Source organism: Streptomyces sp. NPDC041205 (assembly GCF_055591765.1).
In genome coordinates this window covers 93,594-136,684 of record NZ_JBVIZH010000012.1, presented here as the reverse complement: position 1 = coordinate 136,684, position 43,091 = coordinate 93,594, and the positions used below count along the sequence as shown (strand labels likewise).

At 74.0% G+C, this 43,091-nt stretch carries 37 protein-coding genes; 16 read left to right on the top strand and 21 right to left on the bottom strand.

The window, feature by feature from the left end; genetic code table 11:
• Positions 1-304: 304 nt before the first annotated feature.
• The gene (locus tag ACZ6BG_RS35175) at positions 305-2,008 is read left to right on the top strand and encodes a bifunctional 3'-5' exonuclease/DNA polymerase (RefSeq protein WP_469009287.1); all 1,704 of its coding nucleotides are present in this window, start codon (positions 305-307) and stop codon (positions 2,006-2,008) included.
• 90 nt (positions 2,009-2,098) lie between these two features.
• The gene (locus ACZ6BG_RS35170; RefSeq protein ID WP_469009283.1) at positions 2,099-2,275 is read left to right on the top strand and encodes a hypothetical protein; all 177 of its coding nucleotides are present in this window, start codon (positions 2,099-2,101) and stop codon (positions 2,273-2,275) included.
• Here ACZ6BG_RS35170 and ACZ6BG_RS35165 read toward each other — a convergent pair.
• From ACZ6BG_RS35165 to ACZ6BG_RS35155, 3 genes are all read right to left on the bottom strand, one after another.
• Positions 2,256-5,873 (bottom strand): AfsR/SARP family transcriptional regulator, encoded by a 3,618-nt coding sequence (locus ACZ6BG_RS35165; RefSeq protein ID WP_469009280.1) that lies wholly within the window; start codon positions 5,871-5,873, stop codon positions 2,256-2,258. The genes ACZ6BG_RS35170 and ACZ6BG_RS35165 overlap by 20 nt on opposite strands.
• Positions 5,874-6,280: 407 nt before the next feature.
• On the bottom strand, positions 6,281-8,518 hold the full coding sequence (locus ACZ6BG_RS35160; protein WP_469009278.1) for a sensor histidine kinase: 2,238 nt from the start codon (positions 8,516-8,518) through the stop codon (positions 6,281-6,283).
• Positions 8,508-9,320, bottom strand: coding sequence for a response regulator transcription factor (locus tag ACZ6BG_RS35155; RefSeq protein ID WP_469009275.1), 813 nt, complete (start codon positions 9,318-9,320; stop codon positions 8,508-8,510). Before ACZ6BG_RS35155 ends, ACZ6BG_RS35160 begins: the two co-directional genes overlap by 11 nt.
• 191 nt (positions 9,321-9,511) lie before the next feature.
• On the opposite strand from ACZ6BG_RS35155, the gene ACZ6BG_RS35150 reads away from it, so the two are divergent.
• Positions 9,512-12,487, top strand: a complete 2,976-nt coding sequence (locus tag ACZ6BG_RS35150; RefSeq protein WP_469009273.1) for an AfsR/SARP family transcriptional regulator — start codon at positions 9,512-9,514, stop codon at positions 12,485-12,487.
• A 217-nt stretch (positions 12,488-12,704) separates the two neighbouring features.
• Complete coding sequence (locus tag ACZ6BG_RS35145) at positions 12,705-13,436, top strand: DUF4232 domain-containing protein (protein WP_469009272.1); 732 nt, start codon at positions 12,705-12,707, stop codon at positions 13,434-13,436.
• A 148-nt stretch (positions 13,437-13,584) separates the two neighbouring features.
• On the opposite strand, the gene ACZ6BG_RS35140 is transcribed toward ACZ6BG_RS35145, so the two are convergent.
• Both ACZ6BG_RS35140 and ACZ6BG_RS35135 read right to left on the bottom strand, forming a co-directional pair.
• Positions 13,585-13,947, bottom strand: a complete 363-nt coding sequence (locus ACZ6BG_RS35140; protein WP_469009529.1) for a hypothetical protein — start codon at positions 13,945-13,947, stop codon at positions 13,585-13,587.
• A gap of 101 nt (positions 13,948-14,048) precedes the next feature.
• Positions 14,049-18,221, bottom strand: coding sequence for a BTAD domain-containing putative transcriptional regulator (locus ACZ6BG_RS35135; RefSeq protein WP_469009269.1), 4,173 nt, complete (start codon positions 18,219-18,221; stop codon positions 14,049-14,051).
• Positions 18,222-18,298: 77 nt separating this feature from the next.
• On the opposite strand from ACZ6BG_RS35135, the gene ACZ6BG_RS35130 reads away from it, so the two are divergent.
• Positions 18,299-19,264, top strand: a complete 966-nt coding sequence (locus tag ACZ6BG_RS35130; protein WP_469009266.1) for an alpha/beta fold hydrolase — start codon at positions 18,299-18,301, stop codon at positions 19,262-19,264.
• 4 nt (positions 19,265-19,268) lie between these two features.
• On the top strand, positions 19,269-20,120 hold the full coding sequence (locus ACZ6BG_RS35125; protein ID WP_469009263.1) for an alpha/beta fold hydrolase: 852 nt from the start codon (positions 19,269-19,271) through the stop codon (positions 20,118-20,120).
• Here the strand turns inward: ACZ6BG_RS35125 and ACZ6BG_RS35120 are convergent.
• Entirely contained in the window at positions 20,117-20,872 is a 756-nt protein-coding gene (locus ACZ6BG_RS35120) for a cysteine hydrolase family protein (RefSeq protein ID WP_469009260.1), read from the bottom strand. The genes ACZ6BG_RS35125 and ACZ6BG_RS35120 overlap by 4 nt on opposite strands.
• Positions 20,873-20,938: 66 nt before the next feature.
• On the opposite strand from ACZ6BG_RS35120, the gene ACZ6BG_RS35115 reads away from it, so the two are divergent.
• The 4 genes from ACZ6BG_RS35115 to ACZ6BG_RS35100 all read left to right on the top strand — a co-directional run bounded on the left by ACZ6BG_RS35115 (position 20,939) and on the right by ACZ6BG_RS35100 (position 24,021).
• A complete protein-coding gene (locus ACZ6BG_RS35115) occupies positions 20,939-21,454 on the top strand; it encodes a PadR family transcriptional regulator (RefSeq protein WP_469009258.1) in 516 nt (171 codons plus the stop codon).
• A 105-nt stretch (positions 21,455-21,559) separates the two neighbouring features.
• Positions 21,560-22,855 carry a sensor histidine kinase gene (locus ACZ6BG_RS35110; RefSeq protein ID WP_469009256.1) on the top strand — a complete coding sequence of 432 codons (1,296 nt, stop codon included), beginning with the start codon at positions 21,560-21,562 and terminating at the stop codon, positions 22,853-22,855.
• The gene (locus ACZ6BG_RS35105) at positions 22,819-23,463 is read left to right on the top strand and encodes a LuxR C-terminal-related transcriptional regulator (RefSeq protein WP_469009254.1); all 645 of its coding nucleotides are present in this window, start codon (positions 22,819-22,821) and stop codon (positions 23,461-23,463) included. The genes ACZ6BG_RS35110 and ACZ6BG_RS35105 overlap by 37 nt, the downstream gene beginning before the upstream one ends.
• A 99-nt stretch (positions 23,464-23,562) precedes the next feature.
• Positions 23,563-24,021 (top strand): hypothetical protein, encoded by a 459-nt coding sequence (locus ACZ6BG_RS35100; RefSeq protein ID WP_469009251.1) that lies wholly within the window; start codon positions 23,563-23,565, stop codon positions 24,019-24,021.
• 52 nt (positions 24,022-24,073) lie between these two features.
• Here ACZ6BG_RS35100 and ACZ6BG_RS35095 read toward each other — a convergent pair whose 3' ends face one another.
• Together ACZ6BG_RS35095 and ACZ6BG_RS35090 are read right to left on the bottom strand one after the other, a co-directional pair.
• Complete coding sequence (locus ACZ6BG_RS35095) at positions 24,074-25,492, bottom strand: hypothetical protein (protein WP_469009248.1); 1,419 nt, start codon at positions 25,490-25,492, stop codon at positions 24,074-24,076.
• A gap of 144 nt (positions 25,493-25,636) precedes the next feature.
• Complete coding sequence (locus tag ACZ6BG_RS35090; protein WP_469009244.1) at positions 25,637-26,326, bottom strand: TetR/AcrR family transcriptional regulator; 690 nt, start codon at positions 26,324-26,326, stop codon at positions 25,637-25,639.
• 111 nt (positions 26,327-26,437) lie between these two features.
• On the opposite strand from ACZ6BG_RS35090, the gene ACZ6BG_RS35085 reads away from it, so the two are divergent.
• Positions 26,438-27,400 (top strand): zinc-binding dehydrogenase, encoded by a 963-nt coding sequence (locus ACZ6BG_RS35085; protein ID WP_469009242.1) that lies wholly within the window; start codon positions 26,438-26,440, stop codon positions 27,398-27,400.
• Positions 27,401-27,676: 276 nt separating this feature from the next.
• Here ACZ6BG_RS35085 and ACZ6BG_RS35080 read toward each other — a convergent pair whose 3' ends face one another.
• From ACZ6BG_RS35080 to ACZ6BG_RS35065, 4 genes are read right to left on the bottom strand one after another with little or no spacing between them, the layout of a single operon-like run.
• Positions 27,677-28,363, bottom strand: a complete 687-nt coding sequence (locus tag ACZ6BG_RS35080) for a response regulator (RefSeq protein ID WP_469009240.1) — start codon at positions 28,361-28,363, stop codon at positions 27,677-27,679.
• Positions 28,360-29,520 (bottom strand): sensor histidine kinase, encoded by a 1,161-nt coding sequence (locus ACZ6BG_RS35075; protein WP_469009238.1) that lies wholly within the window; start codon positions 29,518-29,520, stop codon positions 28,360-28,362. Before ACZ6BG_RS35075 ends, ACZ6BG_RS35080 begins: the two co-directional genes overlap by 4 nt.
• 27 nt (positions 29,521-29,547) lie before the next feature.
• The gene (locus tag ACZ6BG_RS35070) at positions 29,548-30,336 is read right to left on the bottom strand and encodes a hypothetical protein (RefSeq protein WP_469009236.1); all 789 of its coding nucleotides are present in this window, start codon (positions 30,334-30,336) and stop codon (positions 29,548-29,550) included.
• 60 nt (positions 30,337-30,396) lie between these two features.
• Positions 30,397-30,576: a hypothetical protein gene (locus tag ACZ6BG_RS35065; RefSeq protein WP_469009234.1), complete on the bottom strand. Its 180-nt coding sequence runs from the start codon at positions 30,574-30,576 to the stop codon at positions 30,397-30,399.
• 209 nt (positions 30,577-30,785) lie between these two features.
• On the opposite strand from ACZ6BG_RS35065, the gene ACZ6BG_RS35060 reads away from it, so the two are divergent.
• The 3 genes from ACZ6BG_RS35060 (at position 30,786) to ACZ6BG_RS35050 (ending at position 32,961) form a co-directional block, all read left to right on the top strand.
• Entirely contained in the window at positions 30,786-31,376 is a 591-nt protein-coding gene (locus ACZ6BG_RS35060) for a hypothetical protein (protein ID WP_469009231.1), read from the top strand.
• A 37-nt stretch (positions 31,377-31,413) separates the two neighbouring features.
• A complete protein-coding gene (locus ACZ6BG_RS35055) occupies positions 31,414-31,590 on the top strand; it encodes a hypothetical protein (RefSeq protein ID WP_469009229.1) in 177 nt (58 codons plus the stop codon).
• A 144-nt stretch (positions 31,591-31,734) separates the two neighbouring features.
• A complete protein-coding gene (locus ACZ6BG_RS35050; protein ID WP_469009227.1) occupies positions 31,735-32,961 on the top strand; it encodes an RICIN domain-containing protein in 1,227 nt (408 codons plus the stop codon).
• Between the two features lie 12 nt (positions 32,962-32,973).
• Here the strand turns inward: ACZ6BG_RS35050 and ACZ6BG_RS35045 are convergent, their stop codons facing one another.
• The 3 genes from ACZ6BG_RS35045 to ACZ6BG_RS35035 all read right to left on the bottom strand — a co-directional run bounded on the left by ACZ6BG_RS35045 (position 32,974) and on the right by ACZ6BG_RS35035 (position 35,574).
• Entirely contained in the window at positions 32,974-33,960 is a 987-nt protein-coding gene (locus ACZ6BG_RS35045) for an alpha/beta fold hydrolase (RefSeq protein ID WP_469009224.1), read from the bottom strand.
• A gap of 107 nt (positions 33,961-34,067) precedes the next feature.
• Complete coding sequence (locus tag ACZ6BG_RS35040) at positions 34,068-34,718, bottom strand: class I SAM-dependent DNA methyltransferase (protein WP_469009223.1); 651 nt, start codon at positions 34,716-34,718, stop codon at positions 34,068-34,070.
• 76 nt (positions 34,719-34,794) lie between these two features.
• Positions 34,795-35,574: a hypothetical protein gene (locus ACZ6BG_RS35035; RefSeq protein ID WP_469009221.1), complete on the bottom strand. Its 780-nt coding sequence runs from the start codon at positions 35,572-35,574 to the stop codon at positions 34,795-34,797.
• Between the two features lie 107 nt (positions 35,575-35,681).
• Between ACZ6BG_RS35035 and ACZ6BG_RS35030 the strand changes: the two genes are divergently transcribed.
• Positions 35,682-36,374, top strand: a complete 693-nt coding sequence (locus tag ACZ6BG_RS35030; RefSeq protein ID WP_469009219.1) for a TetR/AcrR family transcriptional regulator — start codon at positions 35,682-35,684, stop codon at positions 36,372-36,374.
• A 60-nt stretch (positions 36,375-36,434) separates the two neighbouring features.
• Here the strand turns inward: ACZ6BG_RS35030 and ACZ6BG_RS35025 are convergent, their stop codons facing one another.
• The 6 genes from ACZ6BG_RS35025 to ACZ6BG_RS35000 all read right to left on the bottom strand — a co-directional run bounded on the left by ACZ6BG_RS35025 (position 36,435) and on the right by ACZ6BG_RS35000 (position 41,776).
• The gene (locus tag ACZ6BG_RS35025; protein ID WP_469009217.1) at positions 36,435-37,655 is read right to left on the bottom strand and encodes a glycosyltransferase; all 1,221 of its coding nucleotides are present in this window, start codon (positions 37,653-37,655) and stop codon (positions 36,435-36,437) included.
• A gap of 258 nt (positions 37,656-37,913) precedes the next feature.
• The gene (locus ACZ6BG_RS35020; RefSeq protein ID WP_469009215.1) at positions 37,914-39,551 is read right to left on the bottom strand and encodes an AMP-binding protein; all 1,638 of its coding nucleotides are present in this window, start codon (positions 39,549-39,551) and stop codon (positions 37,914-37,916) included.
• Positions 39,552-39,672: 121 nt separating this feature from the next.
• Positions 39,673-40,419, bottom strand: a complete 747-nt coding sequence (locus ACZ6BG_RS35015; RefSeq protein WP_469009213.1) for an IclR family transcriptional regulator — start codon at positions 40,417-40,419, stop codon at positions 39,673-39,675.
• Between the two features lie 156 nt (positions 40,420-40,575).
• Positions 40,576-40,953, bottom strand: a complete 378-nt coding sequence (locus tag ACZ6BG_RS35010) for a hypothetical protein (protein ID WP_469009211.1) — start codon at positions 40,951-40,953, stop codon at positions 40,576-40,578.
• Between the two features lie 56 nt (positions 40,954-41,009).
• Entirely contained in the window at positions 41,010-41,354 is a 345-nt protein-coding gene (locus ACZ6BG_RS35005) for a hypothetical protein (RefSeq protein WP_469009208.1), read from the bottom strand.
• Positions 41,351-41,776 carry a hypothetical protein gene (locus ACZ6BG_RS35000; protein WP_469009206.1) on the bottom strand — a complete coding sequence of 142 codons (426 nt, stop codon included), beginning with the start codon at positions 41,774-41,776 and terminating at the stop codon, positions 41,351-41,353. Before ACZ6BG_RS35000 ends, ACZ6BG_RS35005 begins: the two co-directional genes overlap by 4 nt.
• 144 nt (positions 41,777-41,920) lie before the next feature.
• Here ACZ6BG_RS35000 and ACZ6BG_RS34995 point away from each other — a divergent pair.
• The coding region (locus tag ACZ6BG_RS34995) for a hypothetical protein (RefSeq protein WP_469009204.1) at positions 41,921-43,091 on the top strand (1,171 nt) is incomplete at its 3' end.

Sequence of the window (43,091 nt, the reverse complement as noted above, 5' to 3'; positions counted from 1 at the left end):
TCACGACGGCCCTCCCCAAGGCAGCGGCACGGGCGACCCGCGCAAGGCACGACGGCCCTCCCCAAGGCAGCGGCACGGGCGACCCGCGCAAGACACGACGGCCCTCCCCAAGGCAGCGGCACGGGCGACCCGCGCAAGGCACGACGGCCCTCCCCAAGGCAGCGGCACGGGCGACCCGCGCAAGACACGACGGCCCTCCCCAAGGCAGCGGCACGGGCGACCCGCGCAAGGCACGACGGGCGATCGGGGCGGGCGGTGTCGTGGTGCGGGGGCGTTGTCAGTGGGGGGTGGCATCGTCGGGGGTATGTGTGCTGGTCGGTGGGTCGTGGCTGAGGGGGGCGGGGGCGTCAGCCTCGCCGTGCCTGTGGGTGAGGACGGGGCGCCCGTCGGGGCCGTCGAGCGGCACGGCGGCGTCGCCGAGGCCGTGCTCGCCCACCCGGAGGTGGAGCGGTGGGTGTGGCAGTCCACGGCGAGCAGCTATCCGCGGGTCCTCGCGGCGGGCGGCCGCGTCGAGCGGTGCTACGACGTGGAAGCCGCGGAGCTGCTCCTCCTCGGCCACGAGGGCCGCCTCGGCGAGCCCCGCTCGGCCGCCGCGGCCTGGGCCCGCCTGCACCGAAGACCCGTACCGCCCGATCCCCCGCCCCGCGCCGCGGCACCGGGCTCCCAGGACTCCCTCTTCGAGCCGACCCCGGCTCCGCCCCTCCCCCTGGAGGCCCTCCTGGAGGTGTACGCCGACCAGCTCCGGCGGCACGGCGCCGCCGCTCACCCGGGCCGCATGCGCCTCCTGACGGCCGCCGAGTCGGCGGGCATGCTCGTGGCCGCCGAGATGAACGCCGCGGGCCTGCCCTGGCGCGCCGACGTGCACAAGGACCTCCTGCGCGAGCTGCTCGGCGAGCGCTACGGCGGCAGCGGCGAACCCCGCAGGCTCGCCGAGCTGGCGGACGAGGTGTCCACCGCGTTCGGCCACCGCGTGCGCCCCGACCTGCCCGCCGAGGTCGTGAAGGCGTTCGCGCGCGCCGGTTTCCGGGTCAAGTCGACGCGGAAGTGGGAGCTGGAGGAGATCGACCACCCCGCGGTCAAGCCCCTCCTCCAGTACAAGACGCTGTACCGGATCTGGACGGCCCACGGCTGGTCCTGGCTCCAGGACTGGGTCCACGACGGCCGCTTCCGCCCCGAGTACACCCCGGGCGGCACCGTCTCCGGCCGCTGGACCACGAACGGCGGCGGCGCCCTGCAGATCCCGAAGGTCATCCGGCGTGCCGTGGTCGCCGACCCGGGCTGGCGCCTGGTCGTCGCCGACGCCGACCAGATGGAGCCGCGCGTCCTCGCCGCGATCTCCCGCGACCGGGGCCTGATGGACGTCGCGGGCAGCGCGGAGGACCTCTACACCCGCCTCTCCGACCGCGCGTTCTCCGGCGACCGCGAGCACGCCAAGCTGGCGCTGCTCGGCGCGGTGTACGGCCAGACGTCCGGCGACGGCCTGAAGAACCTCGCGGCCCTGCGCCGCCGCTTCCCGCTGGCCGTCGCGTACGTCGACGACGCCGCGAAGGCCGGCGAGGAGGGCCGCCTCGTCCGGACCTGGCTCGGCCGCACCAGCCCCCCGGCCGCCGGGGCGGCCGACGACGACGGCGGCGAGGCGGGCATCCCGCAGGAACCGGAAAGCCCCCAGCAGGCCTCCCCCGACAGCGAGTTCACCCCCGGGTACGCCTCCACCGACGCCCGCGCCCGCGGCCGCTTCACCCGCAACTTCGTCGTCCAGGGCAGCGCCGCCGACTGGGCCCTGCTCATGCTCGCCGCCCTGCGCAGGGCCACCGCCGGGATGCGCGCCGAGCTGGTCTTCTTCCAGCACGACGAGGTGATCGTGCACTGCCCCGAGGAGGAGGCCGAGGCCGTCGCCGCGGCGGTGCGGGAGGCGGGGGACCTGGCGGGCCGGATCGCGTTCGGCGAGACGCCGGTGCGGTTCCCCTTCACGGTGGCCGTGGTGGAGTGCTACGCCGACGCCAAGTGACAGGTACGGCACCCGCCCGTTCGCCTACGCGGCCTCGTTCAAGGGCCCGCTCCCCCTGCCCCGTCCCGGCAGATCGCCGTCGTGGCGTGCGTGGACGCCCGCCTGAACGTGTACGGGCCCCTCGGCCTCGCCGAGGGCGAGGCGCACGTCATCCGCCACGCGGGCGGCGTGGTCAGCGACGACGAGATCCGCTCCCTGGCGATCGGCCGACTTCGTCTTCGACGTGGCGACGGCCTGCCGCGGGAGGTCACGCCAGCCGTTCCCTGAGCTCCGCGACCACCTTGGCGTTGACACCGTCCAGGGATTCGAGGGCCGCGAGGGCCGCCTCCCACTGCTCGTACGCCTCCCGCACGCGCCCCTCCGCGCGCAGCAGCAGCCCGTACTGGTGGCGGGCGAGCCCGGCCATGTGCGTGTCACCGCGGTGCTCGGCGCGGTCCAGGAGCAGGGCGCACTCGCGGGCGGCGTCCGCCGCGCGGGCGAGTTCGCGCAGGGCGCGGACCAGGCCGAGGCGGGACTGGGACTCGCCGTGCCAGTCCTGGTACTCGCCGTGCAGGCGCAGCGCCTCCTCGAAGTGGCCGCGGGCGGCGGCGGGTTCGCCGAGGGTGAGGCGGGCGTAGCCGATGTTGCAGTGGGCGGACTGGCGCACGACGAGGTGACCGATGCGTTCGCCGATGGCGAGGCTGCGCTCGTGGTGGGTGATGGCGGCGCGGGCGTCGGTGTGCTCGTACAGATTGCCGAGATGGCTGTACGTGATGGCCTCGCTCAGCGGGTCGTCGAGCCCCCGGGCCAGGGCGAGGGCCTGCCGCAGGGCGTCGGCGGACTCGGCGTGCCGCCCGAGGCCTTCGAGGAGGAGGCCCCGGTGGTTCAGGGCCCGGCGCACGGAGGAGCTGTCGCCGAGGCCCCGCCACAGCCCGAGGGCCTCGTCGTTGAGCGCCAGCGCCTCACCCGCGCGCCCCGCCATGAAGCGGTGCCCCGCGAGGTCGGACAACGCCTGGGCCCTGGCCCCCGCCTCCCCGTGCCGCCGCGCGGAGTCCACGGCGAGCCCGCACAGCCGGTCCAACTCCGTGAGCCTGCCCCGGCGTTGCAGATACGGGAACAGATACCGGACGAGCCGGGCCACGAGGCCGGTGCCGTCGTGGGTGTGCCGCTCGGCGAGCGCGACGATGTTCCCCAACTCCTGGTCGGCCCAGGCGAAGGCCTGGTCGGGGGTGGTGAGGGTGGGGGTGTGGGGGGCTGGGGCGGGGCCGGTCTGGGGTCGCTCGGGTGCCCCGAGGCGGTCCCTCTTGTCCTGGCCGTCCGGCATGATCGCGAGGAGGGCGTTGCGGGCGCTGTCCGCGTACCAGGCGAGGGCCGCGCGGTCGGCGGACTCCGGAGGCGGGGCGGCGTGTTCGCGGGCGAAGTCGCGGACCAGGTCGTGGGGTGCGTAGCGGCCGTACGCGGTCTCGTCGAGGAGGGCGACGTCGACGAGGCGGTCGAGGGCGGACTGGGCGCGGCGGCGGGGCAGGGCGAGCAGGCGTGCGAGCAGCGGGGCGCCGTACTCCGGCAGGTCGAGGGCGCCGACGGCGCACAGGGCGCGGGCGGCGTCGCGGTCGCTCTCCCGGTCGGACGTCCGCAGTGAGTCGAGGGCGACGTCCAGGGAGCGGCGTACGCTCAAGTCGTCGTGCTCCAGGTGGTGCAGGCGGTCCCCGCAGTCGGCGAGGAGGCCCGCGAGCGCGTCCGGCGTGAGCGCGCTGCGCGCGGCGAGCCGGGCCGCGACGATGCGCAGGGCCAGCGGCAGGCGGCCCGCGAGCGCCACCAGCGGGTGGTCCGCGTCGAGCCCGTCCCGGCCGGAGGCCGCCCGGAGCAGCGCGGCGCTGTCCGCGTCGGACAACGGCCGCAGCGGGAAGCGGGCCGCGCCGTCGAGAGCCGTGAGCTGCGATCGGCTCGTCACGATGACCGCGCACCCGGGCCCGCCGGGCAGCAGCGGCCGCACCTGCGCGGCGCTCGCGGCGTCGTCCAGGACCAGCAGGGTGCGGGTCGGCGCGAGCAGGGACCGCAGCAGCGCGGCCGCCGCGTCCGGGTCTTCGGGCGCGTGCCGCGCCTCCGCGCCGAGGTCCCGCAGGAGCGCGGCGAGGGCCTGCCCGGGGGTGAGCGGGGTCATGCCGGGGGTGGCGCCGTGCAGGTTGAGGTAGAGCTGGCCGTCGGGGAAGGCGGCACGCAGCTCGTGCGCGGTGTGGACGGCGAGAGCGCTTTTGCCCACGCCCGCCATTCCGGCGAGCACGGCCACGCGGGGGCGACCTTCGCGGGCCGCGGGGTGCGGGTGGGCTCGGGGGGCGCCTTGCGGCTGGTGTGGGGTGTGCGGGTCGGGCTCGTCGTGCCCGGCGTGCGGGTCGTGCGGCTGGCGCGCGGCGTGTACGTCGCGTGGGTCGAGCTCGCCGTGTCCGGAGTGCAGGTCGTGCGGCTGGCGCGCGGCGTGTACGTCGCGTGGGTCGAGCTCGCCGTGTCCGGAGTGCAGGTCATGCGGCTGGCGCGCGGCGTGTACGTCGCGTGGGTCGGGCCCGTCATGCCCGTCATGCCCGGCGTGCGGGTCGTGCGGGTCGTGCGGGTCGTGCGGGTCGTGCGGGTCGAGACCATCGCGCCCGGCCTGTACGCCTTGCGGCTCGTCGCCGACGTGCGGGTCGAGCCCTGCGTGCAGCTCATGCCCGGCGCCTCCGTCATGCCCCTCGTGCGGCTCGTGCCCTCCGGTGAGCAGCGCCTTGAGTCGTCGGGTCTGGGCGGCGCGGCCGGTGAAGTGGGGTGGTTTGGGCGGGAGTTGGGCAGGGCGGGGCAGGCGGGTGGGTGCGGAGGCGGTTTGGCGGCCGCCGGCCAGGAGGGCCCGGGGCGGGGCGGAGGGCTGTTTCGGCGTCGAGGGTGACGGGGACGGCTGAGGCTGCCGGGGTGGGATCTCCGGTTGGGGCGGCGGCTGCCGCTCGGGCGTGTGCCGCGTCGGCGGTTCGGAGTGCGACTGCGGCCGGGGGGTCGTTCGCGGCTGCGGTCGGCCGAGGGCCGGGGTGCCTTCGGTACGCGGTGGGTTCGCGTCGTCCCCCGTGGCGCCCCCGCCCGCTCCCCCGGACGCGTCCCCCCGGAGAATCTCCCCGTGCGCCTCCCGCACCGCCTCCCCCGGCTCCACGCCCAACTCGTCGACGAGGCGGCGGCGCAGCGCGCGGTGGACGGCGAGGGCCTCGGCCTGGCGGCCGGTGCGGTGCAGCAGGAGCATCAGCTGGCGGTGGAAGGTCTCGCGGAGCGGATGCTCGGCGACGAGGGAGGCCAGTTCCGGGGTGCGGAAGGCGAGTTCGGCGAGGTGGCGGCCGGGCGCGGTGGCGGCGGCTTCGAGGAGGGCGTCGTAGCGGCACTCCAGGAGCAGGAGCCGGGACTCCTCCAGGCGTTGTACGAGGGCGTGGCCCGCGGTGGCCGTCGGCAGGCCGGACAGCGGCGTGCCGCGCCAGAGGGCGAGGGCCGCGCGGGCGGCGTCCTCGACGGCGGCCCAGTCCCGCTCGGCGTGCGCGGCGCGGGCCTGCGCGAAGCGGCGTTCGAAGAGGCGTACGTCGAGTTCGCCGTCGTCGACGCGGAGGCGGTAGCCGGACGGTACGGCCCGGAGCCGGTCCGGGTCGTCCAGGAGGCGGCGCAGGCGGGTCACGTGGTTCTGCAGGGAGGCGTGCGCGGACGCGGGCGGCCCTTCGGCCCAGAGCGCGTCCTTCAGGGCGTCGGCGGAGACCACGCGGTCGGGTTCGAGGAGCAGCGCGGTGAGCAGGGCGCGGGCCTTGGGGCTGCGGACGGGGTGCGGTTCGCCTTCGGCGTCGTACAGGGCGGGTACGCCGAGGAGCCCGAACCGCAGCTCGTTCGCCATGCTCGCCCAACTCCCCGTTGCCGCCGGTCCGGCCACTCGCCGGAGTCCGACCCGCCGCCCCTTCCGAACGGCCGTTGGGCACATGTTAGCGATCTGTTGGCGGGGCCTGATGGGATCACTACATCGGACCTGGCCCCGCCGGTGCGTGCGCTAAGCGCGTGGCTCGGGGGAGTGTCGCCGCCGCGGCCGGGTCCGCCCAAGCTGGCCTCTGGCCTTGGGGGATGTCCCGTTGCTGTGGGACGGGGGCGCCGTCGGTCGACGCTGCGCGCCTCGTCCTCAAGCGCCGGACGGGCTGAGATCGCCTCGTCGATCCCCTCGGGTGGGACCGAGCACCGCCGATCGGCCTTCGGCCTCGTCCTCAAGCGCCGGACGGGCTGGAATGCCTCCGCCGGACTGGCACTGATCCCCTACGTCACCGGCAATCTCACCGTGAACACGGAACCCTTGCCCCGTTCGCTCTCCACCCCCACCGTCCCCCCGTGCGCCTGCACGAGGTTGCGGACGATGGCGAGGCCCAGGCCGCTGCCGCCGGTGGCGCGGGTGCGGGACTTGTCGGCTCGCCAGAAGCGGTCGAAGACGTGGGGGAGGTCGCCGGGGGCGATGCCGGTGCCGGTGTCGGCGACCTCGATCAGCACGCCCGGGGGGAGGCCACCGTCCTCGGCTGCCTCCGCGTCCGCGTTGCGGCAGAGGACCGTCACCTCTCCCCCCGCCGGTGTGTGGCGGATCGCGTTGGAGACGAGGTTGCCGATGGCCTGGCGGAGGCGGAGGGGGTCGGCGGTGAGCCAGGGGTCGCCGGTGGCGCGGGCGGTGAGGCGGACGCCGGCCGCGTCGGCGCGGGCCTGGTGGGCGGCGACGACCTGGTCGGCGAGTTCCACGGCTCGGACGGGTTCGCGGTGCAGGCGGAGGGTGCCCGCGTCGGCGGCGGCGAGGTCCTGGAGGTCGTTGACGATGTGCTGGAGGAGCAGGGCCTCCTCCAGGAGCGAGGTGACGAGTTCCGGGTCGGTCGCGACGACGCCGTCCTCCGCGGCCTCCAGCCAGCCGCGGATGTTGGACAGCGGTGTCCGCAGCTCGTGCGCGACATCGCTGACCATCGCCTTGCGCTGCTCCTCAAGGGCCTTGCGGTGCGCGGCCATGTCGTTGAACGCGGCGGCGAGCTGGCTGATCTCCCCGGCGGAGCGGGCGGGTACGGGCTCGGTGGCCTCGCCGGTCTTCATGCGCTGCGTCGCCGTGGTGAGGGCGCGCAGCGGCCGGGTCAGCCGGGTCGCGGCGAACGCGGTGGCGGCCACGGTGACGGCGAGGATCGCGGCGGCGAGCCCGACGAGGCGGGTGGTGTTGGCGCCGGACAGCTGGAAGCCGCTGTCGGAGGGGCGGGAGCCGTCGGGGCTGGTGATGAACAGGAGCGCGGGCGAGGACACGTACGGGCCGAGTTGTTCGCGGCGGGCGCTGTCGACGCAGTTGGCGGCGAGCGCCTCTTCGGCCTGCTCGGCCTCGCCGCGGTCGGTCTTGGCCTTGCGGGCGAGGTCCTCGGCGCGGCGCAGGAACTCCGCGTCCGTGGGCGGGGGCGGCGCGCCGGCGGGGTCGGACGGCGTCGGCTCGGGGGCGACCATCGGGACGCTCGCCAGGTAGAGGCGCGGGGTGCCGCCGCGGCCGATGGTGAGGCCGAACTTCACGGGCTCGGAGCCCTTGCGGCGCATGCACGCCCAGGCGAGCTTGTTGACCTTGTTGAGGGCCTTGCGTTCGGTCGCGGTGATGTTGATCAGGCCCTGGGGGCCGCACCTGTACTCCGAGATGCGGCTGTCGGCGTCCTCGGGCACTTGGACCTGCGGGCGCCCGCTCGGCCCGATGACGAGCTTGGCGTCGACGCCCTGGTCCCGCAGGCAGGCCATGTTCTTGTCGGCGATGGCGCGCAGCGTGCGGCGCTCACCGGCGGGCAGCCGGAAGGGGCCGACGGCACGCGGGTCGATGCGGTCGACGGCGCCGGTCCCGGTGCCGAGGCCCGCGCCGGTGCCGAGGCCGCTGCCGGTGCCGAGCCCGCCGCCGGTGTCGACGCCGGTCCCGCCGACGAGGCCGCCGTCGGCTTCGGGCGCCCGCGCGTCCTGCTTCGGTGACTCGCCGGGGGCGAGCCCGGGGTCGGGTGCGGGGGTGGCGCCGGTGCCGGTGCCCGACACCTCCTCCTTGCGCCCCGCCGCCAGCGTCGAGTCGACGGCGAGCGGGTCCACGACGGCGGAGGCACGTGCGGGGAGCCGCGCGCCGCGCTCGCCGCCGGGCCCGGCGGAGTCGGCGATGACCTTGCGGTTCTCGGTGGTGAGCGCGATGCGGCGGCCGGTGTCGGCGGCGAGGCGGCGGACCGTGCGGTCGGCGTCGCGCCAGTTGGGGCGGGTCGCGGCGAGGCCGAGGAGCTTGTCGTAGATCCGGGCGTCGTCGGCGAGGACCTGCCCCTGCTCCTGCCGGATCGCGCCGGAGGTGGTCTGCGCGGCGAGCCACGCGGTGGCGGCGATCGACATGACGGAGACGAGGACGGAGACGGCGAGCAGCCGGGTGAGCAGGCTCTTGCGTACGGGGACGCGCGTGCGGGCCGCGCCACCGGGTCCGGAGCCACCGGGTCCGGGGCCACCGCCGGAGTCGGCCCCCCGCTTACGCCTCATGGCGGGCCGCCGCCCCGTCATGCCCCTCGGCCACGGCCCCGCCGGAAGCGGCCCCGTCATACGCGACGAGCTTGTACCCGACCCCGAACACCGTCACCAGCCGCCGCGGCGACCGCGGATTCGCCTCGATCTTCTTGCGCAGATTCAGTACGTGGACGTCGACGGTCCGCGCGGATATGTACCCCGAGGAGCCGTGGATGCGGTCAAGGAGCTGCGGCCGCGTGAACACCCGCTCCGGTTCGGCGGCCATCGCGGCGAGGAGTTCGAACTCGCCGGGCGTGCACTCGACGCGGCGCTCGTCCACGGTCACCTCGTGCCGCCGCTCGTCCACGACGAGGCCCCCGGCCCGCAGCACCCGGGCGTCCGGGTCGGGCGGCGGCAGATGGGCGGTGCCCCCGGCGCGTCGCAGCAGGGTGCGGACGCGGGCCATCAGCTCGCGGGGGCTGTAGGGCTTGGTGAGGTAGTCGTCGGCGCCCAGGTCGAGGCCGAGCAGCAGGTCGTCCTCGGTGGAGCGGGCGGTGAGCATGAGGATGGGCAGCGTGCTGGCGCCGGGGGCCGCGCCGAGCCCCGGGTGCTCCCCGGGCCGGGGCCCCGCGCGCAGCACGCGGGTCACGCCGAGGCCGTCGACCTCCGGCATCATCACGTCGAGGATGAGCAGGTCGGGGGCGTGCCGCCGGACCTGTTCGAGCGCGGCCCGGCCGTCGTGGACGACGCCGACCGTGTGCCCCTCGCGCTCCAGATAGCGGCGGATCAGGTCGGCCTGTTTCTCGTCGTCCTCCGCGACCAGGACAAAAGCGCACATGCGCCCGAGCATAAGTGGACCTCCCCGGTCCACGACCGTCCCGGGAACGCCCTGACAGGAATCACACAACTCCCCGCACCCGGCGTGGGCCGCGCCCGCGGGCCGTGGCCGGGACCGTGACCGACGGCCGTCCACCCCCTCATTACCGGCCGGTTATCCTGGGATCTTTTCCGCCAGGAGGGATCGCACCAGTGGAGTTCCGGCTGCTCGGAGCGGTGTCCGTCGCCACCGAGGCCGGTGAGCTGCCGCTGGGTCCGGCGAAGCGCCGCAGCCTGCTCGCCACCCTTCTGCTGCGCCCCAATTACCCCGTCTCCGTCCAACGGTTGACCGAGGCCCTGTGGGACGACGAGCCACCGGCACGCGCCCGCGGCGTCATTCAGGGCCATGTGTCGCGGCTGCGCACCCTGCTGGTCGCGGCCGACGCGGAGATGTACGGCGTGGAGCTGGTCACCCAGGGCACGGCGTACCTGCTGCGGATGCCCGAGACCCTGATCGACTCCCACCGCTTCGAGGAACTGGTGTCGCTGGCCCGCGGGCAGCGCGCGGTCGCCGACGCGGTGGCGATGTACGAGGAGGCCCTCGCCCTGTGGCAGGGCCCCGCGCTGACCGGGGTGCACCCGAGCCCGTCCCTCCAGGCGGCGGCGCAGGCCCTGGAGGAGACCCGGCTGGCGTCCGTGGAGCGGCTCGCCGCCGGGTACGGGCAGGTCGGCGAGCACGCGCGCGCCGCGGCCCTGCTGCGCGCCGAGGCCACCGCCCATCCGCTGCGGGAGTCCCTGTCGGCGGCCCTGGTGACCGCGTTGCGGCGGGCCGGTCGCCGCTCGGAGGCCCTGGACTGCTTCCACCGCGCCCGCCGCCTCCTCGCCGACGAACTGGGCCTGGACCCGGGCCCGGAGCTGGCCGACGCGTACGCGCTCGCGCTGCGCGGGGAGGAGGAGGCGGCTCCGCCGGGGGGTCGGACGGGGGCGCGGCCGGGCTCGCAGCCGAGGGCGTACCCGGACTCGCGGCCGGGCTCGCAGCCGAGGGCGTACCCGGACTCGCGGCCGGGGTCACCGTCGAGCGCACCGACGGGCGCAGCGGCGGGCGCAGCGGCGGGCGCACCGGCGGGCGCAGCGGCGGGCACTCCCCCGTCGGCGCCCCGTTCGGCGCCCCAGACGGGGACCCGGCCGTCGGCACCCCTCACCACCACCCGGCCGCCGGTCCAGCAACACCAGCCACCCCCCACCCCCACACCCACCCACACCCACACCCCCATAGACCTCCTCCCCCGCTCCCCCCGCGGCTTCCACGGCCGCTCCGCCGAGTTCACCGCCCTCTCCCGGGCGGCGGCGGGCGAGGCCCCGGTCTGTCTGGTCACGGGACCCGCGGGCGTGGGCAAGACCGCGGTCGTCGTGCAGTGGGCGCACCGCAACCGCGCGGTATTCCCCGACGGCCGTCTCTACGCCGACCTGCGCGGCTTCGCGGACACGGGCGAGCCGTCCGTCCTCGACGTACTGCGTGAGTTCCTGCTGGCGCTCGGCGTGCCGCCGCGCCGGATACCGGAGTCGGCGAACAGCGCGGCGGCGCTGTTCCGTTCCCTCGCGGCCGACCGCCAACTCCTCGTCGTACTCGACAACGTACGAGAGTCCGAGCAGGTCAGACCGCTGTTGCCGGGCGGGCCCCGGTGCGTCACCGTCGTCACGAGCCGGAACCGGCTGCGCGGCCTGATCGCGAGCGACGCGGCCCGGCCGCTGCCCGTGGACGTCCTCGAACCGGACGACGGCACGGCGCTGCTCGCCGGGGTGCTCGGCCAGGAGCGGGTGCTCGCGGAGCCGGTGGCGGCGCGGCGCCTGGCGGAGCTGTGCGGCGGGCTGCCGCTGGCGCTGCGGGTGGTGGCGGCGCGGCTCGCGGACCGCCCGGAGTGGACGCTGGCCGCGATGGCCACCGAACTGTCCGACGAGTCGCGGCGTTCGGTGCTGCTCGACGTGGAGGACACCGGCGTACGGGCGGCGCTGCGGCTGACGCTGCGGCAGCTCCCCGAGGCCGTGGGGCACCACTTCGCGCAGCTCGGCCGCCACCCGGGCACGCACGTGGACCGGTACGCGGCGGCGGCCCTCGCGGGCACGGACCCGGACACCGCCGAGGCGGCCCTGGAGCGGATGACCACCGCGCACCTCCTGACCCGGACGGCGCCGGACCGCTGGACCCTGCACGACCTCGTCCGGCTCTACGCCCGCGGTCTCGACGCCGACGCCGAGGCGCTGCCGCGCGTCCTGGACCACTGCGTCGCCACCGCCCTCGCGGCGGCCCACGCGGCCGAGCCGAGCGACGAGCCGTGCTTCGCGCCGCCCGCCGGGTTCCGGGAGCCGCGCGCGGTACGGGAGTTCGCGGACCGGGCCGCCGCGATGGACTGGTACGCGGCCGAGCGCGAGGACCTGACGCTGGCGGCGGGCGCGGCCGACGCGGCCGGGCTGCACGACCGGACCTGGCGGATCGTGCTCGCCCTGTGGCCGCTGGTGGTGTGGCGGGTGCGGGACGGCTGGGTGCCGCTCCTGGAGACGGGCCTGCGCGCGGCCCGCGCCGCCGCCGATCCGTACGCGCAGGCGCGGGTCCTCGCGCTGCTCGGCTGGGTCCTCACGGAGGAGGGCCGCACGGCCGAGGCGCTGGCCTGCCTGGAGGCGGCACCGCCCCTCGCGGCACAGGCGGGCGACCCGCGCGGCGAGGCGACGGCGCTGGTCAACCTGTCCCTCGCGCAGGCGGCCCGCGGCGGCACGGACGAGGCGGCCCACGGCTGCGTACGGGCGGCGGAGCTGGCCCGTGCGGCCGGTGACGGCAACACCGAACGCCTCGCCCTGCACCATCTGGCCCGCCACCAACTGGCCGCCCGCGACTGGAAGTCGGCCCTGGACACGGCGAACGCGGCCCTCGCCCTCACCTCCGCGTCGGCCGCCCCGAGCGCGGCCCGCGTCCTCCTCGTCCTGGCCACCGGCGAGGCCCTGATCGGCCTCGGCGACGAGCCGGAGGGCATCCGCCGCCTGGACCGGGCGGCGCGCGAGGCCGAGTCGAGCGGCTTCGACGAGGGCGCGGTGCGGGCGCTGGAGGCGCTGGTGCGGGTGTCGGCGGAGGACGGGTTCCGGGAGCGGCACGAGGCGGCGGTGCGGAGGCTGGCGGCGGGGACGGAAGCGGGCTGAGGCGGCTGCCGGGGCGGACACGTCCGCTGACGCGGAAGCGGGCTGCCCCGGACAGCAGCCGACCTGGTCGTGGCCCGTAGCGCCTGGTGACGGCGCCCCGCGAGGACGTGAGCGGGACGACAGCGGCGCGTAAGCGGAACGACAGCGGCCGGGCCCAGTCTGGTGTCAACGGCGGGAACGACCGCCAAGACCGCACCACCCCAGGGGGAGCCCCATCATGCGTACGTCCCGGATCCGCACCGCCGCACTCGCCGCCACCACCGCCGCACTCGCCCTGGCGACCCTGACCGCCTGCGGCAGCTCGGACGGCGGCAACGACGCGAAGGGCGGCGCGAAGCGCGACAGCGCCGTCGTGTCGGACAAGGCCGACGGCGGGTCCGGCTCGTCCGAGGGCGCGACCGTCGACGCGGCGAAGGGCTCGGGTTCGGGTTCGGGCTCGTCCGAGGGCGCGACGGTCAGCGCGAGCAAGGGCAACGGGTCGTCCGGTGCGGGCCAGGGCGCCAAGGCCTCCGCCGCCGGGGTCAGGGCTTGCGACGGCCAGGAGATCTCGTACTCCGTGGTGCACCGCTTCGCGAAGCAGCGCGGCGAGCACCTGCTCATCACCGCCACGAACGCGGACTCCAAGCCGTGCTACGTCACGTCGTTCCCGTCCGTGATGCTCGGCGACACCGCCAACGTCCTGCCGCACTCCACCAAGGACAACCCCGGCGGCGGCAAGGCCCTCACCCTGAAGCCCGGCGGCAAGGTCTACGCGGCCGTGAACCTCTTCACCGACAGCGCGAAGACCCACACCTCGTCCGAGCTCAGCATCGCCATGCAGGACCACACCGGCGACACCGGCCCCGGCGTCGACCAGGAGGCGTTCGACGCGAAGGGCGTCCCGTCGGAGTTCACGTGGTCGACGGCGGACGTGACGAACTGGAACACGGCGAAGCCCTACAACTTCTGAGCCTTCCGCGCCTTCCGCGCCGCATGAGACTTCTGATCGGCCGACTCCCCCAGAAGGCGATCAGCGGCAGGAGCGTCCCCCCGTTCGCGCGTGTGCGCGGAGGGGGGACGTTCTGGTTCTTCCGGTTCACGGCTGCGCGCGCTGCGGGCTACGCGGCCTCGTACGGTACGACGACGACCTGCACGTCGTCCTCGTAGACGACGCGGCCGGGGTCCGTCGAGCGGACGGTGCGGCAGGGGACGCCGTGGGCGGCGAGGATGTCGAGGTAACCGGGGACGCGCTCGATGAGGTGGGTGGCGGTCGACTTGAACCAGGCGACGGCGCCGGGGTTCGCGTCACGGTCGTAGGCGGCGGAGGGCGTGGTGTACGCGGCGTCGAACCAGTCGTTGCCGGCGCGCCAGAAGGCCCGTTGCCCCGGGGTGAGTCTGCCTTCGCGGGCAAGGGTGTTCACCAGGAAGAAGACGCCGGGGTGGAGCCCGCGTTCGTGGCGGACGGGGGACTCGAAGCGTATGTACTCCGTGGCCGTGGCCGTGGCCGTAGACGTGGCCGTGGTCGTGTCGGCCGGACTGGCCGTGCTCGTCTCTTCGGTGGCGGCAGCGGTATCGGTATCGGTCACCGGCGCATCCTCGCATCGGCGGCGGCGCGCCAGTGGGGTGCCCCGGCGCGTTCGGCGAGGGCGCGCGCCTGCCGGTGGTGCCGGGCGGCGGCTCCGGGCCGCCCGAGGGCGGCGGCCAGGTCACCCGCGTACAGGGCGACGGGTTCGAGGGTGAGCACGCCGCTCCCGGCTCCGGCCAATTCGCCGCAGGCGGGAAGGAGTTCGCGGTAGAGGGCGTCGAGGAGGCCGGGGGAGGCGGAGCCGGAGCGGAGGGCGGCGCGGGCGCGGAGGCAGAGGCGGGCTTCCAGGAGTTGGTCGTGGGGGAGGCGGGCGGCTCCGGCGCCGGGGTGGCCCGGTTCGGCGCCGACCTCGGCAGTCCCGGACACCGGGCCGTGCTCGGCAGCGCCGGGGGCTCCGGCATCCCCGGCGGGTCCGGCGGGTCCGGCGGGTCCGGCAGCTCCGGCAGCTCCGGCAGCTCCGGCGGGTCCGGCAGCTCCGGCGGCCACAGCGTCCTCGCCCCCGCTCTGCACCCGTAGGCACCGCAGCGCCAGCTCCAACAGCCCACCACCGCTGCCCGTCCCTTCCGCCTTCTCCATCCCGCTCATCCCCCCACCCCTCATCCGCGCCGCAGCGGCCCGGCACCCGGCCTCCGCCTCCGCCGCTCGCCCGGCGACGGCGGCACGCAGCGCCGCGTACCACTCGGTGAACACCCCCGCGAGGGGCAGCCCGTGCCGTTCGGCGAGCCGGTCGACGGCGGCGGCGTGGCTGTCGGCGCGGTCGAATTCCGCGAGGGCGGAGTGGGCCTGGAGCAGCATCAGATGGCCGAGCACTTCGAAGGCGGCGAGACCGTGGCGGGCGGCGAGGGTGGTCAACTCCTCGCCGATGAGGAGGCGTTCGGGGGCGAGTCCGGGGCGGTGGTAGGTGTGGAGGTAGCGGGCGTTGAGGGCGAAGGCGAGAAGCGCGGCGGCCTCGGCTTCGCCGCTCGGGACGACCTCCGCCGCCCGGCCTGCTCCCGCTGCCGTGTCGCCCTCCCCGACGTCGGCGCCGACCGTCCCGGCCGTCCCGGACACCCCGAACGTCCCAGCAACCCCGGCCGTCCCAGCAACCCCGGCCACCCTGGCCGTCCCAGCAACCCCGGCCACCCTGACCGTCCCAGCACCCCCGGCCCCCCTGGCCGTCCCAGCAACCCCGGCCACCCCGGCCACCCCGGCCGTCCCAGCAACCTGGGCAGCCCTGGCCTCCCCCACCGCCCGCGCCAGCCTCTCCGCCTCCCGCGCCGCCTCGGCGCCGCGTTCCGTCCGGGCTCCCCGCGTCTCCATGCCGACGGTGCTGAGCAGTCGGCTCCGGGTGGCGCGGCGGCCCACGCTCCCGTCGTCCGGGAGGGCGTCGAGGGTGCGCAGGGCGGCGGCGACGATGCGGCGGGAGAGGGCTTCGTCGTCGTTGCGGGCCCAGATGCCCGGTACGTCGAACGCGCCGATGACGCGGGCGGTCAGCTCGGGGTCGCCGGTGGCCTCGGCGGCGAGCAGGGCCTCGGCGCGGTACCGGCGGGCCTCGGCGAGTGCGCCGGTGACCGCGAGGTTCCGGACGAGCCCCATGACGATCCCGAGCCGCACCCGGTCCCCGGCCGCCTCGACCGACCGCCCCCGACCCCCGACCGCCCCCAGCCCTCCGGCCGACTCCCCTGCCGTCCCACGGTCGCCGCACGCCTCCCGACCCCCGGCCGACTCGACCGACTCGACCGACCGCTCCCGGCCTCCGGGCACCCCTCGCCCCCCGGGCGCACCCCGATCACCGGGCGCACCCCGGCTGCCGGACACCCCCCGGCCGGCGACCAACCCCCCACCACCAGCCCCACTCCGGTCGTGCGCCTCCAGCGCCCCCCGCCACAGCCGCACCGCCTCATGCGGCGCGAACGCGGCCTCCGCTCGCCGGGCCGCCCGAGCGGCGAAGTCGGCTGCGCGGGCCGCGACCGCGCGGGTGCCTGCGCTGAGGTAGTGGTGGGCGATGGCTTCGACGGAGTCGGGCCGCAGGCGTTCGAGCAGCTCCGCGACGGCGGTGTGCAGCCGGGCGCGGCGGGGCGCGGACAGATCCCGGTACAGGGTCTCCCGCACCAGCGCGTGCGCGAACTCGACCCGCTCGCCCTCGCCTCCCCCGCCCTCTACTCGCCCTGCCTCCCCTTGCCCTGCCTCCCCTCGCCCTGCCTCTCCGCGCCCTCGCCCTCCCTGCCCTCCAACTCCCTCCCCCTGCCCTGCCACCGCTCCCCCGACAAGAAACCCCGCCCCCACCCCGGCCTCGACCCCCTCCAGCACGGCCTCCTCGTCCCCGGTGAGCGCGCTCAGCACCTCCAGGTCGACGACGGGGCCGATCAGCGCGGCGCGCAGCAGCACCGCGCGGGCCCCGGCGGGCAGCGTGCCGAGCCTGCGCCGCACGATGTCCCGTACGCCCTCGGGGACTTGGAAGAGCGCGGCGGCCCCTTCGGTCGCGTACAGGCGGACGATCTCGCGTACGAAGAAGGGGTTGCCGCCGCTGCGGCGGTGCACGGCGCGGACGGTGGCGGCGTCGAGGGGACGCGGCGCGACGGCCCGCGCGAGGTCCCCCACAGCGGCCTCGTCCAACGCCCCGACCCGCACCCGCACGGGCTCGGCCCGCGCCACCCGCCCCAGCAAATCCCTTACGGCGTCGGAGACTTCACCGGCCCGGTACGTCCCCACGACCAGCACGGCCCGCTCCAGCGGCCGCTCCACCAGCGAGGCGAGCAGCTCCGACGTCCCGGTGTCGGCCCAGTGCAGATCATCGAGTACGAGCAGCAGGGGCCGCCCCCGATCGGCCACCCCCGAGATCAGCTCCCCCACCCCCCGATACCACCGGAACCTATCCCCACCAGCGAACGCCCCACCGCCACCCCCACCCGAGCCCGCGTCCTCGCCCTCACCCTCGCCCGCACCGGCACCCGCACCCGCACCCGCACCCGCACTCCCGACCGTGACGGCCCCCTCGGAAATCCCCAACTCCCCCAACACCTCGACCCAAGGCCACCCGGCAGGGACCCCGCCCTGCTCCGAGGCCCGCCCCCAAGCGGCCACCCACCCTTCCCCCACCAGCCGTCCCTCCAACTCCCGGACGAGAGCGGTCTTCCCCACCCCGGCGTCCCCGGAGACCAGCGCAAGCCCGAGCCGCCCCTCCCGCACCACACCCCGAGCGGCGTCCTCCAGATCACCCAACTCGGGCCCACGCCCGACAAGCCCGCTCCCGCGCCGAGCGGAAGCGTCCCCGCCCTCGGCGTCGTCCCCGGCCATCGCTCCGGCCCCGGCTCCGTCGCTCATGCCGCCGCCCGCTGCGGGCAGAGCCCGGTCCGACGGCGCCATGACGACGGCTCCCGCCCCGAGGGCACCCCCACCGCCCCGCTGAGCCAGAATCTCCCCCTCCAGCCTCCGCAACCCTTCCCCCGGGTCCACCCCCAGCTCTCCGGCCAGCCGCTCCCGGGCCCTCCGCAGCACCCCCAGGGCGTCCCCCTGCCTGCCCGCCCGGAACAGGGCGACGGCGAGCAGTTCCCAGGCCTCCTCCCGCCACGGATGCCCCTCGACATGCGCCTCCAGGTCGAGGACGGCCTCGCCCGCCCTCCCCAGGGCGAGCGCGGCGGAAGCCCGCCGCTCCACGGCGAGCAGCCGCAGCCCTTCCAGCCGCCGGGCCTCCCCCCGGGCCCACTCCTCGGTGGCCCACTCGGCGTAGGCGGGCCCCCGCCAGCTCGAAAGCGCCTCGTCGAGCAGTTCCAGGGCCGCTCCGGCGCCCCCGTCGGCCAGAAGTCCTGCCGCCTCCCCCACAGCCCCCTCGAACCGCCAGGCGTCCACCGCCCCGCTCCCCGCGAGCAGCGCGTAGCCGGGCCCGGACGTCACGAGCAGCCGTGCGGGCGCCCGCCGGGCCCGTCCGGGTTCGAGCACCTTCCGCAGATCCCCGACGAACGTCCGGATCGCCCCGACGGCCCGGGGCGGCGGCTCCTCCCAGAAGTCGTCGACCATCCAGTCCACGGGAACGGTCCGCCGCCGGGCGACGAGGAGCCGGGCGAGGACGGCCCGATGCCGGGGCCCCTTCAGGTCGAGGGAGCGCCCGTCCGCGTCCCGGGCGGCGAGGGCCCCGAGGACCTGGAACGTCACGTCACCGGCCCCCGGCCCGGCGCTCTCCTCCTGCGGCACCCCTTCAACGTACCGCCCGTCACCTGCATGGACCCGCTGCTGATCGGTTGCTGATCCGGGCCGCGCAGGCTGAACGCATGACACCCCAGACACCCCGGACACCCCGGACACCCGTGGCTCAGGACGATTCCCGTACCGAGCCCCGCATCGACGGCTTCAGCTACGACCGGATCCCGGTGAGCGACGACGGCGTCCACCTGAACGCCGCCGTCGGAGGCGATCCGGCCCGCACCCCCGTGGTCCTCCTGCACGGCTTCCCGCAGACCCACCTCATGTGGCGCCACGTGGCCACGGACCTGGCGGCGGACCACCACGTGATCTGCCCGGACCTGCGCGGCTACGGCGCCAGCGACAAACCGGCGGAGGCGGCGGACGGCCAGGCGTACGCCAAGCGGACGATGGCGGCGGACGTGGTCGCGCTGGCCCGGGCCCTCGGGCACGAGCGGTTCGCGCTCGCGGGCCACGACCGGGGCGCGCTGGTGGCGATCCGGGCGGGTCTCGACCATCCGGACGCGGTCACGCACCTGGCGTCCCTCGACGTCCTGCCGACGCTGGACATGTGGGACGTCATGCGCGGCACGTCCGCCGCGATCGGCTTCCACCTGTACTTGATGGCGCAGCCGCCGGGCCTCCCGGAGCGGATGATCTCGGCGGACCCGGACGCGTTCTTCGGCCACTTCCTGGACGTGTGGTCGGCCTCGCCGTGCGCCGTGCCGCCGGACGTGCGGGCGGCGTATCTGCGGGCGTGCCGCGAGGCGGTCCCGTCGATCGTGGCGGACGTCCGCGCGTCGGCGTTCGCGGACGTCGAGCACGACACGGCGGACCGCCTCGCGGGCAACGCGCTGCGGATGCCGGTCACGGTTCTCCAGCAGGACTGGGGCGCGGCGCTCGGCTTCGACGCGGCGGGCCTGTGGCGCAGGTGGGCCCCGGACCTCACGCACCGGACGGTGTCGTGCGGCCACTTCATGGCGGAGGAGGCCCCGAAGGAGGTCACGGCGGCCCTCCGCGACCTCCTCGCCCGCCCGGGCGTGGACCTAGCCTGACCCCATGCCAACGACCCAGCTCAGCAACGGAATCCGCCTCGCGTACGACGACCACGGCGGCCACGGCGATCGCGGGGATCGCGGGGATCGCGGCGGCCACCCGGGCCAGGACATCCCCCTGGTCCTGGTCCACGGCCACCCCTTCGACCGCTCCCTCTGGGACCCGCAGGTCGCCGCCCTCTCCGGCACGCGCCGCGTGATCACCTTCGACCTGCGCGGCTACGGGGCCTCCGCCGCCGCCTCCTCGGGTGAAGCCAACGCCCCCGTCACCGACTTCGGCGACTTCGCCCACGACCTCCTGTCCCTCCTGGACCACCTGGGCGTGGCGCGCTGCGCGCTCGGCGGGGTGTCGATGGGCGGCCAGATCGTGATGGACGCCTACGCCCGCTTCCCGGAGCGGATAGCGGGGGTGCTGCTCGCCGACACGTCCCCGGCTACGGACACGGAGGCGGGGAAGGCGTTCCGCCGGGAGACGGCGGAGCGGCTGCTCGCCGAGGGCATGAAGGGGTACGCGGAGGAGGTGCTGCACAAGATGGCGGCGCCGTACAACGAGGAGGCCGCCGCGCATGTGCTCCGCATGATGCTGGCGGCCCCGCCGGAGGGCGCGGCGGCCGCCCTGCGCGCCCGCGCCGAGCGCCCCGACTACCGGCCGGTGCTGCCGGACGTCACCGTCCCGGCCCTGGTGGTCGTGGGCCGGGACGACACGTACACGCCGGTCGCGGACGCGGAGGCGATGCACGCGGCGCTGCCCGACTCGCGGCTGTGCGTGATCGAGCGGGCGGCGCACCTGCCGAACCTGGAGCGGCCGCAGGAGTTCAACGCGGCGGTACGGGACTGGCTGGCCCGCCTCGGCTAGGCGGGCGTTCCCGGGGCGACGGCACGGGCGGCACCGGCAGCACCGGCAGCACCGGCAGAGCCGACTGCCCCGGCGGCCCCGGCGGCCCCGGCGGCCAGCCGGGCCGCGATCTCCTCGGCCGTCAGGACGAGCCCGAACCCCTTCCGCAGCACGGCGAGTTCCGGTTCCTGCCGGGACTCGTCGTCGGTCGCGGTGACGTCCGCGCCGAAGACGACGTGGTAGCCGCGTTCGTAGGCCTGGCGGGCCGTGGTGCCGCAGCAGTAGTTGGTGAGGGTGCCCGTGACGACGACGGTGTCACGGCCGAGGTTGCGGAGCATCGTGTCGAGCGGGGTGTCGTAGAACGCGCCGTAGGACGGCTTGCGGATGACGGGCTCGTCGGGGCGGCGGCCCAGCGGGGCCCACACCTCGGCGGGGCCAGGGCGGCGCCAGCCGGTGTCGCCGTGCGGGAGTGCGGCGAGGGCGCGCGGCCGGTCGAGGCCGAGGTGGGTGTCGTCGAAGATGGTCCAGACGACGGGGACGGCCGCGGCCCGGCACGCCTCGACGAGGCCGTGCAGCCGGGGCACCATGCGGGTCGCGGCCGGCACCCAGTAGGGGCTCCAGCCCGGCCGTACGAACTCGTCCTGCATGTCGATGACCAGCAGCGCGGTGCGTTCGGCCCGTATGTCGAAGGTGGCCCGGCCGTGCGCGTAGGCGTCCCGCGCCCGCGCGGTCACCCATTCCTCGGTGTACTCCATGCCCACGCCCTCACCCATGCCCACACCCCTCACTTCCGATACCTCGATCCGAGGTACCTCGATTCGATGTGCGAGACTAGCACCATGCTCGAACTCGCGATCCTGGGTTTCCTGGCCGACGGCCCCCTGCACGGCTATGAACTGCGGCGCCGGATCGCGCACTTGTCGGGCCACAGCCGCCCGGTCAGCGACGGCAGCCTCTACCCGGCGATCAACCGCCTGGTCGCGGCGGGGCTGCTGGCCCGCCGCACCGAGCCGGGTGCCTCGGCGGCCCGCCGCCACACCCTGAGCCTCACGGACGAGGGCCGCGCCGACCTCGTACGCCGCCTGCGGGAACCAACCGACCTGGACATCAGCGACGGCGGCCGGTTCTTCACGGTCCTGGCGTTCCTGTCCCACCTGCCCGGCACCGCCGACCAGCACGCGGTGCTGCGCCGCCGCCTCGCGTTCCTGGAGGAGCCCGCGAGCTTCTTCCACGACGGGGACCGCCCGCTGGCGGCCGAGGACACCGAGGACACGTACCGCAGGGGCATGCTCACGATCGCGCGGGCCACGAGCCGGGCCGAGCGGGCCTGGCTGCGCGAGGTCCTCGGCGACTGACGGGCGCCGGGCCGTCGCCACGGAAGTGGTGGCCACGGAAGTCGTCGCCGAAGAGGGGAGTTTTTACCACTGCCTTCCGGCCACGCGGCTTTCGATAATGCGTACATGAAGAGCACACGACAGAACACCGACGCGGCCCGGGGCGGTCTCAAGGCCTTCCGCCGCTCCCTGACCCTGTGGTTCCTGGCCCACCGCGCGATGTGCCTGTCGCTGTGGATCGGCGTCGTGTGGTCGACGCTGCGCGGCCCGGTGGGCCTGAAGCTCCTGCCGGGCACGGTGCGCAGGGTGCGGGCCCTGGCGGACAGGGAGCGGGCGTACGCGGCGCGCTGGTCGGGCGTCGAGATCCCCGCGGTGTACCCGGAGCTGCCCGCGTCCGGCGCGGAGCGGGCGAAGGCGCTGCGGTCCCAGTTGCTCGACAAGGGCAACCAGGTGCACCGGGACTGGCGCTGGGTGCACGTGCACGCGTTCGTGGGCGGTGCCATCGCCTTCGGCCCCCTGGCCCTGGCCCTCACCGGCGTCTGGGGGATCTGGACGGCGGCGATGGGCACGGAGCTGCCCGCCGAGTGGGACAGCCTGTGGTTCCTGTTCATCCCGGTCGGCGACCCGGCGACGGCGGCCCTGGCGGGCGTGCTCGGCACCGCGCTGCTTCCCCTGTCGGTGTTCTGGGCGGCCCCGTTCGCGCTGCGCCTGCACGGCCGCTATCTGAACCTGCTGCTCGCGCCCAGCGAGGCCGAGCTGCTCGCCGCCCGCGTGGAGCACCTGAAGACGACCCGGTCGGACGCCGTGGACACCCAGATGTCGGAGATCCGCCGCATCGAGCGGGACCTGCACGACGGCGCGCAGGCACGCCTCGTGGCGATGGGCATGACCCTGAACGCCGCCGAGCACCTCCTGGAGACCAACCCGGACGCCGTCCGCGACCTCCTCGTCGAGGCCCGCCAGTCCTCCACGGCGGCCCTCAAGGAACTCCGTGACCTGGTCAAGGGCATCCACCCGCCGATCCTCGCGGACCGCGGTCTCGCCGATGCCGTACGCTCCCTCGCGATGATCAGCCCCCTGCGCACCGAGGTCGTCATCGACCTCCCCGCCCGCCCCGAACCGCCCGTCGAGTCGGCGATGTACTTCGCGATGGCGGAGATCCTCACGAACGCGGCCAAGCACTCCGGGGCCGAGCGCTGCTGGATCGACCTGCGGTACGAGGCCGGGGCGCTGCGGGCGTCCGTCGTGGACGACGGGCAGGGCGGCGCGGACGTGTCCGCGGGAACCGGACTGCGCGGTGTCGAGCGGCGTCTCGCCCACTTCGACGGTGTCCTCGCCGTGAGCAGTCCGCCGGGCGGCCCGACCCAGATGACGATGGAGCTGCCGTGCGAGTTGTCCTCGCCGAAGACCACTTCCTTCTGAGGGACGGGGTCACCCGCCTCCTTGAGGCCTTCGGCCACGAGGTCCTGGCCGCCGTCGACACCGGCCCCCTCCTCCACGAGGCGCTGACGTCCCTGCGCCCCGACGTCGCGGTGGTCGACGTCCGCCTCCCCCCGTCGTTCAGCGACGAGGGCCTGCGCGCGGCGGTCTCGGCCCGGACGGAGGTGCCCGGCCTTCCGGTCCTGCTCCTCTCCCAGTACGTCGAGCCTTTGTACGCCCACGAGTTGCTGGCCACGGGCTCCGAGGGTGTCGGCTACATCCTCAAGGAACGCGTCTCCGACGGCGCCGAGTTCATCGCGACGATCGAGCGGGTCGCGGCCGGCGGCACGGCGATGGACCCCGAGGTGGTGTCCAAACTCGTCACCGGCAAGTCACGGGACGAGCCCCTGAACTCCCTCACCCCGCGCGAGCGCGAGGTCCTGGAGTGCCTGGCCCAGGGCCTGTCCAACGCGGGCATCGCGGAGGCCCTCTTCGTCACGGAGAAGGCGGTGGCCAAGCACGTCGGCAACATCTTCCTGAAGCTGCAACTCCCGCCGACGGAGTCGGCGAACCGCCGAGTTCTCGCGGTGCTCGCGTACCTGGACCGCTAGCGCGTCGACCGCGCGATGCGGGGATGCGGGGATGCGGGGATGCGGGGATGCACTACCGTGTCCCCCATCCCTGAGGATGACCACCCGGAGGCTGACTCCATGGCCGAGTTGATCAGCCGCGAGGAAGTGCCCGTCGAAGTCGACTACTACGGCCTCGCCCTTGAGGACTGGGACGACAGTCAGGTACCCGTTCTCTTCCCCGACGGGTGGGAAGCCGGGCCCTTCGTGCAAGCACGCACCGGGCGTCTGGACTTCACCAGTGCAGGACACACGCACACCGCGACGATGACGATCGAGGTCTGGGACCAGGAACCTGCTGCGCCGACTGGCGACTGGGAAGAATCCGCCCTCGCTCAGATCACCAGCACATCGGGGCAACTTCGCGCGTCTGCCGTCGCGAGCGGCCCGATGCTCGACCCCATCCACCTGTCTGACGGGGCAGGTAGCTGGACTGTGCGGGCCGTATGCCGAGGCCGAGCCGACGTCGAAGTCCAGGCACAGGACGAGGCAGTTGAAGGCGTGGAGCAGTATCTGCTGCAGTTCTGGCCGCAGGCCTGACACTGCAGGCCGGGAGAGGGCGACCCAGCACCCGCCCCCGGCCTGGAACCGGCTATGACGTGATCTTGACCAAGAACCCATCATCCAGACCGTCGAGCAAACGGTTCTTCTGGTAGTACTGACCGAGTAGCGTTCCCGCAGCCCTATTTGACTTCTTGTCCAGCGCTTTCACGCTGAAATTCTTCGGGTGCACACGGTGATCATATTTTGAAGCAGCTGACCCCTCATAGGTGGTTTTGAAGGGAAACTCGTCGCACTCCCCCTTTCCACCCTCGGTGTAATTGTCGCCAAAATACTTCTTGCAGTTGTACCGCGACTTTCTATAGTTCTCTTTCATTCGATTCTTGTCCTTGAAAAGGCGCGTCAGCGGTTCACCCGCGTTCCGCCCTGGCAGCTTCTTCCCGCTGTACGGCGGCTGTGTGCGGCCGGGGTTCGTGAACGCCAGCTTGATGTGCTTCGCCACATCCTTTTCGGGTGCGCTGCTCGCAGTGCTGTACTTCAGCGCAGTTGACACGCTGAATATCGCCGCGCCCTTCGCGCTGTTCGGGAGATACTTGGCCTTGTCCCAGCGCGGCGGCAGCATGAAAAGGTCACCGCCGACGGGGTCCACCTCCCCCCACCCGGGCGGAGCAGTCGCCTTGATGGTGGGCTGATAGACAGCGGAAATGTTGTCGTCCGAACCGTTGCCCTGCCCCGCGGCCGCATACACCGTGTGCTTGAACTTCCCGCCGTTCAGAAGCTGGGCCCAGGTCCGTTTCACCGGCATGGACGTGCCCACCCCGCCGTGCTTGTAGCGCACGCGAGCCGGCCAACTCTTCGCGATCTTCGCACTGGTGCTGATCCGCATGCCCGGCGCATTGTGCACGCCCGTCGCCACGAAATTGGTGAAGTGGTAGACGACAGTCATCGTGCGGCTGTACTTCGGAATCGTCCCGATGGCCAGCACCGTGAACGAACTCGCGCCGACCGGCCGACCACCGCGCAGCCACACCGTCTTGAACGTGTTGCCCGAACACACCGCGAACCGCGACCTGATGTAGAACTTCTTGCCCGCCAGCCCACCGGCGCACTGCTGGGGAGTCATCGTGTGCGCCGGCTCCGGCAACGAAACCGCTGCCGCCGACACGCCACCCCTGCCCCTTGCCTCAGCCCCGTCCTCCCCTTCCATCGCCGAGTCCGCACCGGCCCGCGGCAGCGCCTCCCGCGCCGGCCCGACCGTCTCCCGCGGCAACGCCCCTTGCGTCGACCGTTCCTCTTGAGAAGCGCGCAGACGCTCAACGGCTCCCGGCTTCCTCAACTCGTCGAGGTCCGGCAGCTCGCCGCCGACCGGCCCGACGGTCGTCATGACCTCCTGCTCCGGCTCCTCAGACCCTTGAGCGCTCTCCAGCGGAGCGACCACCGCCGCCAACAGCGCAGGTATCAGCACCGCCGACAGGCGCAGACGTGATCTGCGCGTCCCGATTCTCTGCACAAGCCCCCCTCAGCACGTGAGCCGAAACCACCCCACGTGGCACGGCCGAACACACGTACCAGGGGGGGTTCATCGTCCCGAGAGGCGGCACAACGTGACTGGCGCGATTGCGACTGAGAATGGCGAAGGGGCGCGGTCGAACCCTCACGAACCGTCAACGGTCATGCCCTGGAGGAGCGCCGCCCGTCCAACGGATCCCGGATCTTCCCTGGGCGAGTGCGTGGGGCACAGGCGCGGAGGCGGAGGCAGGGGGGTGGGGGCTTGCGTCTCGGGGTGGGCACGGAAGGCGTCGATCATGTAGGTGGCGAAGCGGCGGGAGGCTGTGAGGCGGGTGGCGGGCGGGGCGTGCTGGATGCCCTGGTGGGCCATCAGCAGCAGCATCAGGTCGTCGACGACGAAGCCGGGGCGCAGGTGGCCGGTGGCCTGGGCGCGGCGGGACAGGTCGGCGACGGCGCGCAGCGTCCGCTGCCGGTCCGCGGCGAAGTCGTCGGCCTCGGGGTAGGCCGTCATGAACGCGTCGGCGAACCCCCGGCTGCGGGCGTGGAGTTCGCAGATCTCCTGGATCAGGTACTGGAATCCGCGCCACGCGTCCGGGTCCGCGAGGGCGTCCCGGACGATCGCGTGGCAGACGCGCCGCTGCTCGGCGTAGGTCTCGATGATCAGGTCCCGCTTGGTCGGGAAGTGCCGGTAGAGCGTGGCGGGGCCCACGCCCGCGTGCCGGGCGACCACGCGCATGGGTGCGCCCAGGCCGTCCTCGCTGAACACGACGCGGGCGGCGTCCAGGATGCGGGCCCGGTTGTCCCGGGCGTCGGAGCGAGTCAAACGGTCAGTCATGGCGTCTCACTTCGGCTGAACGGACGGGGGCGTCCGTTACGTTCCGAAGGCGGTGGCACCACCCGCGTGGTGGCCCCGTATCCGTGCCTTCACCGACCCCTGGGAGCTGGGATGAAAGCCGTCGTGATCAAGGAGTTCGGGACCGCCGACGGTCTTGAGGTGGTCGATCTGCCCGTGCCGGATCCGGCTCCGGGGCAGGTGCGGGTCGCCGTCGAGGCGGTCGGGGTCGGCGGCGTGGACGCCGTGATCCGCCGGGGAACGCTCGGCGACTTCGGCTTCCGGGAGGGCCATCTCCTCGGCAGCGAGGTCACGGGGCGCGTGACCTCGCTGGGAGAGGGCGTGGACGACTCGTGGCTGGGGCGGCGCGTGTGGGCGTTCACCGGCCTGTCCGGCGGGTACGCCGAGCAGGCTGTCGCCGACGTCGACGAGGTGGTCGAGCTGCCCGACGGCCTGAGCGGCGTCGACGCGGTGACGCTCGGCAACTCCGGCCTCGTCGCCCACTTCGCCCTGGAGCGCGCCGGGTTCACGCCCGGCGAGACGGTCCTCGTGCGCGGCGCGGCGGGCAGCATCGGGATCACCGCCGTCCAGCTCGCCGCCCGGGGCGGGGCGGGCGCGGTGGCCGTCACCACCTCGTCGCCGGAGCGCGGGGCGCGCCTGCGGGAGCTGGGCGCGACGCACGTCCTCGACCGCGAGGGCGAGGGTGGCTCCGACGCGCCCAAGGGCTATGACGTGGTGATCGATCTGGCGGCGGGCGCCCACCTCCCCCTCTTCGTGGACAAGTTGAACGCCAACGGCCGCTTCATGGCCGTCGGCCTCATCGCCGGGTTCCCGCCGCCCGACTTCGGCACCCGCCTGCTCGCCGCCTTCCGCAGCTCGGTCACGTACGCCACGTTGAGCCTCGACACGGTGCCCGTCGCGGCCAAGCAGGCGGCACGCTCGGCCCAGTTCGCCGACGCCGCACGCGGGGACCTGCGCACAGTCGTGCACGAGGTGCTGCCGCTGGACCAGGCGGCGCGGGCCCATCGGGGGATGGACGAGGGGCGGGTGTTCGGGAGGGTGGTGCTGGTGCCCTGAACGGGCCGGGGCGCCGGGGCCGACGGCGCGAGGAGTCCACTGCGGGACCCGGACCGCACGGAGTCGGACAGCCGGACCTCACGGAATCCGACAGCCTGACTTCACGGAGTCGGCACCGAGGTCAGGGGCCCCGTGGCGGGGCCGGTGCGGTCCGGTACGCCGTGCGGGGCCAGGAGTCGCTCGCCCTGGCCAGGCGCCCCGGGACCTCCGGCGTCCGAGCTCCGCCTCGGCACCACCGACGACGCCAAGTGCCGCCGGACAATCACGCCATCACAGTCACACCCCACGCCGACGGTCGCCTACGAGCCCGGTCTCGTAGGCGACGATCACAAGCTGGGCGCGGTCGCGTGCGTGCAGTTTGGCGAGGAGGCGACCGATGTGGGTCTTGACCGTGGCCGGGCTCAGGTGGAGGTGTTGGGTGATCTCTGTGTTGGACAGGCCGCGGGCGATCAGTCCGAGAACCTCCAGCTCACGGTTGGTGATCGCGTCCAGCGATCGGCTCGGCGGTCGGGTCGGCTCTGGGCGGCGGGCGAACTCCCCGATCAGGCGGCGGGTCACAGAGGGAGCGAGCAGTGCCTCGCCTGCGGCGACCACGCCGATGGCGGTGAGGACCTCGGTCGGCGGGGTGTCCTTCAGCAGAAAGCCCGCGGCGCCGGCGCGCAGGGCGGCGTAGACGTACTCGTCCAAGTCGAAGGTGGTGAGGATGAGGACGCGAACGCCGGACAGGGCCGGGTCCGAGCAGATCTGCCGGGTCGCCTCAATGCCGTCCAGGTTCGGCATGCGTACGTCCATCAGCACGACGTCCGGTCGTTCGCGGCGGGCGAGTTCGACGGCCTCCATGCCGTCTGCTGCCTCACCCGCGGCGGTCATGCCGGGCGTGTGGTCGACAAGGGTGCGGAAGCTGCCGCGCACCATTGCCTGGTCGTCGGCGATCAGCACCCGGACCTGTGGCTCGTCAATCATGCTTGTTGCTTCCCTTCGGCGGGCAGCCGGACCGACACCGCGAAGCCGCCCTCCTGCCGGGGCCCCGCCTCGAAGCTGCCGCCGTACATCATCGCCCTCTCCCGCATCCCCAGGAGACCGTGTCCACCTGGCAGTGGACGGCTGGCCGGTGGGCATCCGGGCGGTGGTCCCTCATCCTCGACATCGATGCGGATCTCGCACGTGTCCGCCTCGACCGTGACCCGGCAGCGGGTGGGAGCAGCGTGCCGGACAGCGTTGGTGAGGGCCTCCTGGACAATCCGGTAGATGGTCAGCTGTGTCCCCTCGGCCAGGCTCTGCGTGCCGCGCACCGTCAAGTCGACGTCCACCCCTGCCCGGTTCGTCTCCGCAGCGAGCGAGCCGAGGCGGTCGAGGTCCGGCACAGGCCCCAGGGGTGCGCCTTCGGTGCGCAGTACGCCGAGCGTGCGCCGCATCTCGGCCAGTGCGGAACGGCTTGTCTCCTCGATGACCTTGAGCGCGGCCCGCGCCTCCTGCGGGTCGGCCTCCGCCACATGCCCGGCAATACCCGCCTTGACGGCGATCAGGCTGAGGTTGTGCGAGACGATGTCGTGCAGCTCCCGGGCGATCCGCAGGCGCTCCTCGTCCAGCGCGCGCTCCGCCCGGCGCTGCTCTTCCCGCCCGGATTCGACCCGCCGACCACGCACGGCGAATCCCGCGCCCCAGGCCCCGCCGATCACCACCAGTACCAGCGCGGCCACGCCTGCGGCACCCTGCCTGTCCTCAGCGGGAGTGACCACCGCCTGGCAGAGGTAGACAGTGCCACACGCCACCGGCAGCGTCACCGCGAGCGCGAGCACGGACCGGCGGACGGGCTCGGCCAGCCCGACGAGGTATGCCGCCAGACCGGCGGCGATGTGCGGCTCGCGAGGGATGTCGAGGAGCGACGCCGCAGTCAGAGCAGCGAGTACGGTCCCCAGCACCGGGAGCGGCCAACGGCGGCGTACGGCGATCGGCAGGCCGACCGCGGCGGCGATCAGAAAGCCCAGCCAGGCAGGACCTGTGTAGGCGGGCTGGCCGTCGTCGGCGGTCAACCGGGCGAAGCCGACGTACATGGCTGTCAGAGCCAGGGCCGCGCCGAGGTCGAGGGCGTAGAGGTGACGCTGCCCCTTGAGCTTCATGGCCCGACCGTACCTGTACGGGTGCACTCAGCCGGCCTGTCCGAGCAGCACCATCAGCCCGAGCACCACCAGGGTCAGCGGCACCCAGCACAGCACCGCCTTGCCGCTAGGACGGGGCCCTTCACGCAGCAGCGCCAGGCCCAGCGGCACCAGCCCGACGCACAGGCCGACCAAGGCCACCAGGGACAGCGGCGTGGTCCCCTTGAGTACTCCGAGAGGCAGTGCCGCCATGAGGCCGAGTGCGGTGGCGCGGACCGGGCCGAGCACCCGGGTGCGCCAGGCCCCGAGGGCCAGGATGAGCCACCCCCCGAGGATGGCGACGTTCAGCGCGGCGAAGACGTGGAAGGCGCCGTAGCCGTCGGAGACCGCCTCGGTGGCAGCATCGACTCCTTGGGAGCGCACCAGTTGAAAGGCCAGGTGGTCCACTCCTGCATGGAACGCGCGGGCGAACAGCCCGAACATCACCAGGCCCCCGCCCCACAGGCTCCAGCTGGCGCTCCGGACCCCGATCCGTGCGGCCACCACCGCCACCGCGGGCCAGAGCAACAGGCTGCCTGCGGCAAAGAGGCCGTACGCGGTGGCCATCAGGGTGGGGTGCTGCTCGTACGCGGCGAGCTGATCGGGGTAGAAGAAGTGAAAGCGGACCCGCAGCAACGCGCCGGCCAGCATCAGGAGTGGTCCGAGCACCATGGCGGTGCCGCCCACCCAGCGTCCGGGGAAGCCTGTGCCCTCCAGTCGCTCCACAGGCAGCGCGCCACGCAGTCGGGCGCCGATCGTCGCGGCCGGGGCAGCCATGGATGTCGTCGTGTTTTTCATACTGTTGACGATGCCTTCGCCGCCCCTGCTGGGCGTCGGACCAAGATCTGAACTGCAGCGTCAGACCTGGGTATGACCCGCCGAGCGCCGGAACTGCCCAACCCACCAGGCCCGCACGCTCAACTCCTCCTGCGTGAGCCCCGCCCCCTCCCTCCGCGCGCGCAGCCCCGCCCCCTCCCTCCGCGCGCGCAGCCCCTCCCCGTACCGCAGCCGGGACTCCGGACTGTCCTCGATGGCCATCGCAACACCCTCCCGTGCCAGCACAGTTGTCAAGCCCTGCCTACTGGCGAGGCCAGCCGTGGCCGCTTCACCCAGGCGACGATCCGCGTGGGCGACCTGCGGGCGGCGACGCCGGTCGAGGAGAACGAGATGCGGACGTGGCGGCAGCGGAAGGCGGAGCTTTACGGGAACGGCTGGTAGGCGGCGCACCCGCCTCGTACGCTGTCGGCGTGACGACCGAGGGAGCAGTCCGAGGCTCGGGCTTCTACACGCCGAGCAACGTCGTCATCACGGCTGCGCACAAGCTGTCGGACGACCTCTGGGACCGCTACGACGTCGTCCCCGTGCTGAACGGTCAACACCGCCTCAGCTCCCTCTTCTCGCTGCTGTCCGCGACTCTCCGCTTCCACGAGTACCTGGAGAGCCGACCGGACGACGCCGAGTGGGAGCTGCGCGGGACGATCGCGCGGACGGCCGAGCAGGACACCCTCCTGCCGCAGGCCGCGGCGCCGTCGCTGCACGGCGCCCGTGACCTGTTCCGCGGGGCGGACAGGGCGGTGTTCGCCGAGGAGGCACGCCGCCTGGCCGACTCGGCGCGCGCCCTCATCGCCCTGCTCCGCGAGGACTTGGCGCAAGCGCTCGGGCCCGGCGACTACGAGTACGTGGGCGCCGTCCCGAGACACGACCGCTCCCCGTGCGGCGTGGTCCGTCTGGCCACGCCCACGATCCCGCGCGCGCCGGGACAGCCGAACTCCCCATCGATCACCACTCGATGGGGCGTCTCGGCTGCGCGCCCCCTGGGAGAGGCACACGCGGCGTAGCCGACACGCCCCCGGCTCCGGCTGGGAAGGCCACTGAATGTCTCCGCTCGACCTGCTCGACCTGCTTCCGGGCGCGCCTTGGTGGGCGATCTGGCTCCTCGTTCTCCTGCTGGTGCTCACGGGGTGCGTCACACGCGTCGCCAAAGCCTTCCTGCCGCCCCCGGCAGACCGGGGCCAGTGGTGGCGCGACTTCTGGAACCGCCGCGACCGGTGACTTCACCCCCGTCGTCCGGCCCAGAGTCGTTGAGGGGTGAATAACGGCTGAAACCGGTCCGTATCGGGATCACGGTCCCCGCTCCTAGGCTGACCGCTGCGCACCGCCGGTGCGTGTGCGACCCGACGTTCCGGGAGGTTGACCGTGGCAGCGCAGCCAGGCCAGTCAGCAGTGTCCGAGGGCATCTACCTCATCAAGAACGAGGCGAGCGGACTGTACGCGGGGGTGCAGCCGGGAGGAGGCGCCAAGCAGGGCGCCAAGGTCGTACTGGAGGCGCTGCACGCCGAAGGGGTGGAGCGGCACCGGCAGTTCTGGCATCTGAAGCCGCACAGCGCGCGCGAGGGCGCGTGGACGTTGCAGAACGTCCACAGCACGCTGCGCATGGACATCATGGTGAACCGGAGCCGCGCGGGCGCGGCGGTGCAGCAGTGCCCGCCGGAGTCGCGGGACGACCTGCTGGTCACGCAGTTGTGGCGGCCGGAGCGGATCAGCGACGACGTCTTCTCGTGGGTGAACGTGAACAGCGGCAAGCACCTCGCGGTGCGCGGCGAGCGGCAGGAGCCGGGCGCCGAACTGGAGCAGGGGGAGCCGAAGACGGAGGAGGGGCGCGGCACGCAGGCGTGGCGCCTGGAGCCCGTGCCCGCGCGGGGCGAGGCGAAGGCGTTCGACGCGCTGACCGCGCGGATCGTCTCGCCGGGCACCTTCTCCACGCCCGCGAACGTCCTTGCCTCGGCGGTCAAGGGCATCCTCGACGTCGGCGGCGGCGTCTTCGAGACGATGGCCAAGACCGTCCCGGACCCGCGGGCGCCGTATCTGCGCTTCGACGGCTTCCGCGGCGACGAGTTCATCCGCTTCTCGCCCCGCCTCGGCATCGAGTCCGGGCCGAAGAAGACCAGCGAACAGTTCCATCGGCTCCCGCACGGGTTCCCGTCCCCCGAGGCGGACGTCATCAACACCCGTAAGGGCAGCCCCTACACGCACGCCGCCGTGCTCGACCACGACATCCGGGAGTTCTCGGAGCGGACGGCGGCCGACGCGGGCATGGTGCTTCCGGCGAGCCTCCAGGGTGAACGCGTCAGGGCGGTCACCGCCGCCGACCCCAAGGGCGACCGGCTCGTGTACTTCCTTGAGAGCCATGCGGTGCTCACGCTGCTCGACGAACCCGAGTACACGCAGAAGTTCACGCTGGCGCACGCGCCCGGCGAGTTCCTGACCGACCTCGACACCGCCACGTCCGCCCCCTTCGACGACGCCATGCACTACTTCCTGCTCAAGGGCGACGAGTTCGTGATCGTGAGCGAGGGGAAGCTGGTGCAGGGGCCGACGAAGCTGACGGACGCCTACCCCTTCCTCAAGGGGGTGTGGCTGTAGCGCGCGGCCGGGTCACACCACGGCCCGCAGCCAGCTCACCAGGATCCCGTTGACCTCCTCGGCCCGCTCCTGCTGCACCCAGTGCCCACAGCCCTTGAGGACGTGGGACGCGGCGAGGCCGGGGAGCGTCACGGCGTACGCGTCGAGGGCGGCGGACAGCCACTGGAGGGACGGGTCCAACTCGCCCGCGACGAACAGGGACGGCTGCGTGAGGGCCGCCCCGTCCCACGCCGCCAGGTCCGCCCAGTCGCGGTCCATGTTGCGGTACCTGCCCAGCGGCCCGGTCATGCCTCCCCGCTCGAACTCGGCCGCGTACACGTCCAGTTCCTCGTCGGACAGCCACTCCGGGAGCCGGCCTCCCTTCGGGAAGCGGTCGGACATCCGGCCGCCCTTCGGCACGAAGTGCAGGCTCGGCGCGTCCGGCGGCGGCATCGTGTCGCCGGACAGGGCCGTGTAGAAGCCCCGGATCCAGCCGCGCACGTCCGGCTCCATCTCGGCCTCGGCGCGGCCCGGCTCCTGGAAGTGGCTGACGTAGAAGTCCTCGTCGCCGGGGATCGCGGCGAACGCCTCGGTGGGCCGTGGGCCGCCCCGGGGCGCGTACGGCACGCTCATCAGGGCGGCCGCGCGGAAGACGTCCGGGCGAAGGAGAGCGGAGTTCGCCGCGATGGGCGAGCCCCAGTCGTGGCCGACGATCACGGCGGTCTCCTCGCCGAGCGCGCGGACGACGCCCACGTTGTCGGCGACGTGCGCGAGCATCCCGTACGCCGCCGTGTCGCGCGGCTTCGACGAGCGGCCGTACCCGCGCACGTCGATCGCCACCGCGCGGTATCCGGCCTCCGCAAGGGCCGGGAGCTGCCGCCGCCACGAATACCAGGTCTCCGGGAAGCCGTGCACCAGGAGGACCAGCGGGCCGGAGCCCTGTTCCACGGCGTGGATGCGGATGCCGGGGCTCTCGGGCAGCTCCAGCAGGCGGTGCTTCACATCGAGTGCGTCGGTCATGGTCATGGCTCCTCCGGATGTGCGGGGCTGCTCGTCACGAGTCTGTACGGGGGCGGGGCGGGCGCCGAGGTTTTTTGCCGGTTCGGCAAACCGCGCCGCCGGGCGGCCTACGCGCGGGGCTTCGCCGCCAGGAGGTGCGCGTGCTGCGTCCGCTCCCCCTCGTACGGCTCCCGGAGCAGATGGCCGTTCGGCGCGAACCCGGCCTCCCGGAGCTGCTCCGTGATCCGCTCGGGCCGCCAGCGCTGGAAGTCCAGGTCCACGTCGTGGCCGAAGGCCTCGTCGAAGTGGCGCAGGTCGTCGCCCACTTGGAAGCCGAGCAGGAGCTGGCCGCCGGGAGCGAGGACGCGGTGGAACTCGGCGAAGACCTTCGGCAGGTCGGCCGGCGGGATGTGGATCGTCGAGTACCACGCGACCACCCCGCCCAGCTCCCCGTCCGGCAGGTCGAGCGCCGTCATCGAGCCGACCTCGAACGGCAGGTGCGGATACTTGGCGCGGGCCAGCGCCAGCATGCCCGGCGACAGGTCGATCCCCCGCATCCGCAGCCCCAGGGAGCTGAGGATGGCGCTCACCTCGCCGGTGCCGCAGCCGACGTCGGCCACCGTGCCCCCGCCCGCGTCCCGCACCAGCTCGGCGTAGGCCGTGAACATCGCCCGCGCCAGCGGCCAGTTGTCCAACTCGCCGCGCCACTCCTTCTCGACGGCCTCGGCGATGGCGTCGTACGACGTCCGGGTCTTGATCAAGTACGCGTCTTCACCCATGCCGGGACGCTACTCGGACCCACTGACAACGCCCCTCGGGCGGACGCCTCCCCGGCGGACGTCCGCCCCTGCCCCCTCAGACCTCCTGCGCCGCCACCGACGGCAGCGGGAGCAGCGGCGCCGACGGGTACGCCGAGGGCGCGCCGCCCGCGAGGCGGGACTTCGGCAGCCACAGGGAGAGAATCCGGCTCGACCGGTCGAAGTACCGCTCCGGGGCGAGGGACTCGGGGAGCAGCGCGCCGAGGGACGGCATGGCCTCCAGGTCGGCCGGGGTCATCCGGGTGGCCACGGTGTGCAGGCCGATGAGCCGCTGCTCCGGCTGGTGCAGCAGCCACACGGCGGCGAGCCCCCGCGCCTCGGCCTCGTCCCGGAGCGTCCCCCACGCCCGCTCCAAGGCCGCTTCCCCGTCGCCCTCGTACCGGAACCGCTCGAATCGGCTCACGTGATGCGCGTCCAGGGGCAGGAAGTTGTGCGCCCCCGCGACCCGCCACACGAACCGCTCCACGTCCAGGAAGAACGGGCGGCTCCAGAACTTCACGCCCGGCTCGAACTCCAGCTCCTGGCTGGTGAACCGCTCGTACTCGACGACGTCCGCCCACGTCTCGAACAGATACCGGCCGCCCGTGTAGTGCCGCCCCGCCGCCTCGTCGATGCGGCTCGGCATGTACTTCGCGTACATGCCGGGCCGTACGTCCATGACGCGCCGCTCCACCTCCTGCTTGTCCACGATGTCCTGCACGTCCGCCGCGCCGATGCCCGCCGCCAGCGGGAAGTCCGACGTGAACGCTGCCGCCATCGGGATCGGGCCGATGTCGTAGCCCTTGATCGGACCGGGTCCGTACGTGTGCGTGGTCATGCCGCACCCCTTCGCTGCCGCTGGTTTCCGGATGTGCCAGGACCATAACTCGAACATCGGCCAATTTCCAAACACTGTTCAACCTTTGCTCGCCGTACTATGGAGCCATGCCTGCAGCCAGCCGCCGCGAGCGCCACCGCGCCCAGACCACCGCCGAGATCAAGGCGACCGCCCTGAAACACCTGGTGGAGGAGGGCGCGGAGGCCGTGGCCCTGCGGGGCATCGCCCGCGACATGGGCATGGCGCCCGGCACCTTCTACAGCTACTTCGACACCCGCGAGGCCCTCCTCGCGGCGCTTGCGACGGATGCGTACCGGGACCTGGCCGCGCACCTTCGCGCGGCCCGCGAGGCGCATCCGGCAGGGGATGCGGGTGCGCGGGCCCTGGCCCACGGGCTCGCGTACCGGGCGTGGGCGCTCACGCATCCGCAGGAGTTCCGGTTGTTGTTCAGCGGGCGGGGCCGGGCGCCGCGCGCGGACACCGTCGAGAGCGCCGAGGCGGAGTACGAGCTGTGCCTCGGGATCGTGGAGATCGCGGCGACAGCTCGGCCTGCCGAGGGCGGCAGCAGCGGTGGCAGTGCCTACGCCTGGGGCGACTTCGACCCGGCGTTCACCGCTGTCGCCCGCGCCGCCTTCCCCGGCCTCACCCCGGCCGTGCTCGCCCTGTCGCTGCGGGTGTGGGGGCGGATGCACGGGCTCGTGACGCTGGAGATCGACGGGCTGCTGCGGCCGCAGATCGGTGATCCGGCGGTGCTTTATGGGGATGAACTGCGGGATCTGGTGCGGGGGTTGGGGCTCTGAGGCCCGGGGAGGCCGGGCGGGGCTCGTACGGCTGGTGCGGTCGGGCGGGCCTCGTGCGGGTCACCTGAGGCCGAGGACCAGCTTCGCCGCCACCGCCGCCCCGTCGTCGCTGATCGCCGCCGCCACGGCCGCCGCCCGCTCCCCGGTCGCGGGGGCCAGCGCCGTCCCCAGCGCCGCCGACAGGGACGCGAACGTCGGCGTCGGCCCGTCGTGCGCCACTCCGATGCCCAACTCGGCCACCCGGCCCGCCCAGTACGGCTGGTCCGTCGCCTGCGGCACGACCACCTGGGGGCCGCCCGCGCGGGCGGCCGTCGTCGTCGTACCCGCGCCGCCGTGGTGCACGACGGCCGCGACCCTGCGGAACAGCGCCTGCTGGTTGACCTCGCCCACGACGAAGCAGTCGTCCTGGTCGTCGATCAGGTCCAGGTCGGCCCAGCCGCGCCGGATCAGAACACGGCGGCCCTGTGCGCGTACCGCCTCGATGGCCACCCGGGCGACATCGTCCGAGCCGTGCATCGGCATGCTGCCGAAGCCCACGTACACCGGGGGCGCGCCCGCCTCCAGGAACGCCGACAGCCCGTCCGGGAGCGGGCGTTCGTCCGGCAGGAGCCACGCGCCGGTCTGCACGACGTCGAAGCCGAAGCCCGCGCCCTCGGCGGTGCGCCAGGGATCGAGGACCGGGTCCGTCGCCAGCCACGGCCGGTCGCCGATGACGTAGTCGCGGACGTCGGCCACCGGGGGCAGGCCGATCGACGCCCGGTTGGAGTTGACCGCCTCGCCGAACAGGGCGTTGATGCTGCGGGCGTCCAGGTCCCACAGTGCCCGGTTGTCGGTCACCTCCGGCGGGAACGGGCGGCCCGGGTACGCCAGCGGCGCGTGATGCGGCGACGGCAGCGTGAGCTGCTGGAACGTCACCGACACGGACGGAATCCCCAGCTTCTCCGCCACCGACCGCGCACCCGCCACCGCGGGCACCATGCCGGTCGCCACCAGCGCGTCGCACCCCTCGGCCGCCGCCGTGACCGCGTCGAGCTGGCTCGCGATCAGCTCGGCCGCGCGCTCCGGCAGGGACTTCGGCTGCCGCGCCGCCGTCGTCAGCTCCCGCGCCGACTTCCCGACCGGCACCATCTCCACCCCGACACCGGCGAGGCGCTGCGCGAACTCCTCGTCCGGCGGCGCGCACACCCGTACCTCCGCGCCCTGTTCCCGCAGCCGCACCGCGAGCCCCACCAGCGGCTCGACGTCCCCACGCGACCCGTACGTCGAAAGCACCACACGCATGCCGCCGCTCCCCATGCCGCCACTCCCCATGTCCGCTCCCCAAGTCCGCGGTTGCCGTCCTCGGCGGGCGATTCTGCGGCACCACGGGGGCCTTGCCGCAAGCCCCCCGGTGGGCTATACGTTGAGAGTGGCGGGGAGAGGGTGCCCGCCTTTTTCTGTGCCCGGCCAGCGCCCGGCCCGCCGCGCAGGCCCCAGAGCCGACTGCCGGACGGGCCTCAGAGCCGCCTCCCGGACAGGGCTCAGGCGGCCGACCGCCGCTCAGGCGCCGGACACCGGTCCCGCCGCCGCGTCGGGGCGGATCTCGCGGCGCAGCACCTTCCCCGCCTCCGACCTCGGCACCCGCTCCCTGAACTCGATCACGCGCGGCACCTTGAACCCGGCGAGCGCGCCCCGGCAGTGCGCGGCGAGGCGGTCGGCGAACGCGTCGTCGCCCGGTATCCCCGGCTCGGGCTGCACGACCGCGGCGACCCGCTGCCCCCACTCCGCGTCCGGCACCCCGACCACGGCCACGTCCGCGACGTCCGGGTGCGCGATCAGGACGGCCTCGACCTCCGCCGGGTACACGTTCACACCCCCGGAGATGATCAGGTCGGTGCGCCGGTCCCGCAGGTACAGCCAGCCGTCCTCGTCGACGTACCCCTCGTCGCCCGCCGTGAAGTACCCGGCCCGCATGGACCGTTCGGTCTTCTCGGCGTCCTTGTGGTACGCGAACGGCACTGCGGGCCGGAAGTACACCCCGCCGGTCTCCCCGGCCGCGACCGGCCGCCCGTCCCCGTCCAGGATCCGCACGTCCGTGGCCGCGAGGGGCCGTCCCACGGTGCCGGGCCTGGCCAGCCAGTCCGCGCTGTCCGCTGCGGAGACCCCGCCCTCGGTGGCGGCGTAGAACTCGTACAGGACCGGTCCGAGCCAGTCGATGGCGCGCCGCTTCACCTCGGGCGGGCAGGGCGCGGCGCCGTGCACGACGGCGCTCAGGCTCGACACGTCGTACCGCCCGCGCGCCTCGGCGGGCAGCCGGAGGAGGCGGTGCAGCACCGTCGGCACCGCGAACAGCGCGTCGACGCGATGCCGGTCGATCAGCTCCAGCCAGTCCTCCGTGCGCGGCCGTTCGGCGATCACGGCCGTGTGCCCGAGCTGCATCGCCATGTTCGCGAACAGGCCCGGCGCCGCGTGGTACAGCGGCGCGGCGCACAACTGCGTGTACGCCCCCGGGCGCACGCCGACGCGCGCCATGAAGTCCAGCTCGTACGGGCTCGGCCCCGGCGGCGCGTCGGACAGCGCGCGGCGGACGGCCTTGGGGCGGCCGGTGGTGCCGGAGGTGTAGAGCATGACGCCGCCGGCGCGGGGATGCGGGGGCGGGGTGGTGGGGGCGGTGGCGAGGAGGGCTTCGTAGTCGGTCCAGCCCTGGGGTGGTTCCGGGGACGGGGCCGGGTGGGCTTCCGGCGACGGTTCCGGGCGCGCTTCCCGGGGCTGCCCTCGGGGTGCCCGCCCGGCCCCCCACACCAGGCGCCGCTCCGCCGGGATCCCCGCCTCGTCCAGCGCGGGCCCCGCCACGTCCAGCAGCGACGCGTCCACGACCACCACCCGTGCCTCGCTGTCGGTGAGCACATGCGTCACCTCGGCAGTGGTGAAGTGGTGGCTGAACGGCGTGAAGTACAGGCCCGACCGGCCGGTGGCGAGCCGCAGTTCGAAGAAGGCGCGGCTGTTGGGCAGCATCGCGGCGACACAGTCCCCCGGCCGCAGCCCGAGCCCGGCGAGAGCGTGCGCGAGCCGGTGCACGCGGGCGGCCAGTTCTCCGTACGAGAGGGTGGTGCCGTCGGGCTCGACGAGGGCGGGCCGGTCGGGGTGCGCGGCGGCGACCGCGCCGAAGCCGATCTCCGTACCCGCCCCTGCGCCCATGTCCGCCCCCTCGCGCTGCCGTCCTGTGTCCCTTGCGCATCGTAAGCAGCGGGGCGTCACGTTGGCATCAGTGCGCCGGTCTGGCGTGCGCTGACCTGCCGTGCTCTGGCCCGGCGTGCGCTCAGGTCCGGAGTCCGTACGGGAGTCGCTGCATGGTGGAGCTGAGCATGCGGGCGCTGCGCCGCGCGACCTCCGTGGTGTGCGCGAGGCGGCGCGGGTCGGGCACGGCCACGCCCACGGCGGCGATGATCTCGCCGGAGGCGGCGTGCACGGGCACCGCGAGGCAGAGCCGTTCGCCGCCCCATTCGTACTGGTGGAGGTCGAGGCCCTGCTCACGGGCCGCGCGCAGGCGCCGGGCCCAGTGGTTCGGGGTGTGGCCGGGCGGCGGGGGCGGGGGCCTGCGCGCGGACGGGGGCGACCCCGGCGCCGCGAAGACGACGTCGGCCGCGCTGTCGGGCGGGAGGGGCTGCCCGGGCAGGTGCGGGAAGAACTCCCGGGCGGCCGCCGCGATCCCGGTCACGACCGTCATGCGCCCACCGGACGGGATGGCGACGCACACGGTGGCCCGGGTCTCCAGGGCGAGGCGCCGCAACGACACCGCCGCGCTCCGCTCCAGCAGCCGGTGCCCGGTCCACGACCGGCCGAGGCGCGCGATGGTCGCGCCGACGCGGTAGCGGCCGTCGTGCTGTTCCACGGCGCCCAGTTCGACGAGTTGCCCCAACAGCCGGTACACGGTGGTCTTCGGCAGCCCGGTGCCCGCCGCCAGCTCGCTCAGCCCGGCCTCGTCGACCCTGGCCAACTCCTCCAGGAGCACGAACGCCCCCGCAAGCACGCCCCGTCCACCCGCAGAACCGCCCTCAGCGCCCACGCCGCACACGTTAGGCGCGGACGGAACGGCACCTGGAGTACCAGACAAGCCGTATTCCTCCGGAATCGACCGACCGCCGCCCCACCCTGGACTGGCACGCCGAAGGCCCCCGCGGTGAGGCGGGGGCCTTCTCCCATCAGCCGGTACCGGCCTCGACTACGGGTTGACGATGAAGTAGTCGATGGGCACGCCGAGCGGGCTGCCCCAGTCGATGTGGACGCGCACGGAGATGACGCCGTTGTCGGGCGCCACGTTGTACACCAAGTAGCGCGCTGCGCCGATGAACTTGCCGCCGCCGCCCGTCGGTTCGCTCACCGACACGAACACGCGCGTGTTGGCGGTGAAGGTGGAACTCGTGAGGTTGAAGCGCACGAACCCGTTCCACGCGCCCCAGTCGTGCCGGTAGGTGTAGCCGCGGCCCGACAGGTCCTGCGGGCTCACCTTGCCCGCCTGCCCGATGGCCCGGATCTCCGATTCCTCAAGCTTGGCCTCGACGACCTGCTCGGGCCCGTGCGGCGTCTGCTGCGCTGCCATGTCGCTCCCCCCTCGCCACCCGCCGTCCCCGGCGAGCGCCGAATCACGCGGATTTCCTACGCGTTCGAGGCTGCCCGGGGGCGCGGAGCCCCGGCAAGCGTTGTTCCGCTGACCGGACCGGTCCCACGAGGCACAGCCCGGCGACGACCGCGTACAGCCACACCACCGCCCAGCGCGTCGAGGCGGAGCGGGTCGTACGGCATGGAGTGGCGCGCGCCCGACGCGGTGATGATCTCCATCCTGGGCCTGCGGCCGGTGCCGAACTCCGGGTGGGGCGCCTGGAAGAGGTGGATGCGGTGGGTGTCGGTGTAGCCGAACACCCCAAGGACGCGGCCGTCGAAGGAGAGCAGGACGGAGTCGGTCACGAACACTTCGTGGAATTCGTACGGTGGTGCCGTCACGTCGTCTCACCGTCCCCGGCGTAGAGGTAGCCGCCGGGACGGGCCGGGTCGGCGATCAGCAGCACCTGGTCCCCGGTGCGCGGGATCCTCAGCTTGGACACGATGGTCTGGAGCGCGATCCGGTCGGTGTCGGTTCCCGACGGCTGCAGGACCAGGTCGACGACCGGGTCGAAGTTGACCAGCTTGCCGGTGTCGCTGACCGACACGACGACAGCGGGCGTCGTCGGCGCCCCCATGGCGAGCAACTGCCGCGCGGTGGCGGCGGAGTTGTGTGCCCCGATCGACTGCTGGACCCTGGCGAAGTCCTCGCCGCCGAGGAACGCGCGCGTCGTACGGCCGTAGAAGCCCTTGCCGCCGGCCACCTTCCCGGCGATCTCGGCGGCCCTCTCCTCGCGGGTCTTGCGCTTTCCGAAGAGTCCCATGGTGTGCCTTCCCCCTCTGGTGCGGGCTCTGGTGCTGGTGACCGGTGGTGCTGCCCGGCGTCGTCGAGGGGAACGCTAGGGCGCGGTCTTCGCCTACCGATCCCAGGTTCGACCGTCTGTTCCCCGACGACGTAATCTCGGGCCATGCCGTCCGCGAGCACGCTGCCGAGCGACGGGCACCGTCCGCGTGCCATGGTCATCGACAGGGCTTGGCGTGGGATCGAGGCCGGGGCGGAGCCCGGGGCGGCGGCGGGCCTTGCGTCGCTGAGCGGGCCCGGGGGCGCGCCATTGACCCGGACGGTCAAGCTCATCGTGCTGCCGCTGATCGTCAGGCCCGCGCTGCGCCCGGAGCTGGCGGCCGACTTCCTCGGCCCGCGCGAGGCCGACCGCCTCGACGCGCTGATCCGGGAGTCCGGTGCGCTGCTCGCGGCGACCGCACAGTGGTTCACGCTGCTCAAGAAGACCCGCCGGGCGCTCGGGATCGTCGCGGGCAACCCCCAAGACCTGTACTTCCAGCGCTGCTTCGAGCTGGCGACCGAGTACGGGACGCCCTCGGGTGACGCGGGTGCCGTGGCCAGGGGTGTGGTCGAGGAGATAGCGGAGGCGGGCGGCGGGCGGACGGTGGGGGCGTTGAAGGAGCATCTGGAGGATGAGGGCCGGCGGGCCCGGCTCGACGGGGAGTTGGCTGCGGCTTGGGGGGCGGCGGGGCGGGCGGGGGCTGGCGGGTCGGACGCTGGTGTGGGTGCGGGCGTGGGTGCGGGTGTGGGCGTGGATGTGGGCCTGGGTGCTGCGGTCGGCTTGGCGGGTGAGGTTCTGGAGGCCTGTGGTGCGGGTGGCTCCGGCGGGCGCCAGGGCGCGGGCCCGCTCCCGGGGGAAGGCTCGTCGGCCTTCGCGGCCATGGTCGAGGGCGAGCACGGCAGCCTGCTCGGGCGGGCGCTGTGGACGTACACGAGCGGTGTCTGGGGGCGTGGCGACGTACCGACGCATCTGGGGCTGACCGCGCACCGGACACCGCCGCGCCCGGAGGTCGGCCGGAGCGCGTCGACCGCGACGCTCCCCGCACCGCTCGACCGCACGCTCTTCGAGCGGCTCTTCACCGTCCTCCATACGTCGACGCACCGCGAGGAACTGCCGACGGTGCCGGAGCTCGTGCGGCGGGAGGTCGGCCGCAGCTGCGCTCCGCTCGGCCTGTACGACGAGAGCCTGCGGGTGGCCGTCGTCCTCGGGGGGCGGCTTGCGGTGGGGTTGGATCCGCTGGGGTGCGGGGGTGGGGGGTCGGGGGGAGCTTCCGGAGCGGGGGGAGCTTCCGGAGCGG

What these genes read in the sequence shown, in the direction of transcription:
- ACZ6BG_RS35070 (WP_469009236.1), bottom strand. Translation starts at nt 30,336, where the DNA reads ATGAAAAACACGACGACATCCATGGCTGCCCCGGCCGCGACGATCGGC.
- ACZ6BG_RS35035 (WP_469009221.1), bottom strand. Translation starts at nt 35,574, where the DNA reads ATGACCACGCACACGTACGGACCCGGTCCGATCAAGGGCTACGACATC.
- ACZ6BG_RS35090 (WP_469009244.1), bottom strand. Translation starts at nt 26,326, where the DNA reads ATGACTGACCGTTTGACTCGCTCCGACGCCCGGGACAACCGGGCCCGC.
- ACZ6BG_RS35010 (WP_469009211.1), bottom strand. Translation starts at nt 40,953, where the DNA reads ATGGCAGCGCAGCAGACGCCGCACGGGCCCGAGCAGGTCGTCGAGGCC.
- ACZ6BG_RS35165 (WP_469009280.1), bottom strand. Translation starts at nt 5,873, where the DNA reads ATGGCGAACGAGCTGCGGTTCGGGCTCCTCGGCGTACCCGCCCTGTAC.
- ACZ6BG_RS35175 (WP_469009287.1), top strand. Translation starts at nt 305, where the DNA reads ATGTGTGCTGGTCGGTGGGTCGTGGCTGAGGGGGGCGGGGGCGTCAGC.
- ACZ6BG_RS35130 (WP_469009266.1), top strand. Translation starts at nt 18,299, where the DNA reads ATGACACCCCAGACACCCCGGACACCCCGGACACCCGTGGCTCAGGAC.
- ACZ6BG_RS35045 (WP_469009224.1), bottom strand. Translation starts at nt 33,960, where the DNA reads ATGACCGACGCACTCGATGTGAAGCACCGCCTGCTGGAGCTGCCCGAG.
- ACZ6BG_RS35055 (WP_469009229.1), top strand. Translation starts at nt 31,414, where the DNA reads ATGTCTCCGCTCGACCTGCTCGACCTGCTTCCGGGCGCGCCTTGGTGG.
- ACZ6BG_RS35000 (WP_469009206.1), bottom strand. Translation starts at nt 41,776, where the DNA reads ATGGGACTCTTCGGAAAGCGCAAGACCCGCGAGGAGAGGGCCGCCGAG.
- ACZ6BG_RS35115 (WP_469009258.1), top strand. Translation starts at nt 20,939, where the DNA reads ATGCTCGAACTCGCGATCCTGGGTTTCCTGGCCGACGGCCCCCTGCAC.
- ACZ6BG_RS35110 (WP_469009256.1), top strand. Translation starts at nt 21,560, where the DNA reads ATGAAGAGCACACGACAGAACACCGACGCGGCCCGGGGCGGTCTCAAG.
- ACZ6BG_RS35020 (WP_469009215.1), bottom strand. Translation starts at nt 39,551, where the DNA reads ATGGGCGCAGGGGCGGGTACGGAGATCGGCTTCGGCGCGGTCGCCGCC.
- ACZ6BG_RS35160 (WP_469009278.1), bottom strand. Translation starts at nt 8,518, where the DNA reads ATGAGGCGTAAGCGGGGGGCCGACTCCGGCGGTGGCCCCGGACCCGGT.
- ACZ6BG_RS35125 (WP_469009263.1), top strand. Translation starts at nt 19,269, where the DNA reads ATGCCAACGACCCAGCTCAGCAACGGAATCCGCCTCGCGTACGACGAC.
- ACZ6BG_RS35040 (WP_469009223.1), bottom strand. Translation starts at nt 34,718, where the DNA reads ATGGGTGAAGACGCGTACTTGATCAAGACCCGGACGTCGTACGACGCC.
- ACZ6BG_RS35065 (WP_469009234.1), bottom strand. Translation starts at nt 30,576, where the DNA reads ATGGCCATCGAGGACAGTCCGGAGTCCCGGCTGCGGTACGGGGAGGGG.
- ACZ6BG_RS35025 (WP_469009217.1), bottom strand. Translation starts at nt 37,655, where the DNA reads ATGCGTGTGGTGCTTTCGACGTACGGGTCGCGTGGGGACGTCGAGCCG.
- ACZ6BG_RS35075 (WP_469009238.1), bottom strand. Translation starts at nt 29,520, where the DNA reads ATGAAGCTCAAGGGGCAGCGTCACCTCTACGCCCTCGACCTCGGCGCG.
- ACZ6BG_RS35155 (WP_469009275.1), bottom strand. Translation starts at nt 9,320, where the DNA reads ATGTGCGCTTTTGTCCTGGTCGCGGAGGACGACGAGAAACAGGCCGAC.
- ACZ6BG_RS35120 (WP_469009260.1), bottom strand. Translation starts at nt 20,872, where the DNA reads ATGGGTGAGGGCGTGGGCATGGAGTACACCGAGGAATGGGTGACCGCG.
- ACZ6BG_RS35080 (WP_469009240.1), bottom strand. Translation starts at nt 28,363, where the DNA reads ATGATTGACGAGCCACAGGTCCGGGTGCTGATCGCCGACGACCAGGCA.
- ACZ6BG_RS35030 (WP_469009219.1), top strand. Translation starts at nt 35,682, where the DNA reads ATGCCTGCAGCCAGCCGCCGCGAGCGCCACCGCGCCCAGACCACCGCC.
- ACZ6BG_RS35100 (WP_469009251.1), top strand. Translation starts at nt 23,563, where the DNA reads ATGGCCGAGTTGATCAGCCGCGAGGAAGTGCCCGTCGAAGTCGACTAC.
- ACZ6BG_RS35145 (WP_469009272.1), top strand. Translation starts at nt 12,705, where the DNA reads ATGCGTACGTCCCGGATCCGCACCGCCGCACTCGCCGCCACCACCGCC.
- ACZ6BG_RS35085 (WP_469009242.1), top strand. Translation starts at nt 26,438, where the DNA reads ATGAAAGCCGTCGTGATCAAGGAGTTCGGGACCGCCGACGGTCTTGAG.